Annotated in this window: 56 protein-coding genes (1 of these 56 running past the window's edge); 21 read left to right on the forward strand and 35 right to left on the reverse strand. The window is 33.1% G+C overall.

Going from position 1 to position 57,671, the window contains the following annotated elements; translation table 11 throughout:
• Positions 1–101: 101 nt before the first annotated feature.
• The 9 genes from AB671_RS14860 to AB671_RS14895 all read right to left on the reverse strand — a co-directional run bounded on the left by AB671_RS14860 (position 102) and on the right by AB671_RS14895 (position 10,806).
• A complete protein-coding gene (locus AB671_RS14860) occupies positions 102–524 on the reverse strand; it encodes a hypothetical protein (protein ID WP_066764820.1) in 423 nt (140 codons plus the stop codon).
• Positions 525–530: 6 nt separating this feature from the next.
• Complete coding sequence (locus tag AB671_RS22945) at positions 531–662, reverse strand: hypothetical protein (protein WP_257621336.1); 132 nt, start codon at positions 660–662, stop codon at positions 531–533.
• 114 nt (positions 663–776) lie between these two features.
• On the reverse strand, positions 777–1,346 hold the full coding sequence (locus AB671_RS14865) for a hypothetical protein (protein WP_066676386.1): 570 nt from the start codon (positions 1,344–1,346) through the stop codon (positions 777–779).
• A gap of 12 nt (positions 1,347–1,358) precedes the next feature.
• Positions 1,359–3,998, reverse strand: coding sequence for a hypothetical protein (locus AB671_RS14870; protein WP_066676387.1), 2,640 nt, complete (start codon positions 3,996–3,998; stop codon positions 1,359–1,361).
• Positions 3,991–4,353: a hypothetical protein gene (locus tag AB671_RS14875; RefSeq protein WP_066676390.1), complete on the reverse strand. Its 363-nt coding sequence runs from the start codon at positions 4,351–4,353 to the stop codon at positions 3,991–3,993. Before AB671_RS14875 ends, AB671_RS14870 begins: the two co-directional genes overlap by 8 nt.
• 38 nt (positions 4,354–4,391) lie before the next feature.
• The gene (locus AB671_RS22315; protein WP_066764823.1) at positions 4,392–8,447 is read right to left on the reverse strand and encodes a hypothetical protein; all 4,056 of its coding nucleotides are present in this window, start codon (positions 8,445–8,447) and stop codon (positions 4,392–4,394) included.
• 301 nt (positions 8,448–8,748) lie between these two features.
• A complete protein-coding gene (locus AB671_RS14885; RefSeq protein ID WP_157444223.1) occupies positions 8,749–8,937 on the reverse strand; it encodes a hypothetical protein in 189 nt (62 codons plus the stop codon).
• A gap of 245 nt (positions 8,938–9,182) precedes the next feature.
• On the reverse strand, positions 9,183–10,220 hold the full coding sequence (locus AB671_RS14890) for a patatin-like phospholipase family protein (RefSeq protein ID WP_066676393.1): 1,038 nt from the start codon (positions 10,218–10,220) through the stop codon (positions 9,183–9,185).
• Between the two features lie 85 nt (positions 10,221–10,305).
• Positions 10,306–10,806 carry a M15 family metallopeptidase gene (locus AB671_RS14895; protein WP_066676396.1) on the reverse strand — a complete coding sequence of 167 codons (501 nt, stop codon included), beginning with the start codon at positions 10,804–10,806 and terminating at the stop codon, positions 10,306–10,308.
• A 267-nt stretch (positions 10,807–11,073) separates the two neighbouring features.
• On the opposite strand from AB671_RS14895, the gene AB671_RS14900 reads away from it, so the two are divergent.
• Positions 11,074–12,354, forward strand: a complete 1,281-nt coding sequence (locus AB671_RS14900; protein WP_066676398.1) for a Y-family DNA polymerase — start codon at positions 11,074–11,076, stop codon at positions 12,352–12,354.
• Between the two features lie 74 nt (positions 12,355–12,428).
• On the opposite strand, the gene AB671_RS14905 is transcribed toward AB671_RS14900, so the two are convergent.
• Together AB671_RS14905 and AB671_RS14910 are read right to left on the reverse strand one after the other, a co-directional pair.
• Positions 12,429–13,043 (reverse strand): YdeI/OmpD-associated family protein, encoded by a 615-nt coding sequence (locus AB671_RS14905; protein WP_066676400.1) that lies wholly within the window; start codon positions 13,041–13,043, stop codon positions 12,429–12,431.
• 124 nt (positions 13,044–13,167) lie between these two features.
• A complete protein-coding gene (locus AB671_RS14910; RefSeq protein WP_066676402.1) occupies positions 13,168–14,301 on the reverse strand; it encodes a serine hydrolase domain-containing protein in 1,134 nt (377 codons plus the stop codon).
• Positions 14,302–14,395: 94 nt separating this feature from the next.
• Here AB671_RS14910 and AB671_RS14915 point away from each other — a divergent pair, with 94 nt between their 5' ends.
• Positions 14,396–15,694 carry a M48 family metalloprotease gene (locus AB671_RS14915; protein WP_066676568.1) on the forward strand — a complete coding sequence of 433 codons (1,299 nt, stop codon included), beginning with the start codon at positions 14,396–14,398 and terminating at the stop codon, positions 15,692–15,694.
• Positions 15,695–15,780: 86 nt separating this feature from the next.
• Here AB671_RS14915 and AB671_RS14920 read toward each other — a convergent pair whose 3' ends face one another.
• From AB671_RS14920 to AB671_RS14935, 4 genes are all read right to left on the reverse strand, one after another.
• Positions 15,781–17,313 carry a hypothetical protein gene (locus AB671_RS14920; protein ID WP_066676403.1) on the reverse strand — a complete coding sequence of 511 codons (1,533 nt, stop codon included), beginning with the start codon at positions 17,311–17,313 and terminating at the stop codon, positions 15,781–15,783.
• Between the two features lie 82 nt (positions 17,314–17,395).
• Positions 17,396–18,937 carry a glycine--tRNA ligase gene (locus AB671_RS14925; RefSeq protein WP_066676570.1) on the reverse strand — a complete coding sequence of 514 codons (1,542 nt, stop codon included), beginning with the start codon at positions 18,935–18,937 and terminating at the stop codon, positions 17,396–17,398.
• A 78-nt stretch (positions 18,938–19,015) separates the two neighbouring features.
• Positions 19,016–19,606: a hypothetical protein gene (locus tag AB671_RS14930; protein ID WP_066676405.1), complete on the reverse strand. Its 591-nt coding sequence runs from the start codon at positions 19,604–19,606 to the stop codon at positions 19,016–19,018.
• The gene (locus AB671_RS14935; protein ID WP_066676407.1) at positions 19,590–20,087 is read right to left on the reverse strand and encodes an RNA polymerase sigma factor; all 498 of its coding nucleotides are present in this window, start codon (positions 20,085–20,087) and stop codon (positions 19,590–19,592) included. The genes AB671_RS14930 and AB671_RS14935 overlap by 17 nt, the downstream gene beginning before the upstream one ends.
• Before the next feature lie 123 nt (positions 20,088–20,210).
• Between AB671_RS14935 and AB671_RS14940 the strand changes: the two genes are divergently transcribed.
• Together AB671_RS14940 and AB671_RS14945 are read left to right on the forward strand one after the other, a co-directional pair.
• A complete protein-coding gene (locus tag AB671_RS14940; protein WP_066676409.1) occupies positions 20,211–20,906 on the forward strand; it encodes a pseudouridine synthase in 696 nt (231 codons plus the stop codon).
• Between the two features lie 308 nt (positions 20,907–21,214).
• The gene (locus AB671_RS14945) at positions 21,215–22,252 is read left to right on the forward strand and encodes a quinone-dependent dihydroorotate dehydrogenase (protein ID WP_066676417.1); all 1,038 of its coding nucleotides are present in this window, start codon (positions 21,215–21,217) and stop codon (positions 22,250–22,252) included.
• A 144-nt stretch (positions 22,253–22,396) separates the two neighbouring features.
• Here AB671_RS14945 and AB671_RS14950 read toward each other — a convergent pair whose 3' ends face one another.
• A complete protein-coding gene (locus AB671_RS14950) occupies positions 22,397–23,641 on the reverse strand; it encodes a DUF445 domain-containing protein (protein ID WP_066676419.1) in 1,245 nt (414 codons plus the stop codon).
• Positions 23,642–23,849: 208 nt separating this feature from the next.
• Here AB671_RS14950 and msrB point away from each other — a divergent pair, with 208 nt between their 5' ends.
• Positions 23,850–24,293, forward strand: coding sequence for a peptide-methionine (R)-S-oxide reductase MsrB (msrB, locus tag AB671_RS14955; protein ID WP_066676424.1), 444 nt, complete (start codon positions 23,850–23,852; stop codon positions 24,291–24,293).
• Between the two features lie 110 nt (positions 24,294–24,403).
• The gene (locus AB671_RS14960; protein ID WP_066676427.1) at positions 24,404–25,165 is read left to right on the forward strand and encodes a murein L,D-transpeptidase catalytic domain family protein; all 762 of its coding nucleotides are present in this window, start codon (positions 24,404–24,406) and stop codon (positions 25,163–25,165) included.
• Between the two features lie 130 nt (positions 25,166–25,295).
• On the opposite strand, the gene fabF is transcribed toward AB671_RS14960, so the two are convergent.
• The 9 genes from fabF to AB671_RS15005 form a co-directional block, all read right to left on the reverse strand.
• Entirely contained in the window at positions 25,296–26,537 is a 1,242-nt protein-coding gene (gene fabF / locus AB671_RS14965) for a beta-ketoacyl-ACP synthase II (protein WP_066676429.1), read from the reverse strand.
• 88 nt (positions 26,538–26,625) lie between these two features.
• The gene (locus AB671_RS14970) at positions 26,626–27,051 is read right to left on the reverse strand and encodes a PaaI family thioesterase (protein WP_066676431.1); all 426 of its coding nucleotides are present in this window, start codon (positions 27,049–27,051) and stop codon (positions 26,626–26,628) included.
• A 9-nt stretch (positions 27,052–27,060) separates the two neighbouring features.
• The gene (locus AB671_RS14975; RefSeq protein WP_066676432.1) at positions 27,061–27,666 is read right to left on the reverse strand and encodes a TetR/AcrR family transcriptional regulator; all 606 of its coding nucleotides are present in this window, start codon (positions 27,664–27,666) and stop codon (positions 27,061–27,063) included.
• 214 nt (positions 27,667–27,880) lie between these two features.
• The gene (locus tag AB671_RS14980; RefSeq protein ID WP_066676433.1) at positions 27,881–28,300 is read right to left on the reverse strand and encodes an OsmC family protein; all 420 of its coding nucleotides are present in this window, start codon (positions 28,298–28,300) and stop codon (positions 27,881–27,883) included.
• A gap of 158 nt (positions 28,301–28,458) precedes the next feature.
• Positions 28,459–31,152 carry a TonB-dependent receptor domain-containing protein gene (locus tag AB671_RS14985; protein ID WP_066676435.1) on the reverse strand — a complete coding sequence of 898 codons (2,694 nt, stop codon included), beginning with the start codon at positions 31,150–31,152 and terminating at the stop codon, positions 28,459–28,461.
• Between the two features lie 109 nt (positions 31,153–31,261).
• Positions 31,262–31,624, reverse strand: a complete 363-nt coding sequence (locus AB671_RS14990; protein WP_066676436.1) for a hypothetical protein — start codon at positions 31,622–31,624, stop codon at positions 31,262–31,264.
• A 22-nt stretch (positions 31,625–31,646) separates the two neighbouring features.
• Positions 31,647–32,279, reverse strand: coding sequence for a hypothetical protein (locus AB671_RS14995; protein WP_066676437.1), 633 nt, complete (start codon positions 32,277–32,279; stop codon positions 31,647–31,649).
• Positions 32,280–32,438: 159 nt separating this feature from the next.
• Positions 32,439–33,125: a response regulator transcription factor gene (locus AB671_RS15000; protein WP_066676439.1), complete on the reverse strand. Its 687-nt coding sequence runs from the start codon at positions 33,123–33,125 to the stop codon at positions 32,439–32,441.
• Between the two features lie 36 nt (positions 33,126–33,161).
• Positions 33,162–34,709 (reverse strand): sensor histidine kinase, encoded by a 1,548-nt coding sequence (locus tag AB671_RS15005; protein WP_066676443.1) that lies wholly within the window; start codon positions 34,707–34,709, stop codon positions 33,162–33,164.
• Between the two features lie 180 nt (positions 34,710–34,889).
• On the opposite strand from AB671_RS15005, the gene AB671_RS15010 reads away from it, so the two are divergent.
• The gene (locus AB671_RS15010; protein WP_066676572.1) at positions 34,890–35,405 is read left to right on the forward strand and encodes an SRPBCC domain-containing protein; all 516 of its coding nucleotides are present in this window, start codon (positions 34,890–34,892) and stop codon (positions 35,403–35,405) included.
• A gap of 142 nt (positions 35,406–35,547) precedes the next feature.
• Here the strand turns inward: AB671_RS15010 and AB671_RS15015 are convergent, their stop codons facing one another.
• The 5 genes from AB671_RS15015 to AB671_RS15035 form a co-directional block, all read right to left on the reverse strand.
• Positions 35,548–35,889 (reverse strand): hypothetical protein, encoded by a 342-nt coding sequence (locus AB671_RS15015; protein WP_066676445.1) that lies wholly within the window; start codon positions 35,887–35,889, stop codon positions 35,548–35,550.
• 40 nt (positions 35,890–35,929) lie between these two features.
• Positions 35,930–36,289, reverse strand: a complete 360-nt coding sequence (locus AB671_RS15020) for a four helix bundle protein (protein WP_228390898.1) — start codon at positions 36,287–36,289, stop codon at positions 35,930–35,932.
• A gap of 10 nt (positions 36,290–36,299) precedes the next feature.
• Positions 36,300–38,345 (reverse strand): S9 family peptidase, encoded by a 2,046-nt coding sequence (locus AB671_RS15025; RefSeq protein WP_066676449.1) that lies wholly within the window; start codon positions 38,343–38,345, stop codon positions 36,300–36,302.
• Positions 38,346–38,436: 91 nt separating this feature from the next.
• Complete coding sequence (locus AB671_RS15030) at positions 38,437–39,177, reverse strand: uroporphyrinogen-III synthase (RefSeq protein WP_066676574.1); 741 nt, start codon at positions 39,175–39,177, stop codon at positions 38,437–38,439.
• 12 nt (positions 39,178–39,189) lie between these two features.
• Entirely contained in the window at positions 39,190–39,858 is a 669-nt protein-coding gene (locus AB671_RS15035; RefSeq protein WP_066676452.1) for a DUF4271 domain-containing protein, read from the reverse strand.
• 76 nt (positions 39,859–39,934) lie between these two features.
• Between AB671_RS15035 and AB671_RS15040 the strand changes: the two genes are divergently transcribed.
• The 4 genes from AB671_RS15040 to AB671_RS15055 all read left to right on the forward strand — a co-directional run bounded on the left by AB671_RS15040 (position 39,935) and on the right by AB671_RS15055 (position 43,378).
• The gene (locus tag AB671_RS15040; protein ID WP_066676454.1) at positions 39,935–40,651 is read left to right on the forward strand and encodes a polyprenol monophosphomannose synthase; all 717 of its coding nucleotides are present in this window, start codon (positions 39,935–39,937) and stop codon (positions 40,649–40,651) included.
• Positions 40,648–41,022: a DUF4296 domain-containing protein gene (locus AB671_RS15045; RefSeq protein ID WP_066676456.1), complete on the forward strand. Its 375-nt coding sequence runs from the start codon at positions 40,648–40,650 to the stop codon at positions 41,020–41,022. The genes AB671_RS15040 and AB671_RS15045 overlap by 4 nt, the downstream gene beginning before the upstream one ends.
• A 41-nt stretch (positions 41,023–41,063) precedes the next feature.
• Complete coding sequence (tgt, locus tag AB671_RS15050; protein WP_066676458.1) at positions 41,064–42,194, forward strand: tRNA guanosine(34) transglycosylase Tgt; 1,131 nt, start codon at positions 41,064–41,066, stop codon at positions 42,192–42,194.
• A 71-nt stretch (positions 42,195–42,265) separates the two neighbouring features.
• Positions 42,266–43,378, forward strand: coding sequence for an LptF/LptG family permease (locus AB671_RS15055; RefSeq protein ID WP_066676460.1), 1,113 nt, complete (start codon positions 42,266–42,268; stop codon positions 43,376–43,378).
• On the opposite strand, the gene AB671_RS15060 is transcribed toward AB671_RS15055, so the two are convergent.
• Complete coding sequence (locus AB671_RS15060) at positions 43,372–44,088, reverse strand: biotin--[acetyl-CoA-carboxylase] ligase (protein ID WP_066676462.1); 717 nt, start codon at positions 44,086–44,088, stop codon at positions 43,372–43,374. The genes AB671_RS15055 and AB671_RS15060 overlap by 7 nt on opposite strands.
• Before the next feature lie 86 nt (positions 44,089–44,174).
• Between AB671_RS15060 and rsfS the strand changes: the two genes are divergently transcribed.
• The 6 genes from rsfS (at position 44,175) to AB671_RS15090 (ending at position 50,668) form a co-directional block, all read left to right on the forward strand.
• The gene (rsfS, locus tag AB671_RS15065) at positions 44,175–44,543 is read left to right on the forward strand and encodes a ribosome silencing factor (protein ID WP_066676464.1); all 369 of its coding nucleotides are present in this window, start codon (positions 44,175–44,177) and stop codon (positions 44,541–44,543) included.
• Between the two features lie 16 nt (positions 44,544–44,559).
• Complete coding sequence (gene ftsH, locus AB671_RS15070) at positions 44,560–46,569, forward strand: ATP-dependent zinc metalloprotease FtsH (protein WP_066676466.1); 2,010 nt, start codon at positions 44,560–44,562, stop codon at positions 46,567–46,569.
• Positions 46,570–46,706: 137 nt separating this feature from the next.
• Positions 46,707–47,288, forward strand: a complete 582-nt coding sequence (locus AB671_RS15075; RefSeq protein WP_066676468.1) for an LUD domain-containing protein — start codon at positions 46,707–46,709, stop codon at positions 47,286–47,288.
• Positions 47,289–47,311: 23 nt separating this feature from the next.
• Positions 47,312–48,184: a phosphatidate cytidylyltransferase gene (locus tag AB671_RS15080; protein WP_066676470.1), complete on the forward strand. Its 873-nt coding sequence runs from the start codon at positions 47,312–47,314 to the stop codon at positions 48,182–48,184.
• Between the two features lie 63 nt (positions 48,185–48,247).
• Entirely contained in the window at positions 48,248–48,901 is a 654-nt protein-coding gene (locus AB671_RS15085) for a phosphatidylserine decarboxylase family protein (protein ID WP_066676471.1), read from the forward strand.
• A 438-nt stretch (positions 48,902–49,339) separates the two neighbouring features.
• Complete coding sequence (locus AB671_RS15090) at positions 49,340–50,668, forward strand: peptide-N-glycosidase F-related protein (protein WP_066676473.1); 1,329 nt, start codon at positions 49,340–49,342, stop codon at positions 50,666–50,668.
• A gap of 62 nt (positions 50,669–50,730) precedes the next feature.
• On the opposite strand, the gene AB671_RS15095 is transcribed toward AB671_RS15090, so the two are convergent.
• On the reverse strand, positions 50,731–51,087 hold the full coding sequence (locus AB671_RS15095) for a helix-turn-helix domain-containing protein (protein ID WP_066676478.1): 357 nt from the start codon (positions 51,085–51,087) through the stop codon (positions 50,731–50,733).
• A gap of 151 nt (positions 51,088–51,238) precedes the next feature.
• Here AB671_RS15095 and AB671_RS15100 point away from each other — a divergent pair, with 151 nt between their 5' ends.
• The 4 genes from AB671_RS15100 to gwsS all read left to right on the forward strand — a co-directional run bounded on the left by AB671_RS15100 (position 51,239) and on the right by gwsS (position 54,792).
• Positions 51,239–51,478: a hypothetical protein gene (locus AB671_RS15100; RefSeq protein WP_066676480.1), complete on the forward strand. Its 240-nt coding sequence runs from the start codon at positions 51,239–51,241 to the stop codon at positions 51,476–51,478.
• 68 nt (positions 51,479–51,546) lie between these two features.
• On the forward strand, positions 51,547–52,626 hold the full coding sequence (locus tag AB671_RS15105) for a hypothetical protein (RefSeq protein WP_066764825.1): 1,080 nt from the start codon (positions 51,547–51,549) through the stop codon (positions 52,624–52,626).
• The gene (locus tag AB671_RS15110; protein WP_066676484.1) at positions 52,623–53,549 is read left to right on the forward strand and encodes a hypothetical protein; all 927 of its coding nucleotides are present in this window, start codon (positions 52,623–52,625) and stop codon (positions 53,547–53,549) included. Before AB671_RS15105 ends, AB671_RS15110 begins: the two co-directional genes overlap by 4 nt.
• Positions 53,550–53,703: 154 nt before the next feature.
• Positions 53,704–54,792 (forward strand): grasp-with-spasm system SPASM domain peptide maturase, encoded by a 1,089-nt coding sequence (gene gwsS, locus AB671_RS15115; RefSeq protein ID WP_066676486.1) that lies wholly within the window; start codon positions 53,704–53,706, stop codon positions 54,790–54,792.
• On the opposite strand, the gene AB671_RS15120 is transcribed toward gwsS, so the two are convergent.
• The 3 genes in view from AB671_RS15120 to AB671_RS15130 are tightly spaced (at most 50 nt apart) and all read right to left on the reverse strand, a layout consistent with a single transcriptional unit that may run on beyond the window.
• Positions 54,789–55,139, reverse strand: a complete 351-nt coding sequence (locus AB671_RS15120) for a DUF1801 domain-containing protein (RefSeq protein WP_066676489.1) — start codon at positions 55,137–55,139, stop codon at positions 54,789–54,791. The two genes, gwsS and AB671_RS15120, sit on opposite strands and share 4 nt — an antisense overlap.
• Positions 55,140–55,161: 22 nt before the next feature.
• On the reverse strand, positions 55,162–57,000 hold the full coding sequence (locus AB671_RS15125) for an ABC transporter ATP-binding protein (protein ID WP_066676490.1): 1,839 nt from the start codon (positions 56,998–57,000) through the stop codon (positions 55,162–55,164).
• A gap of 50 nt (positions 57,001–57,050) precedes the next feature.
• Positions 57,051–57,671, reverse strand: the 3' portion of a protein-coding gene (locus AB671_RS15130; protein WP_066676492.1) for a M28 family peptidase. The gene runs 303 nt beyond the window's last position; 621 of the gene's 924 nt are visible here — the last part of the coding sequence; the start codon falls outside the window, past its right edge; it ends in the stop codon at positions 57,051–57,053.

Genomic DNA, 57,671 nt, shown 5'->3' on the forward strand with positions numbered 1-57,671 from the left:
TCTGCTCATCTTTATGTTTTTTATAAAGATAAAACTTTTGAGAGAGAGTTTGTAAAATAAAAAGCCACACGATACAATCGTGCGGCAGTGGGAATCTATTCTTATGGTCTTATATACCGAGTCGTATACTTAGGGTTAATTATATAATTCTTTTCTACAAAATGGTAAATTTCTTGAATATCTTTTTTATCTAGAGAAGAGTTAAATTTTATATGCTTATCTTCAAATACGAAAATTTTCTTTAACTCAGGTAAATATTTAAATACCAATAAATATTCTCCTGTTATTTCTTCTATAGTTTGTTGATCCATGAAATCCTCATAAATAACATATTTTTCTAAGTTAGTAATTGAAAAATGATGTTTTGGGTCTATCCAAAGCAATAATTCTCCCAATCTACTTAATAGAACTTTTTTATTAACTTTTTCATAAGCTTTTTTTAAATAAATATCACCTTCCTTAATTTCTTTTGTGTTTAAAAAAGCTATTATTTCTAATAATATTTTTTTTGTAATTGTATTCATGGTACTTTATTTATATTTTTTTAAAATAAAACTAATCATTTCCGAAACTGAAGAAAAATCTAACTTTTGTTTGGCTGCTTGTTGAAATTCTCGCTCTACAATCCTTGCTCTTAATTCTATCGCTTGAATATCTATCATTTTATTCACGATACAATCTTGCGGCAGCTGGGTTTCAACTTATTTATAATAACAATCGTAAGTTCAGCACTTAAATATAAAATTAAGAAACCACCCGAAGGTGGTTGAGATTTATCAATAATAAGCAATCCATTTCTGGGGATTTGTTGTTAATTTAAATTTCAAAGGAGTTATCTCTATTTCGGAAATTGCAGAATCTTTCACTTTATAAACAGTAGAATTGGAGGTATGTGAAATACTAAAATCTTTGCCTTGCAATGTGTTTTTTACAACTGTATTAAATGTTTGTGGCTCAAAAAATTCCAACTCCAATTCTTTCATATATCTTGCATTTCCTATACCTTTTATCCCTTTATCAATATGCATAATTAAGTATTTAATATCTTTACGAGCCATTTTTTTTGATGGTTGATAATAGTCATATTGGCCTAGATGATCTGGATATTTTCCATTTCCTATCCCTGTTTTAGTGTCATAAAAACATGTTTTAAAAAATTTCTGCTGTGGATATTTTTCTTTATATCCTTCTATAATTAATTTTATAACATCTTTAAGAGCTGTAGTTTTCATTTTTCTATCAAACTCCCATTCTTGTTCGTCATATACTTCCATATTGGGGTCTGTCCAGTCTAATCCCTGTGTTTCCTGATAATATAAAAATTCTAAATTTATTTTTGGTTCCATTTTACTATTTTTTTAATGTACATAATGTGTGTAAGTTATTTTATCTTTTATTAAATCAAAAATTTCATTAAACATTCTTGCATCTATCTTTTCGGTATTTCCCACAGAAAATTTATACATCATAGTATAATCTTTTTCTATTCTTTTGATATTTTTAAGGATAAGATCTAGATCATCTTCATAGTTAATGAATTTTGCATTTTCACCGTTTAAAATTTTACCATTTTTTAAACTAAATACACTTCCATCTGGTTTCACAGCCCTTATCTCAGTCAGTTTATTACTTAGAAAAAACTTTAAATCAGCAATACTCAATCCTGAACCATTTGGATGATTGTGTGTGACTATACAATTTTCTAGTTTTTCTATAATTCTGTTTGGCCAAATAATCTGATCAGGAAGATTAGAAGTATGGTAGTCTTTATATTTTGTTCTTTTGCTATAGACTCCTCCCCACTCATGCTCTTTATTTTTGAATAAATCTTCATAATTTTTAATGTCTTCTGGTGCTTTGTCCAGAGCTTTACTTACTCTTTTTGCTAATTTTGAGCTGTAATCACCTCCTTCTTTAACTAATCTACTTATTTCTTTTTTTATTGCATTTTTCTCTGCTTCATTCAACTTTCTTCTCTTCCCATTTTCTTCAACAACAGCTTCATCAAGTTGCTTTTCAAGCCTAGCGATATCATCTTCCTTTCCTACAAGCTTAGTAGCGGAACGTTTAAGACCATTTCTAATTGCAAGGGTAAGTTCTCCACTCAAAGATAACATTTCTATCCAAAATAAATACTCTATAAACGATCTTCCAAGAGCTGATTCTTCTGCATTTGCCAATTTTAGTATAATATTGGCAACAGAACTTGTGATTGCTGCTGTAGCACCTATTCCACGAGCAATAGCTAAAGCACTGATAACTTCGGCTGCTGCTAATCCGGATAGAGTTCCAGAACTTAAAGCAATTACTCCGATGTCAAGTGCGTATTCTCCAGATTTTATTACGTTACTCCAAAACTGTTTATTAGAATTCGCAAATAGCATAAATGCGGGAACAATGATATCCAATTTTATAGCCGTCTCCTGATTTTGATTATCTGTATCTGTATTTTTAATTTCTACGGGATAGAAGGGATGATAATAATAATACGCAATAATTTCTTCATCATCCTTATAAACTCCAGCTTTTGGATGTACTTTAGTGACTTTTTTAGTTTTTCCCGTATCAAATTTAAAACGTAAGAATCTCTCGTCTTTGTTGTCTGGATTTTCTTCAAAACTTGCCGAAAGATTGCTGAAAAAGAATCCCGCTAATTTTTCGGAATGATAAGGCAAATGCTTAGGCCCGTTAGTAGAAGCAAATTTGGAGTTGGTTTTTGAGCTAGAATCTACAAAACTTGTTTTCCTCCATGCTTTATTTACTATGTCAGCAAACTCTATAAAATTATCCCCATGTATTCTTTTATAAAAGAACTCTAAAAGCATCTGTGAATTATTATCCTCACTTATATTCTTACTCAGTTTTTCTATAAGCAAAACAGCATTCTTTTCTGTTGATGCTAATACTTTCAATATTTTAAGGAAGATGTCTTCTTCTTTAGAATAAGGCTTATTTGTAAAACTATCATTAGCAATTGCTTTCTCAAAAAATGTCCATAAGAATCCTTCAGGAAGCATATAGAATAGACTTTCTGGTAAATAGTATAAAGCCTGCAATGCATCATAATACGAAAATGTCGATTTACTTTCTAAATTTCTTATCAAAGGAAGAACGACAATTTCATAGTACTGATTAAGAAAAGTTTTTCTTTTACCAATAGTAAAATTTTCTGTCTGACTAAAAATAGTATCATTAAAATAAGACATAAAAGCTTCCAAGCTGTTGAACATTAACGTAACTACGGGAATGTTTTCGTCAGAAAAATGATTTCTATTCTGATAAAAAGGAACAATTTTTCTGTCATCTTTCTTATATAGATTATAATAAGCAAAATATTTTCCCATTGATTCTTTTATAACAGGAATTATATCAATGACTTGTGTTATTCTTATTTGTGTGACAGATACATCACTATCAGAAATTTGCTTTGTAAAAGGATCTCCTTCCGGATCATTATTTGGAATAAGAAGACTGACAAAATCATATACCCAAGTTTTGTGAGTCTTATAACTGTAGCTCAAAGTTTCTTGATGACTGAAATCTTCAAAAAAATCAGAATGTGGATCATATCGTATACTTTCCGGAAAAATCTGTACATTTTTTATCAAAAACATATCAAAAACAACACAATTTTTTACTGTATCATAGAAGTAAATCTCGGCAGGGAAATCTTCTAAAGAAACTGCATACAGATCTAGCGGTGTAATATTTGTATTGATTTGTTCAGTAGCTAAATTAAAATATGTCCCTGCATTTGTTTTTACATAAAATTCTTTGCCTGAAGAATTATTTAATATAAAAACCTCGGTTGCTGCAAAATTTTGGAAAATATCTCGTAAAAGCTTCAGACCATTGTAATCCTGAGTATTTATTTCATAATCTTCTTTTGTTTCCAGTATGGTTAATGTTCTTCTATTGTTTTCTGAATTTATTTTATTTGCTTCTTCTGATCTTCTATTAAGTTTAAAAAATTCAACAATATTTTTAAAATCACTCATTTTCTGTGTTTTTATCCATTAAATATTCCAATTCATTTATAGGGAAAATTTCTTTGGTGACTTTGTTTTGGCAAAACTTTTTTACCTGTTCTTCATCCAAGACTAATAAATCTAAATGATAGTTTTCACTAACTAGAACTCCAGCATTTTTTACCTTACATCTTGCCTGTATCAGAATATCCCAATCTTTTCCTTCCAATTCGTTCCAGCGTTCCACAGAAAGCCTTCCTCTGCTGCCGAAAATGATAATTTTTTCAACCTCAGTAATGTCATTGATCTTGTCCTTTAAAGATGTGAGAATATAAGGCAGCACTTTGTCGTGCTGCCAAATAGACTCAGGTTTTACCTGGCTCATTGTTACTTAATTAAAAATTAATAGTTAATAATTAAGAATTACAGTAAGAATTTGCTTAAGGGAACTTTGTCTAAATATTCTGCTTGTGGAATAACCTGACCGTCTTTGTCTAGAATTCTTTCGCTACCGTATCTGCCATATTCTGGAGATGCAATTTTCAGACTGGAATTGTCTAAATCAACTGAGAATTTCAGCATATCATGACTGTCATCTCCACCAGGTTTTGTGAAAGAGAAATTTTTAATTTTACTTACATTGATTTTAAATGTAATTCCTCTTTCCATCGGGTAGCTTTCTAATCCTTCGATTTGGGAAAGTTCATTGGATAATGCTTTATATACAACAGCAAAAGAATCTGTTTGTTGCCATGTTGCGTCTCGGTCTATCGTAATGCTGTTTCCTAAACACAGATATTGTCTTGGAAAATAACCTTCTTTATCAGCTTCTCCAATATTTTGAACCGTGGTATCCATATTCTTAAAACTGATTTCCATCCATTTATCACCAGACTGGCCAATTTGATTGTTGTTCAGTGCAAAATTACTTCCGCACATTTCACCTAGCTGATCATCAAATTTTACTCCTGGTTCGCAGTTGCAAGGCAAAGCTTTTTCTACTCTCAAACCGATAGAATCTGCCTGAAGAATAGTCAATGAAGTCGGGATTTTCTCTCTCCACGGTTCACCTTGTTTTTTACCTAATGCAGAGCGCATTTCGTCTACAATTGATAAGAATAATGGGTCGTCGATTACAGGAACTTCGCCACCGTTCCAGATTTGTCCGGTTGCAAGGAAATGTCTTACGGCTTCTTCAAAGCCTGGTCTTACCGTAACAATTACTCTCGCCATACCCGATTGCATAAATGCTCTGAATGTAGGGTCATTATCATCAAATTGGTACATTGCTGCCCATTTTTCTCTGTTACCCCAATAGTAAGGATAGAAATAGTAGCTCATGATATCCCATTCGAATGCCTGTTCCATAAACTTCACAAAAGCGGCATATTGGTCTAATTTTGCATCTACTTTAATGTCTGTATTTAAGAAAGTTTCTTCACCTAAAGAATATCCGTTGTTGTGATATTTACCTTTACCAAATGTTAATTCTAGATTTGTATTCTGAGTAATCATATAAGAGATACAGTTTCTTCTTAAAATTGTATTCTCAATTTTTCTGTAGAAACCTGGATTTGAGCCTTTGATTTGTACACCTAAAGCTTTTGCTTCTGCTAAAGCTTGGTTGTATTTATCCATTTCTACTTGGTAAGCTTCGATAATTTTGTTGAAGGTGGATTGTAGCCAAGCATTTTTTGCTTCTGGAGTTAACTGGCATTTTACAGTAGTATTCACATCAACAGCATGTGATGCTATGGTAGAGAATGATACTGGAATTGAAGGGTAGAAGTTTTTAACGCTAACTTCTGTACCATCCATAAATTCTCCACCTATTCTTAAATAATGTCCTAAAGTATTTTCTCCACCTGATTGAATAAATCCTCTTGCCGCAATTGAAACATAGCCTTCTGGAACCTGAATTTCTGCGCTTCCTGCAATTGCTTCATCCCATTCTGAATCTCTTACAGAATCTCCCACTGTATTAGAAAACGCTTTACCAATATATAAAATATCTTCAGGCATTTTGTCTATTGCAACATTATATTTACCTGACCAAAACTTTAAAATTGTTTCACCAGTAAGACCATTTAACGACGTGAAATTTTCCATTTTATTAGTTAGAGATTCTCTTGGGTCAATGGGTTTTACTAATTTTTCAGCTTCATCAATCATTTTTATTCCTAAAGTATGAAGCTTGGCTGGTTCAGGAATCATAAACTCAAACATCATACGTTTACCGTAATTATAGATTTGGTTTTTTACGACTTTATCAACCCATCTATAAACTCCTACAACGTGGCTGCTTCCTTTGGTGTTATCGAAACCGTGTTTATTATTTTCTTCGTATTCTTCTAAAACTTTATCAATACGCTCTTCTTTTACTTTGGTTACAATTCTGTCTAAAGCTCTTGCTGTGATATCTTTAGCTTCGGTAACTGCTTGTCGGTTACTTTCTTCTTTAGAGTTGTGAGTAGCATAACTTGCATTTGCACTTGCCCCAAAAGATACTTTTCCTATTCCCCAACTTGCAGTAACTCCTGCTTGTGCTGCAAAATCTTTAGATTCCTGCAAGATTTTAGATATCTCACTCTGCATTTCATACCTTTCGGTAGAAGTAGTGTCTGTCAATTTTTCTTTTTCAGATTCTGAAGACTTTGTGGTTTGAGATTCACTTCGTTTTAATCTTCTGGTAGAACGCTCCTTATATTCACGAGCCATAATGTTTTCGATGTGAGCAACATCTCCTTCTACATAACAATACGTACTTTGTTCTACTTTTAAATAATCTGCGACACCAATATTTTTCATTCCAAATCCTGAAGGGATAAAAGAAGATGTTTCAGAAGGATTATACGGCGGGTTCTCTGGATTTTCCGGTGTTTCCGGTTTTGGCGGATCGACAGGCATACATCCATCGGCTCCTCTGAAGGTATATTGCTTAGTTATTCTGTCTAAATTATCCGGATCAATAACTAATTTAACATTGAAACGATAAGTGATCCCATCTTTTGATGTAAATTCTCCTTCTACAACAAACTGTTCAACTCCAGAGGTTTTAGAAACTGGAATTCTAGGTACATCAAACAATAAGTAAGATCCTCCACCTAAAGAAGATAAACTCGTAGAGGAAAGTTCCGTATCTTTTACAAGTACCTTATATTTCGCTGAAGCGATTTCAATATTGCTACTTAAAGCTAAAAGTAAGCTCCATTCGGATGAATTCTGAGCATAAGTTTTTATGCTGAAAGGAATATATCCTGCTGTATATGAATTATTATTTACGGGTATTACAACACCTCCCACTGTAGCAGAAACCTGTTGATCAAGAACGGTATTATTCAATACTGTTTGCTGTAAAACCTGATTATTTTGAGTAATATAGTGGTTCAATTCTTCAAATGAAGTAATTTCAGCTAAAGAATCTATAATGGTAGTTGTTCCAAATAATCTATTTAAAGTGTTTTGGTCTTGTGACTTTAAGATTCTGCTTAATTGTGCTGCATCAATCTCAGGAATTTCAAATTGGAAATCAAATTCCGGTATTTCTACATCAGGAATTGTGATTTTCATGATCTCATCTTTGATGCGATGGAGCTCCGTATTTAGTTCACTGTTTGCATAGAATTTTTCTGGATCAGCGATGCTGAGTTGAGTCAGATAATTAATTCTGTTCTCTAGAATTAACTTTTTTCTATCCGCTTCAGCTGACTCTTTTCTAGCTGATTGAATAATAGGTTTTACTTCTTTTTCATAGCTTGTATAAGCATTTTTGTATGCTTCATCATATTTTTTTTTGTATGTTTTTTCTAATTTTGACAAAGCATTTGTAAGATTTTCGTTTTCTTTAAGACTTACAGAGGCTTCGGCCAATTTCATTGCTTTATTATCGAACATCACCCTCTGAGTAGATGAAGATGTTCCACTAGAACCTGTAGAAGATACTTTAAATAGTTCTTTTGGTAAAACTACTTTTGCTTTTTTCATCTCTTCAAAAGACTCTTCAGACAGATTATAATTTTCAAGAATATGTGCCAAATGGAGAAGCTGCATAATAAGTTCTTTCGCATAGAAATCTTTTTGGGTTACCACCTGATAAACGAGATTATCCCAAAGAACATGATCAACGGTTAAAGCTCCGAATGTTTTACAAAGTGCAATCTGCTTGTCAAATTCTTGTTTGGTAGCAGTGGATTTATTTCTTGCAACCCAAACCGCAAAATCGTAAAATTTAAGATAAAGAGTTTTTAGAGAGTCTTCAGAATGCACCGTGAGATTGATTGCCGAAGGTTTTCTTAAAATTAAGTTTAGGTTATTTGAAGAGTTTAGGTTAGAATCAATTTTACTATCATCTTTAGCTTTTTTCCCTCTGAAAATAAATCTTTTTTCTTTATTTTTTGGATCAGATAATTCAGGGTTTCTCATTGCTGCAAATCTGAATAGCGTTTGCGAAGAGTTATTTGTGTTTAAATTTGTTGACATTTTAAAATTGTTTTTTGTTTTTAAGATTAAATTTTTGAAGTCTCTTTTTATTAGATAACCTTCAGGTTTTTAGCCTTATTTTTTAAGGTGGTTTTCGGCAACGGATTTTCCACCTTTATTTTTAATAGGAAGATTCATTTTGTGTTTTTAATTGTTGATTTTTAGACATATTTCGGGCTGTTCAACATTTTGAGGATGTTAAATTCTAAGACTTTTTCGTGAAAATTGATAGGGAAAATTGTGTCTAGTTAGTACATTAAATTTAAGATGTTACAACGACAGAACTTGACGTATTTGAAAATTAAATTTCATCTTTTTTGGTTTCAAATTCCTCCTCGAGAATATCATTTTCAAAATCTTCTCTGAAGAAATTTTCAATATCATCGAGATAATTTTCGAAATCTATTTCTGCGTTTTCGATGTCGCTCCATTCAATAGTAAAGAGGTTTTTGTTGGAGATTATATCAGAATTGTGATTTGATGTTTCCATGTTTTGTGTTTTTAATTGTTGGGTTAATTTTGAACATATTTTAGGCTGTTCAGCATTAGGTAGTGTTGAATTCAAATGGATATTAAAAGTTGTTTAGATTTGTTTTTTGTGTCTTTGTTTATATTACAAAAGTAAGGGCGAAGAGCGTCAAAACCTGACGTGTTTCAGAGACTTTAAATTTTATTTTTCCCTATTTTTAATTATAATTAAATAAGCTTATAGTAGTCAATTATAATCTTAAAAGCTTATATTTTGTTTCTAATTAATTTTTGCACAATTTGGTTTAAAGTTTCTCGATTATCATCAATGTAGCTTAAGCCTGCCTGAATTAAATTCTCAATATTAGACCTTCTTACATTGTCCATCGCTGGAGAAGCGTTTTTCAAAGAAGGATTGATTCTGTAATAATTCTTTTGATTTCTCTGCCCCAATGTCTGAAACATTTGGCAGAGTTGATAATCTACCGTTTCTGCGTTGGCAGACATCAGAATATCAATAATGGGTGTTACCCAACCGAGTTTTCCTGCTTTTTCCATTTTTTTGAAAGAATAACTTTTAGATTCAATTCCGGTTCCAATAGAAATAATAATCATGTCATTGACAGTAGGGTAGTTGGCTTTCTGGTGGTTCTTTAATACTTCTGCAAAAGGAACTTTTCTTGCTTCTGCATAGGCACAAAGTGCCGGGTTATTGGCAAACATTCCGCCGTCAATCAAGCTGAAGATTTGTCCGTACATCGATTTGATCTGAACCGGTGTAAAATAAGTTGGAGCTGCTGAAGTGGCTCTGCAAACATCTTTTACATAAAAATTATCTGTGCTTAAATTGGCTTTCCAGGAATTGAATAATTTTGCTCTTCGGTTTTCTATGTCATAACTTGTTATTAAACATGGTTTTATCAGTTCTTTTAATTCTAAATTTCCAAAAAACTCGTTGAGGTTTTTTTCTAAAGCTTCCTGAGAAATTTTTTCATTCATCAACCCAAACGGATTAACCAGTTTCTCCCAAAAAGAAACCTGAAAGATATCGCCGCCTTTTTCAGAATACAATTCTAAACCTTTCTGAATAGAATATTTTGCTTTTCTGTGCTCATTAGGACACAAAATGATCGCTGCGATCAATGCTCCCGTGCTGCTTCCTGCAACCAGATCAAAATAATCTCCAAGCTTTGCGCTTGGTTTGTCATGAATCTGTAGCTGCTCTTCGATGTAGCGTAAAATAATGCAGGTGATGATGCCTCTTATTCCGCCTCCATCTAAAGAAAGTAGGGTTGTCTTTTTCATTTTTCTACTGTTATTTTGGTAGTATAAAGATAGGAGCGGAAGGCGACAGAACTTGACGTGTTATAATTATTTTCAAGAAGAAATTTTAAAAAATCACATAATTTTCTTCATCCCTTTTAAGTTTTGCAAGCGCTCTCCAACTCGTCTTTTTTAAACCTTTTTCACTCGGAAAATTCTTCTTTTCAAAGTGGGGTAGGTCTTTAAACGTTTTCCAGTTTCCGCCCCAATCCCAACCGTGTTTTGCGAAAATTTTTACACATTCGTACCAGTCGGCAACTTTGTCATTGTCCCAGTCTTTTACAGTATCCCAACTCGCTATTTTTTTATTAATAATTAAACAGATATCAACGGCTAATCCGTAATTGTGGATGCTTTGTCCGGCTTTGGCGTTCGTTACTTTTTTTCCGTTTGTAATTCTTCCGATAGCATAGAGTTTTTCCTGCTCCTCAAAACTTCGAAGTCCCTGAGTAATTCTGATTTTGGCTTTTCCGGTTAATGCTTCATCACATTCTTTGATGATTTGTTTTACTTCCTCCTTCACAAAAGGGTGTAGTTTTTCAATTCTCTGTAAGCTTACTTTATCCATATTTTTAATTTCTTTAGAAAACAAATATAGAGGTGCGATACGCCAAAACTTGACGTGTTGAGAATAAAAAGGGAGCCATTTTAATTAAAAAAAATAAACTTTCTGGAATCACTGATTAATACATTAGTGCGACAAAACCTGACGTGTTTTAACGTATTTAACTATTTGTATTTCATGTAATTAAATTGAGTGTTAAAGTCGGTTTTAAACTTAAAATTATGTTTTAAAAGTCATAGATTTGTACTTTCAAATCGTTTTTTTTACATCATGTACGCTCTAGTCGATTGCAATAATTTCTTTGTTTCCTGTGAAAGAACTTTAGATCCTTCGCTTGAAAACAAGCCAGTTGTGGTGCTTTCCAACAACGACGGATGTGTGGTGTCTCGAAGTAGGGAAGCGAAAAAGTTGGGGATCCCGATGGCAGCTCCTGCATTTAAGTATAAAGAATTTTTTAAGCAGCATGATGTAAAAGTTTTTTCTGCAAAATTTGAACTGTACAACTTTAAAAGTCAGAGAGTTATTGAAATCTCAACTTCTTACGTTGATAAAGCTGATTATGAAGTATATTCTATCGATGAATTGTTTTTAGACCTTACAAGTTTTAAATATATTGACACTCATGATTATTGTGTTAAAATTAAAAATGAAATTCAGGATAAGGAAAATATTCCTGTAAGTATTGGCGTTGCACCTACAAAAACCTTGTGTAAGGTCGCCAACAGAATAGTAAAAGACTTTCCCGAAAAATTTAATGAAGGAGTTTATATTTTAGATAGTCCGGAAAAAATTGAGAAAGCTTTAAAGTGGCTTAATATCGGCGATGTTTGGGGAATTGGAAGACGATTGAGCGCAAAAATGAATGACAGCGGAGTGTATAAAGCATGGGATTTACTTCAAAAACCTGAAATGTGGGTTCGCCAGATAATGGGAATTCATGGAGTACGAATGATCAATGAATTGAAAGGAATTCGTCAACTGGAATTAGATGCTCCGTCTCCTAAAAAATCGATTGCAGTGACCAGAAGTTTTATGCAGATGCTCACCAAAAAAGAGGATGTACGCGAACGTGTAGAAACATTCGGAATTTATTGTTCAGAAAGATTAAGAAAGCAAAATACCTGCTGTAAAATGGTGACCGTTTTTGTGCAGACCAATCGTTTCAGAAAAGATCTACCAGAGTACAGGAATGCAAAAACTCAAATCCTTTCCAATCCTACCAATTCATCAATCCTTATTGGCAGGGTGGTGAATGATTTGTTTGAATCTATTTTTGAAGAAGGTTTTCATTATAAAAAAGCAGGCGTTATTGTCAATGATTTTGTTCCAGAAGATCAACGATTGATCAGTTTATTTGAAGAAGATACACAAAATCAACATTTGCCTGTGATGAAAGCAATGGATGCGATGAATAAAAAATATGGGAAAGATAAAGTACGTCTCGGAAGTATGAGCGGACAGAATACTTTTGGTCGCGCTCAAATGTCACCTGAATACGAAGCTTTTCTAAAAAACAATACACTTCCCGAAGCAAATTTCAGATTCCACTAAAAGTTTAGTTAAGATTAGGAAAAATATTTTCAAACTTGTAAACCTCCAGCTTCTATCACCCAACTTCCATCTAATTATTTCTTCTTCTCGTATTTCCAGTTTCTGCCTTTTCCTTCAGAGATCCATTCTATGGCTTGTTTTATTCTTTTATTTCTAGTGGTTTCTGTTTTGGCTTCCATGATCCAGTTGATGTATTCTTTTCTGAAAGAAGGTGATGCTTTTTGAAAAAATTCCAAAGCTTTTTTGTTTTGATCTAAAACATTTTGAAACTCACCAGGAACTGCAGTTTCCGTTTTTGTGGGTGCTGCTTTTTTTAACGTTACTCCCATATCGCTAAGCTCCATTGCTTCCAGAATAATTTTTTTAAGCTGAGGTTTTGAAGGTAGGTCTTCTAACTGAGTAATCTTTCCTAAACTGAACATGTTGGTTTTCTCCACGTCGGTTTCAAGATTTTTGATTGTCTGCATTTCACCATGTAACCAAAATCCCATGCTGCAATATGCTTTGAATGAAACCATCGAGCAAAGAATTTTTCCTTTATACATAAAAGTGGGGAATTTCCACTTGATTGCTTCTTCTGCATCCGTACAAAATTCATGAACGATTTCTCGGATATAATTTAAAATAGGTTTTGAAAAGTCTGGAGACTTCTCAATATATTCATCAACTAAAGGATTGTATTTTTCCATAGATTTTTATTTTTAAAGTGAGTGTTTTTTTGTTATTTAACCACAAGAAACACGAAGTTTTTTACAAAGATCACAAGCTTTAAAATATTTTACGCTAAACCTAAACCTTCGCCTCAAACTCAATTTAAGCAAATAATTTTACCGTTTCATTGACCAAAAATTTCACTTGATCTGGTCTTCCTCTGTCGGTTTTGGGGAGATTATTGTAGCTTCCGGTTCTTACAATCACCATTTTATATTCAGGAATGATAATAATATATTGACCTTGAAGCCCTAAGAAATAATAATGCTTTATAGGATTGTCATTGTTGATCCAAAGTCCCATTCCGTAGATCTCGTCAGATTTTTTTGTCGGAGTTCTCATCTGTTCGATAAAATCTAAATTCAAAATTTGTTGATCACCTACTTTTCCATCATCTAAAAATAACTGTCCAAGTTTTGCAAAATCCCTGGAATTGGAGTGGATACAGCAGTAGGTTTTTTCCATTCCGCTTTCATCAACACTCCAGGTTGCATTTTGTTCCATTCCCAAAGGGATCCAGAATTTTTCAGATAAATAGCTTGATAAAGATTGATTGACTGCTTTTTTTACTGCAAATCCTAAAAGCTGGGTAGAACCACTTTGATATTCAAATCTTTCGCCTGGTTTTTCTTTAAAAGTTCTCGAAAATGTAGCTTTCATCAAGCTTGTTCCATAATACGCCCGAGCATTTGGGAGAAAAGGGTTTTTGTAATTTTCATCCCAGTTTAATCCAGATTCCATTTGGGCAAGATGCTTTAAACTTACTTCTTTACCTAAAGGTTTATTTTTAAATTCATCATAGAATTCAGAAAAAGAAGCATCAATATTTTTAATTTTTCCTTCTTCCAGAGCTTTTCCAAAAAGCATAACGGTAACCGCTTTTGCCATAGAAAAAGAATTGGTTTTTGAAAGCTCATTATAGCCGTTCCAATATTGCTCATGAAGTAATTTTCCATCCTTTATAACCAAAAATGACGCCGTATTGGAGTGGGTGAGGTCATCAACGATAATCTTAGGCAGGTCTTTTTTGTTGTAATCAGAATGTTCATCCCAAAGAACCGGTTTTGTTGTATGAATAATGTTGCTTGTGAAAAGTTTTCCATCATCAATATTAGCGCTTGTTTTCCCTCGAAGATAGGTTTTAGAAATACCATTAAAAATATAAGTATACCCAAATAGGTAGAAAAGAACAGCGACAGCGGCTAAAAAAGCCATTAGATAAATAATAACTATCATAAGAATTGGTCTTAAACAAATTTAAAATAAATTTGAAAAGAAACTCACAAATGTATTTTTAAATGAATTATTTTTGTGATTATTGATGAAAAATATGATGAAAAACTACATTACCTTTTTATTGATTTTTATTGGGGCTGTTTTTTTTGCACAGACTTATAAGACAATCGATACTGCAGACTATAAGCAGAGAAAAGATTTTATTAAAAACTATTCTTTAAATAATGAATTTTTGGTAAAAAGTCTCAAAGCAAAATACTCTGGGAAAACGGGAGGTGAGCTGACAAAAATTTACAATGAGCTTGGGAAAGATTTTGAAAAGCAGGTGAAAAATAAAGACTTTATTTTCAATTCGGTATTTGATGCGAAGGTTAAAGATATTATTGGTCGCTTAAGAAAAAATAATCCTCAAATCCCTGAAAATCTTAAAATCCTTATAGCCAAAGATAATACACCTAATGCTTATTGTTTTGCAGACGGTACTTTTGTCATCAATATGGGTCTATTTAATTGGCTAAATAACGACAGTCAATTAGCTGCAGTGATTTCTCACGAATTAGGTCATAAAATGACAGAGCATACTTTGAAAACTTTTCTTGGTCTCATTAATCAAAATCAGCTTGATAAGATGGTGGTTCAGGATATAAAAGCGACCAAAGAATATCGTAATGAGAGAGCGTTCAGTGTATTGAAGAATAGAGTCTACAAGAAAGGGTCTGAAAACCGAAAACAAGAAATGCAGGCAGATTCTTTAGGATATACCGTTTTTAAAAATAGTGATTTTACAAGAACAGAATTTATCAATACTTTGAAAAGACTTGAAGATTTTGATACAATCTCTCCAAAAGAATTGAAGGTAGAAACGTACAAGAAGTTTTTCAATCTTCCAAAACAGGAGTTTAATGACAAATGGCTGAAAAAAGAAGACTTTTCGTTGTATAATTACAATCATTTTAAGAGTAAGCTCAACAAAGATTCGTTGAAATCACATCCTGAAATTATATTGAGAATCAATCATCTGAAGAAGCTTTTTCCCGAACTGAAAACAGAAGTTACCGATGAAAAAGCTTCGGAATCTTACGCCGTTCTTGAGAAAACGGCAAGAATGGAAACATTACCCAATTTTTATCATGCTGAAGATTATGGAATAGGAATTTATGCAAGTCTGCAGTTTTTGCAAGACGGTGAAGAGGAAAAATATTACAAAACCTGGCTTGGAAAATGTTTTTCTAAAATTTATGAAGCCCGTAAAAATTATAATCTAAACAGATATTTAGATAGGGTAGACCCGAAAAATCAAAGCGAAAGCTATCAGCAATTCTTAAATTTTATGTGGAATCTAAGTTTGGATGAGATAAAGAATATTGCAGATTTTTATCAGAAAGAATCGTAGAATTTTTCCATTTTCCTATTGGCTAAAAAATAAAACCTAACAAATAATTAAAATCTGTTAGGTTTTTTATGCTTTAATTTTTTAAATTAATAATTCAATCTTTCCAGACGAATCTTATTAAACTTTTCTTTTTCGTTGTACTCGCGTAGTAAAATGTATCCTTCTTTTGCCACATAAGGTGTCACATTGTAATTGTCTTTTTCTGAAATGGGAACAATTTCTTGTTTAAATTTACCGTCGATAATGGTATTAATAAAAAGATTCCATTTTTTTTCTTTCGTTACCTGATCTTTCTGATAATCACGGTAAAAGAAAACAACATCTTTTCCGTCATTCAGATATTGAGAAAAAAGATAATCGCTGTTGAACCATTTTGTTTTTTCCTTTTCAAATACCTTTACATCTTTAACTTTGAAATCTTTATCAGTATAAATATAAACCAGATCTGTAGTTTTTGGAGCATTATATTCAGACATTGGTTTGTATTTTTCCGTTAAAATTCCCACACTTCCGTCACTCATAAAATACATATCTCTGGAGTGAAGCATATAGCCGTTTTCTACATATCCGTTAGCATTTATTTTTGGAAGATAAGTGGTAAGATCCTGTTTGAAGTGAATAGATTTTGCACTTGTACTGAAGTCGGATTTATTCACAATCAACCTTGAAAATCCTAATTGATCAAAAGACGGCGAAAAAGTTTTGCCTACAATAACCATTTTGTCATCAAAAGTTTTGTCATTGTCAAGTTTTCTGTATCCTGTGTAGAAAGTATCTATATTGTCGATGGTTTCATCCGAAAATCCGGTTATGGGTTTGTTTGATATTTCTTTCCCTGTCTGCATATCGATTACGATAAGGTTAAAAGTCTTTTTATCATCACTTACCTTTTTCATGATGCAGTACATATATTTTTCATCTTTTTCCAGCACGGTAAGAGCAGAAAAGTTTTTTTTGTCTCCGTTGGTATTGTAGCTGTATTTCCAGACTTCTTTTTTCTCCGGAGTAAATTTCATCAGGCTGTTATTGCTGATGTATTTTCCAAAATCTTTATATTCTATAGCAAAATATCCACCTTGTTTAAGTTCGCCGACCGCCGAGATATAGTTGTAGCCTTTTTCTTTTTTCTCTTCACGGTTTTCTTTGCGTTGTTCCTTCCAGTTTTTAGGTTCGTTAAGTTCTTTGAAAGTTCCGTTTTCCTGATAATCGTAATATATTTTTCGGGTAATGGTATTTGCTTTTGGATCTATTACCATTGAAACGGGAGTGAACAAATCTTTGTTTTTCACCAACGTATAATCTATTCCGGAGGGCTTTAAAATAATCTGCCCTTTAGAATCTACATATCCAACATAAGATGCAGCCGTAATATCTCCTTCAAATTCTTTATTGGCAACAGGGTTTAGGTTTTTATCTAAAATAACGTATTCGAATTTCTTCGTTTTTTCTCCGGATTTTCCATAAGAATAAATTGATACATAGCCGTAGAGATTATCTTTATCATCAAATAAAGCGTTCATACCGGTGTGTTCTCCCGAAGCTAATGCCGTTAAATCCTGAGTTTGAGAATAGGCGAATGTCTGAACCAGACCAAACATCAACAGTGTTATTTTTTTCATGGTTAAAAATTGATTTCAAAAATAATGATTTCGGGGATAAGTTGAATAAAAAATAAAGCCTTGATGTCTCAAGGCCTTACATTTATATTTTAGAAAGTAAATTTCTGAAGTTTGTTTTTTCATCGATAATTCTTCTCAACTCAGAAACCGGAACTCTTTCCTGTTGCATCGTGTCTCTGTCTCTTATCGTGACCGTGTGATCTGTTAGAGAATCGTGATCAATGGTAATACAGTAAGGGGTACCAATTGCATCCTGTCTTCTGTAACGTTTTCCGATGGCATCTTTTTCTTCGTAGAATAAGTTGAAATCGTATTTCAAGTCATTAAAGATATTCTCCGCATATTCCGCTAAACCATCTTTTTTCATTAATGGTAAAATCGCTGCTTTAATTGGTGCTAAAGCCGGAGGTAAAGATAAAACTGTTCTTTCTGAACCGTCTTCCAAAACTTCATCTTTCAAACAGTTTGAGAAAATAGAAAGGAATAATCTATCCAATCCAACAGAAGTTTCTACCACATAAGGAACGTAGTTTTCATTTCTTTCAGGATCGAAGAACTGTAATTTTCTACCTGAATGCTTTTCATGTGCTTTCAAATCGAAATCTGTTCTTGAGTGAATTCCTTCTAGTTCTTTAAATCCAAATGGAAAATTAAATTCAATATCTGCCGCAGCATTAGCATAATGTGCCAATTTCTCATGATCATGGAATCTGTAGTTGTCATCTCCTAAACCAAGAGCCAAATGCCAGTTTAGACGTTTTGTTTTCCACTGTTCGTAGAATTCAAGTTCTGTTCCCGGAGCAACAAAAAACTGCATTTCCATTTGTTCAAATTCGCGCATTCTGAAAATAAACTGTCTTGCAACAATCTCATTTCTAAACGCCTTTCCAATCTGAGCAATACCAAAAGGAAGTCTGTGACGAGAAGTTTTCTGTACGTTTAAAAAGTTAACAAAAATTCCCTGAGCAGTTTCCGGTCTCAAATAAAGATCCATTGCAGAATCTGCAGAAGCCCCTAATTTAGTTCCAAACATCAAGTTGAATTGTCTTACTTCCGTCCAGTTTTTAGAGCCAGTATCAGGATCAGCAATTTCCAACTCTTCAATCAAAGCTTTTACATCAGCCAAATCTTCGTTTTCTAATGATTTTGCCAACCTTGAAAGAATAGCTTCTCTTTTGGCTCTGTATTCTAAAATTTTAGGATTCGTTGCTTCAAACTGTGCTTTATCGAAAGACTCACCAAATCTTTTAGCCGCTTTTTCGATTTCTTTTTTCTCTTTCTCTTCAATTTTCAAACAATAATCTTCCACCAAAACATCTGCTCTGAAACGTTTTTTAGAATCTTTATTGTCAATCAAAGGATCGTTGAATGCGTCAACGTGGCCCGAAGCTTTCCAAGTAGTTGGGTGCATCAGAATCGCTGAATCAATACCCACAATATTTTCGTTAAGCTGTACCATCGCTTTCCACCAGTATTGTTTGATATTGTTTTTCAGTTCTGCACCGTTTTGTCCGTAGTCATAAACTGCAGATAAACCGTCATAAATCTCACTCGAAGGGAAAATAAACCCATATTCTTTAGCGTGAGAGATCACTTTCTTGAAAACATCTTCTTGCTTTGCCATAAATTTTTCGTCTTGAGTGCAAAAATACAGATTTTGCAACAAATTTTTGGTATTCATTTGCTTAATCCATTGCGAGAATTACTCTTCAAAGCTTTTTTCCAGTTTTTCTAAAGAGCTAATAACCGTTGATATTTTTTCTTTCTGTTTTTTAATCTGTTTTGGTCTGATGAAAAACCAACTGACTGCACCCCACAAAAAAGTTAATCCATAAGTTAATAGAACTCCCAGCCACGACATTTTTAAAGCAAATTCATAAAAATAAAATGCAAATCCGAAAGAAAGTAAAAGATAATAAATGCTAAGACCTTTTGTCTGCATATAAATTTGTTGTTGCTCTACTTTTCTAATAGTGGCAAGATATTCATGATTCGTTGTTGAGGTATTGATCTTCTTCAAAATATTGATATTTTGATACACCAGAAAAGAATACATTGTAATGCCGATAAGAACCAACATAATTCCGAATTGGGTTGAGAAAAAAGATATTTTAATAAATACCCAAATGGATATTATCATTGCTACGGTTAACAATAATAGAGCAATAAGGCCAATATCTTTTAAAATTTGTTTTTTTCTGTATTTTTCTGCCTTTGTTTTGATTTCTTTTATGTTGGGAATGTCTGAGTTTTTATTGTTCCAGATTTCCTGAAAATTATAATTCGGTGCCATAATGTGCAAATTTTTCGGTTAACTTTTCTTTAATTCTGTGTATTTTAACTCTCACATTAGCAGGAGAGATCCCCACCACTTCAGCAATGTCTTTTTGTTTCATTTCTTCGAGTTCTAAAGAAATAATGATTCTTTCAAGTTCGGGTAATTCAGAAATGCATTGATAAAGAAAATTTGTCATTTTTTCCTGTTCCAGTTTGTTATCTTTTTCTGATAGATCTTTAATCTGGGATGGAAGTTCGTTTTTGGGCATCCTTTTTTCAAGATTAACCTGTCTAAGACAAATATTCGTTGCAATTCTGTATATCCAGGTTCCGATATTGGCTTCCATGCGAAACTTTGGTAATTGCTGAAACACAGCTACAAATGTTTCTTGACACAGGTCTTTTGCCATGTCGTCATCATTTACATAACCCATGCAAAGCCGAAAAATTTTCTTCCAATATGTATGATAAATTTCTTCGAAGTTTAAGTTGTGCATTTATCTTTTTTAGAATTTAGAGAGCATCAAGCCGAAAATGTTACACTAATTTTTTGTGAAGGTAGATAATCTTTTATTTCTATTATAGAATCATTGTGTATAGAAAATCTATACTTTTGCCCTATGTTAGAAATTCTTTATCGCGACGAACATCTTATTGCCATTAATAAACCCAGTGGGTTACTGGTTCACAAATCTTATTATGCAGGGCAGGCGGATACTTATGCTATTCAGGAGTTGAGGGATCAAATCGGGCAATACGTTTACCCAGTGCATCGTTTAGACAGAAAAACATCGGGCGTTTTGCTGTTTACTTTAGATAAAGAGACGTTGAGAATAATGAGTGACCAATTTGCAGCGCGCGAAGTTGAAAAAAAATATTTGGCAATTCTTAGAGGATGGGCTCCGGAAGAAGAAACCATCGATTATGATCTAGTCAATGAAGACGAAATTCAACAAAATGCGATTACTTATTATCACCGTTTACAGACCTCAGAGATAGATCTGGTATTTGGTAAACATCAGACTTCGCGTTATTGTTTAGTTGAAGCAATCCCCGAAACAGGAAGGTTTCATCAATTGAGAAAACATTTTAAGCATATTTTACATCCTATTTTGGGATGCAGACCTCATGGTTGCAATAAGCAGAATAAATTGTGGCTGGAAACCTTTAATATGAATAAACTGATGCTTCATGCGCACCAATTGGTTTTCAATCATCCTATTACGAATGAGAAAATTACATTAAATGCAAAGGTAAACGAAGAGTTTACAAGAGTAGGGAACATTTTAAATTTTGATTTGAGTTCTTATAGTTGAGTGTTTAGTGAATTTATTTAAACGCAAAGATTTCTTTTATATACTACAAAACTTTAAGGAGCAAAGAGGAATCAACAAGTTGATTGCTGAAGCTAAAGTTTAAGCTTTGCGTAGCAAATTTATTTGCCTTTGCCTCTAAAAATAAGAAGTTTGCAATAAATATTTGCGTTAAAAAAGCTCTCGCAGATTTTAAAGATTATGTACATTAATGTTTTATAGATCATATTCATAATAGATTTTTCATAAAAATATCACACATCAAGAATTCATTCAATTTAAAATGAGTATTTTTGTAAAACTTTTTTTCAATGTACAAATCGCTCATTCGTCCGATTCTTTTCAAGTTTGATCCTGAAGAAGTGCATCACTTTACTTTTTCAATGCTCAAAAACTTTGGATTTCTAACCAAATTATTCCTTCCAAAACCAATTGTAGATAAACGTCTTGAAAGAGAAGTTTTCGGTTTGAAATTTAAAAATCCTGTTGGTTTAGCTGCTGGTTTTGATAAAAATGCGGTTTTATTTAATGAATTGGGAGATTTAGGTTTCGGATTTGTAGAAATCGGAACGGTAACGCCAAAAGCTCAAGCCGGAAATCCTAAGAAAAGATTGTTCCGTTTGATTGAAGATGGCGGAATTATCAACAGAATGGGTTTCAATAATGACGGTCTGGAAGCAGCCATTCAAAAACTGAAAGGCAACAAAGGAAAAATCATCATTGGCGGGAACATCGGAAAAAACACCAACACAGCACCTGAAAATTATACTCAGGATTACTTAGACTGTTTTGAAGGTCTTCATCCTTATGTAGACTATTTTGTACTGAATGTAAGTTGCCCGAACGTTGGAAGTCACGCAAAACTGGAAGATGTAGAATATCTGAGAGAATTGATCACTGCGGTAAAAGGAATTAATCAGACTAAAGTAAATCCTAAACCAATTCTTCTAAAAATTGCTCCAGATTTAAATAATCAGCAGCTCGATGAGATTATCGAATTGATTGCACAGACAAAAATCGACGGAATTGTAGTTTCAAATACATCAGTGAACAGAGAAGGTTTGAAAACTTCGCCTGAAGTTTTAGCAGAAATAGGAAACGGTGGTTTAAGTGGAAAACCGATTCGTGAGAGAAGTACAAAAATGATAAAATATCTTTCAGATAAAAGCAACCGAGCATTCCCAATTATTGGAGTTGGAGGAATTCATTCTGCAAAAGATGCCATGGAGAAACTGGATGCGGGAGCGACTTTGGTTCAACTCTATACAGGATTTATCTATGAAGGTCCACAATTAATCAACGATATTAATCAGGAGCTTTTGACGAGAGCAAGTAGAATTGCGAGATAAATTTTACTTTAAAAATATTGAAAAGCAAAATCGATGAGGTTTTGCTTTTTTGTTTAAATCTCTCGCAGATTTAACAGATAACGCAGATTTTAGTAAACGTTTTATCTTCAAAATTTGCTGAATTTGCGAAAGGAAATTTAGGTTTTAGAGAAAAAAATGTGAGATTGTATAAATAATCAATCCTACCAACCCGCCAACTAAAGTTCCGTTCACACGGATAAATTGCAGGTCTTTTCCAACTTCCAGTTCCAGTTTTTCGCTTAATTCTTTTCCTTGCCAGTTTCCGACGGTTGAGCTGATGAGGTTTCCGGCTTGATGGGTGTTCTTCAGAATATATTTATAAGCAGTTACTCTTACCCAATGGTCAATCTTATTCTGAAGATTTTCATCGGTTTTTAAATTTTGAGAAAACTCATTCAGGTTTTTTGTGATGTATTTTTTTAATGAAGATTCTTCTTCCTGCAATTCATTATTCAATGTTTTTTTGATGGAAAGCCAAATGTCATTAGAATATTCTTCTAGTTTATCATTTTTAAGAAAATCATTTTTGATGGTTTTAAATTCATCATTCCACTTAGGGCTTTCTTTTAAATCGTGAGAAAATTCATAAATTTTTCGGGTAATTAAATCTCGAATTTCATGTGCTGGATTTTCTTCCACTTCTCTGAAGAAATCTGAAAGCCCGCTTGCTATTTTCTCGGAAATTTTATTATCAACAAACGAAGGAATGAAAGAATAGCTTCCTTTTTTTACCCGTTCCTGAATAACATCTTCATTTAAAATAATATAATCTTTTATCTGAGCAGAAAGATTAGTAATGATTTTTTGATGGTCGTTTTTGTCTAAAAGATAAATAATTCCGTTTCCGAGAATGGTGTTTAGTTTTATATTATCGGTCATTTCGCTCACTTTTTTGCTGATGAAATGGCTTACTTCAGAATCATCCAGTTTGTTGAGAATATCCAAAACGATGTCTGAGAGATTTTTAATTAAAGCTTCCTGATTTCTTTCTTTTGTGAGCCATTCGCCGACAAAATTTGAAATTTTAATTTTCTGAATATAGGGACGAATTGTTTTGGACGAAAGAAAATTAGAAACCACAAAGCTTCCCAGGTTATCACCCAGTTTTTCCTTGCTGTTTTCAATCAGATTGGTATGCGGAATTGGAAGTCCTAATGGATGACGGAAAAGAGCAGTCACCGCAAACCAGTCTGCTAAAGCACCAACCATTGCGGCTTCAGAAAATGCACGAACATAGCCAATCCAATGAGAATCAAGTGTTTTTTGCAAAATTGTAGTAATTATAAAGATAATCGCCATCAAAACAAATAGTCCTGTAGCAAAAGCTTTATATTTTCTAAGCTGTTTTCGTTTGGCTTCGTCATTCATATTCTCAAATTTACTAAATTTGGTTGTAATTCTTTTACCACAAAAGTCGCAAAAGAATTTAAGCTTAATAATATCTTAGAAAAGTACACATCAGTTTTTACAGTTTGTGAGCTTGTCATTTTCAGCAGTCAAAACTTTAATAAGAGGAAAGCTTTTGCGACTTTTGTGGTTAGATTTTACATTAATTTCTAATATTTAAATAAATTCTATGCATAACGAAGCAAAAAACAATCCATATTATTCAAAAACAGATACTGCAAAACTGAACGTGTCAAATGATGAATGGTTTAAAATTCTTTCTCCAGATTTGTACGCAATTGCAAGGGAAGCAGCAACAGAAAGACCATTTACCGGAACATATAATGAGTTTGATGAATTGGGAGAATATTATTGTGCGGTTTGTGGAAATCACCTTTTCCGTTCTAACCAAAAATTTATGAGCAGTTGCGGTTGGCCAAGTTTTTTTGAAGCTGATAAAAATGGAGTAGGCTATAACCGCGATTCAACTCATGGAATGGAAAGAATTGAGGTAGTTTGTAAACGTTGTGATTCTCACTTGGGTCATGTTTTTAACGACGGACCGCCTCCAACAGGAACAAGATACTGTATGAATTCTATTAGTTTAGAGTTTGTTCCGGATTCAGAGAAATAATCTCTGACAGTTAAAGTTTCTTAAATTGAGTTAAACTTTTTTCATTTTAACTCATTGATAATTATGATTTTATAAATTTGTACCCGGAATTTTAATTTAACATAATATTAATGAAAGGATTTTATAGCGTATTAGGCATTGTGTACATGGTAACGACTTCTTTTTATGTTTCTCCAAAAAACGAGAATGTAAAGAATGAAAATACCAACACAAAAAAAATAGAAACTGCAGTTGAAACTAAATCTAAAAAAAGCACAAATGAAATGAGTTCTTCTGAAGAACTTTATAATTCTATCTTATTCGAATCTGATCATAAACTGAATTTTGATGTTTTTTCTAAAGCTATTTTAGGGTTTTCTAATCTGAAAAAAGCTGGGAAATTAGATGAAAATGCACATTTGCTAACGATTTGTGATTTTTCAATATCATCAAATACCAAAAGACTTTGGGTGATTGATATGAATGAGAAAAAAGTTCTTTTTAACTCTTTGGTTGCTCACGGAAAAAATACAGGGGAAGAATTTGCAACAAATTTTTCTAATACCGAAAGCTCACTTCAAAGCAGTATGGGTTTCTATATAACAGAATCAACCTACAATGGTGACAACGGATATTCTTTAAAACTTTTAGGAATGGATAAAGGTTTTAATGATGCGGCTTACAAAAGAGCTGTCGTAATGCATGGAGCAGATTATGTAAGTGAAGAGTTTGCTGCAGCACACAAAAGAATCGGAAGAAGCTGGGGTTGCCCTGCAATTCCGAGAGCATTAACGGAGCCGATTATCAATACAATAAAAGGAAAAAATGTTCTTTTTATTTATTACCCCGATCAGAATTATCTTTCTTCATCGGAATGGTTGAAAGAAGCATAAAGAAAAAGCAGTCTATATTTAGACTGCTTTTTCTTTTAAAGTTATTCTATCTTTCTTTGTCATTTTGATGAAGAAAGAATTTCTTAATAATCTTAATTACTTAACTAAATCTTAATGGTTTAAATTAAGTCTATGAAAATTTCTTAAACACCAAAGTAGCATTATGTCCTCCAAAGCCGAAGGCGTTACTTAATGCAAATTGAATATTCTTTTCTTTTGCTTCACCAAAAATAATATTTACATCTTTTGGAATGTTTTCATCAATCTTATGAAGATTGATAGTTGGCGGAATAATTCCTTTTTCAATCGCTTTAATCGAAAGAATAGCTTCTGCTGCTCCTGCTGCTCCCAATAAGTGACCCGTCATTGATTTTGTTGCACTTAGATCAAGGTTTTTACTTCCTTTAAATAATTTGCTGATTCCTTTTAGCTCGACCAAATCTCCAAGTGGAGTAGAGGTTGCGTGAGGATTGAGGTAATCAATATCTTCAACGTTTGCTCCGGCTTCATGTAATGCCAATTGCATTGCTTTTATTGCCCCAACTCCGTCAGGATGAGGTGCTGTCATATGATACGCATCGGCAGTCATTGCTGCTCCTACCAATTCTGCATATATTTTTGCACCTCTTGCTTTTGCGTGCTCATATTCTTCTAAAACCAAAGCTCCGGCTCCTTCTCCCATTACAAAACCGTCTCGGTTTTCATCGTAAGGTCGGCTTGCTGTAGCAAAATCATCATTTCTTGTAGACATTGCTTTCATTACAGAAAACCCACCAACTGAAGCGGGCGTAATTGCTGCTTCCGAGCCACCGCTGATAATTACTTTAGCTTTTCCTAAACGGATATAATTAAACGCATCCATCAAAGCGGTATTTCCTGTTGCGCAAGCAGAAATTGTTGTGTAATTAATTCCCTGAAGGCCAAACTTCATAGAAATCATTCCCGAAGCCATATTGGCGATAAATTTTGGAACGAAGAAAGGGTTGAATCTCGGATTCTGATCATTAGCTGCAAAATTCATGACCTCACTTTCGAAAGTCCACATTCCGCCTTGTCCGGTTCCCCAGATTACGCCTGTGTCAAAAGGATCCATTTTTTCAAATTCCAATCCTGAATCGTTTATTGCTTCTGCAGATGAATACATTGCGTACTGAGAAAACAGGTCGCTTCTTTTTATTTCGTTGTGATTTAAATATACCTTTGGGTCAAAGTTTTTTACTTCACATGCAAAGTGTACTTTAAATTTTTCGGTATCGAAGTGAGTGATTTTATTTGCTCCGCTTACTCCGTTGATGCTGTTTTGCCAGAATTCTTCAACATTATTTCCTAAAGGCGTTACTGCGCCCAATCCTGTAATGACAACTCTTTTCATAGATGGCTGTATATATTTTTTAAGTCATTTAAAATCACAATTTTTACTGTTTCACTTATAAAGATATTCAGTATTGGCGATTTTATATTTAGTTATTAATTTTAAATAGATTTGAGGTTCCTCTTGCGATAAGTCTTGTTTTATCTGCGTTCCAAATTTCACATTGTGCGTTCACAAACTGCTTTCCTCTTTTAATGATTTTCGTTTCGGCTACAATAATATCGTTTTCTTTTGCTGTTGAAAAATAATCGATGCTGTTGTTGACAGTTACAATAAAATTTTTTTCATTTAAAGAAAACATGGTTGCTCCAATAATATCATCCATAATTGCTGCCGCTACGCCACCGTGCATATTTCCCATCGGGTTTAGCCATTCTTCTCTTACGGTGTACTGAAATTCAATTTGACCTTCTTCTGCCGAAATCACAACCGGATTCAGCCATCTCATAAAAGGAGAAGGGGATTCCGTAAACTCTTTTCCGATAAATGATTGTAATGCCTTTAACTTATCCATAACATTTATTTATAAAGGATTTTTTTTAATTTCTTCGTTGATGAGTACTAAAATTCGGTCTAAAGCAAGGTTTAAATGCTTCTCGTCGCCTGTTGTTTTTGAAAGCAAAATTCCACCTTCAATAAGAATAATGAAAAGCGAAGCGTATTGCTCTGGATCTATTTCCTGTGTGAATTCATTATTGGTCTGTCCGGTTTTGATAATTTTAGAAATAGTTTCTGTCCAATCTTGAAAAGATAATTTCACCTGATTATTCAATGCGGGGAAAGTGTCGTCAGATTCTGTAGCAGCATTCATTAACGGACAACCACCGTGTAGAAAAACCAACTGCCAGTTTTTTCTGTAAAATGTTACAAAAGCGTATAGTTTATCAGACATCGTTGGAAATTCTTCACTGAATGATCTCATTAAACTTTTTTTGAGAATTCCCGAATTGTATTTGTAAACTTCGAGTGATACTTCGTCTTTGTTTTCAAAATTTCCGTAGATGCTGCCTTTGGTGAGCCCTGTTGCTTCCGTAATATCCGATAAAGAAGTAGCGGTATAACCTTTGGTATTAAACAAAGTTGCCGTTTTCTCGATAATGAATTGTTTAGTCTTTTCTGCTTTTGACATCTTCAAAAATCAACAGACAAATATACAAAAATATACCAATCGGTATATTTTATTTTTTCATTTAAATTAAATTGTGAGATTTGTTTAATTTGAAGGACTGAAACCTGAGGTTTTGGCTAAAGCCAAATAGAGTTTGATTAAATTAAAAAACGGGCTTTAGCCCGTTTTTATTGATGATATAAGATTCCTGTGGAATGAAAAAGTATGTTTTAGCTCAGTTAATCAAACTAGCATTCAAACTAATTTCAAAGCTGAACGCCTGGCTTACAGGGCAGCCTTCTTCTGCTATTTTAGCATATTTTTGAAAATCTTCTTCAGAAATTCCCGGAATTTTTGCCGTTAAAGTCAATTCAGATTTAGTGATTTTTCCCACACTTGGATCTAGTGTAATTACTGATTTTGTGGTTAATTCTTCAGGATTGAAACCTGCCTGAGTTAATTCTGCACTCAGTTTCATGGTGAAACATCCTGCATGAGCTGCTGCTAATAATTCTTCGGGGTTTGTTCCTACTCCTTCTTCGAAACGGCTTCCGAAAGAATATTGAGTTTGGTTTAAAGTGGTGCTTTGAGTTGTGATATGGCCTTTTCCTTCTTTTACGGTACCGTTCCAAACGGCTGTTGCATTTCGTTTCATGTTAAAATTTTGATATTTAAGTTGAATTTAAAGATACAAAAAAGCATGATTTCATAATCATTAAATTATTGAAACCATGCTTTTTTTAATTTGAGAGTTTTAAAATGAGCTCATTTGAAAATTATACAAATTTCTCAATTTCAACTTTAGCCTCAACCTTAAAATGTTACATCAAACCCAACATAAAAGTTAGCTTTCATAATTGGAGCATACACCATTCCACCATCAAAATAATTTCCAAAAGGATTTTTAAAATCCATGATTGCTTTTTCCTGATGATAAGAAGTTAGGTTTTCACCTCCTAAATAAGCTCTTAATTTTTTATTGAAATTTCTAGAAATCTGTGCATTCAAAACCGCATAAGATTCAGAATACATCGGCAATTGAAATTCTGTAGGGTTAGTTGATGTATTGGGAAGTCTTTGTTTTCCTACCCAATTCAATGTAGTATCAAAACTCCAGAATCCTTCGTTTTTATTTTTGTTGGTGGCATACGCCAAGTTTACGAAACCTCTGTGTTTTGCCATGAAAGGAACTTCACGTCTTCCATCCAAATAATCAGCCTGTACGTCATAGTATTTATAAGCCAATCTTACATCAAAATTCTTGAAAGGGGTGAAATCCCACTGCGTCTGAAATGAGTTGGCAAAAGATTTCCCATCAAGATTATAAAACGTTAATTGCTGAGGTGAACGATCAAGATCTACCAAAACCTGATCTTGGAAATCTGTTCTGAAAAAATCAGCAACAATAGTAGATTTTTTCCCGAAAATTTTAAATTCCTGCTGTAAGCTCACTCCGTAATTCCAAGCAATTTCTGGTCTTAAACCATAAATGTCTCCACCGTTTTGTAAAATCTGAATGTTTCTGTTGGATGCAAAATATTGCTGACTTTCTGCAAAAACATTCGCTGTTCTGAAACCTCTTCCCGCAGAAATTCTAAAAATAGTTTGCGGAGTAAAGTCATATTTAAAATTCAATCTCGGTGTGAACTGTGTTCCTGCCAAGTTGTGAAAATCGGCTCTTGCTCCTGCAACCAAAGTATATTTTAAGCCTGTCAAAGTATATTCAGCAAAAATTCCAGGAACAATTTCGTTTCTTTTAAAGTTATCAACTAAATAATTTTCTTCATAACCATCGTATAAGAAACTCGCTCCAGCTTTATATTTATGATTGGTATTTCCTAAAATACTTTCAAAGATCAAATTAGAATAATAAGTGTGTTGCTGTCCGGAATAATTTCTCAAACCGAAAAAGCTGTCTTGTTGATGATACACATATTGATTCATCCAGCCTAAGCTTTGATAAGGTTTTCCTTTAAAAACATAACCCGTTTTGTTCCAAACCTGAAATCTTGAAATGTCAATTCCAACACCGTAAAGTGACTGCTCCTTTTGAGAAAGCTTTTTATCAAATCCTATTTGTCCTGCAGTTCGTTCATCTTTAATGAAATTAATTCCGAAATGCGATCCAAAACCAGAACGCTCCAAATCGTTATAATTCAATAAATAAGCTGCATTGATTTGAGTTCCTTTCGGACGATCAAGAAAATTGTCATCATTCATGTCGGTATCTCCGAAGGTTCCGTTTCCGTGAAGGAGAAAAGTTTGAGACCATTTATCATTGATTGCTGCTACGTGCGTAACGTTTGCTTCAGCTCTTCCGTTGAAATCGGCAAAAAGGTTTAATGACGTTTCAGGTGTTTTAGCATTCTTAATAAGTTCTGTATTGATTTGACCGGTAATACTCTCATAACCGTTTGTTACCGTGCTTCCTCCTTTTGTCAGCTGAATGCTTTCGATCCATCTTCCTGGAATAAAATTCAATCCGTAAGCGGAAGCCAAGCCTCTGATCTCTGGTAGTAATTCTTTCGTTAAACTCGTGTATTTTTGGTCTAAACCTAACATTTTAAGCTGTTTCGTTCCCGTTACAGCATTGCTGAAAGAAACATCAACAGTTGCATTAGTTTCAAAACTTTCAGACAAATTACAACAAGCAGCTTTTAAAAGTTCTTTAGAATCGATATTAAATACCAATCCAGCTTCTTTTTTACTGATAGAAGTTGCTGCTTTTGATGCAGTGATCGTTACTCCTTCTATGTTTTTCTCACCAGTTGCATGAGAACTGTGGCTGGAAGCTTCAATGTTAGCTTGTTTTTCTGCAAACTCCTTTTCTGTTTCGTTAGAATGGACTTTTTCGTTTTTTTCTCCAAACTCAATATCACGGTCGTAAAGACAACATCCCGGAAGCTGCTTGTAAACATCATCCGTTGTTTTATACTTTTCATTATCATGACCTACTTCTGCGATTTTTTTAAGAATTTGATCGGCAGATGTTTTAGATGAGTCAAAGTTTAAAGTTACTGTTTGCTTTTCAGCGCTCCATTCCGCAGAGTTTGCTCCTGCAGATTTTGCTGCTTTTTCTATTCTTGCTTTACAAGATTCGCAATTACCTTTCACAAAAAATTCATTTTCACCTTTAGCGTGATTGTGATTTTCTACCTTTGAATTTTCTGTTTTTAAGTCTCTGTCGTAATGACAACATCCCGGAAGTTTCTCATATGTTTCATTAGGAGCTTTGAACTTTTCGTTATCATGACCAGCTTCTGCAACTTTTTTTAAAACTTCTTCGGGTGAAACTTTTTCTGAGGTTTCTATGGTAAGAGTCTGCGAATCTATGGAATACTGTGCTGATCTTGCACCAGCTTTTTTAGCCGTTGTTTCTATTCTCTCTTTACACATCTCGCAGTTTCCTTTTACCTGAAACTGGTTTTTAGAAAGATTTTGAGCTGATACAAATGTTGCGAATAGTAAGAATGCGCCAAGGATTACCTTGGTAAAATATAATTTCATTTTGTTTAAAATTTAGATTAATTGAATTAATGTGACATTCTAACAATGCAATCGTGTAACAATCATTGGAAGATTGATAAATTGATACATCGTTAAATTAATTTTTTAATTAACCTAGTTTAGGCGGTTGCCAGATTTCTTTTAAACCGTTTGAAATATAAGGATCAGCGTACTGAACCTGAATTTTTGAGATTGTTTTGAATGAAGAGATTTCTGAAATACTATTTTTCGTAAGATTATTTTCTACGAAAGTATTACAGGTCATACAAAACGAACAGCAATCGTCGTTGCATGATTTGTGGTCGCTGTTGCTATTTTTAGAATCATGATTGTCATGACTCTTTTCACAACATGATTTTTTAGATTCAGCCTTACAGCAGGTTTCCTGTGACGCCTGAGCATAGAAATTATCTTTAGGAATCAGAAAAATTCCCAAGCAAAAGATAATTAATAATAGCTGAATCGGTTTCACAGTGCAAATTTACAAAAAATAATTAAAGTGCAGCGCCTACTTGTTTTGCACAGTCATGCCAAGGTTGGCCATGCGCAGGATTATTCTTTGGTTTTGGTCCTGTATTGGCAACTACCGGTTGCGGAGTTGGAGCTGGTTGTGGAGCTTGTACTTGTGCTGGAGTGTTATTCTGAGCAGTAGGCTTGCTGTTTAAAGGCTGTCCAACAGCAATATCACATCTATGGCCAGGTTCTCCGTGTGGAGGGTTCATTCCTGGAGCAGTTTTCACAGGTTGACCATTTTGAGTAGGCGTTACTTTCGTTGGCTTTACAGAGTTTGGGTCAATCTGAATGGGGCTATTGCCATTCACCTGAATGGCTTGAGGTGCAGAGTTTTGAGCTGAAGGTGCACCATTTAAAGGCTGCCCCACAGGAATTTCACATTTGTGACCTGGTTGCCCATGTGGAGGATTCATTCCTGGTGCAGTAACCATCGTTGAACCATTAGAGGTTTTTATTCCTGCCTGATCGATTAATGAGGGTTTTGCATTGGTATTCATCGCAACATTTGGTTGCTGAGTTCCGTTCTCTTCTTTTAAATATGTTGGTTTTTCGTCTTTTTTACATGAAACTGCAACTAAAGAAGTTGCTAAAAGGGCAAAAAGTAAATTTTTCATAAGTATATTTCTATTTTTTAGGCCAATGATTGATGTTTGTATTTACTTTAGTTTAAGCTTACAATTTTACATTAAAAAATGCCCTGAAAAACAAAATTAGCAAAACATTTTGAATTGTTTTGCTAATTTTTGATTTTATATCGTTAATTTAACGTTCGTTTAGTTCTTAACCAAAAGTCTGAAACCTTCACCGTGTACATTGATAATTTCTAAACCTTCATCGTCTTTCAGAAGTTTTCTAAGTTTAGCAATATAAACGTCCATACTTCTTGCGGTAAAATAGTTTTCTTTTTTCCAGATTTTTCTTAATGCTAAATCTCTAGGCATAAAGTCGTTTCTGTGAAGACAAAGCAATTTTAAAAGTTCATTTTCTTTAGGAGAAAGTTTGTATTCGTTATCACCAACTCTCAATTGTCTCAGCATAGAATCAAAGAAAATATTGCTGATTTTAAATTGTTCTTGTTCTTCGTTTTCTAAAGTAGAGCTTCTCTGAAGAATTGCTTTTATTTTATATAAAAGTAATTCAGTATCAAATGGTTTTGTGATGTAGTCATCTGCCCCCAATTGATAACCTTTCAGAATGTCTTCTCTCATATTTCTTGCGGTCAAGAAGATGATTGGTGTATTTTTATCGATTTTTTTTACATCTTCTGCTAATGAGAAACCGTCTTTTTTAGGCATCATTACGTCAAAAATGCAAATGTCAAATTCACTTTCTGTAAATTCTTTTAATCCTTGCTCGCCATCTATGGCAAGGGTCACTTCAAAATTGTTTATCGTAAGATAATCTTTCAGTACGGCACCGAAACTCTGATCGTCTTCTACTAATAATATTCTGTTGCTCATATGTTTTTATATTTTATTATTCGTTTAAAATTATTTTTATGCCATTGGAAGTTTGATGATAAACTTACTTCCTCTATCTTTTTCAGAATCTACAATGATCTGTCCTTTGTGTAGTTCTACAATTTTCTTTACATAGGAAAGTCCGAGGCCTTGTCCTTTTACATTATGAATATTTCCGGTTTCTTCTCTGAAGAATTTTTCGAAAATTTTGGTTTTGTTATGGGTTTCCATTCCCATTCCCTTATCTGAAATCTCTAACACGTACCAATTTCCTTCATTCTTAGTTTTAATACTTATCTCTGGCGCTTCCGGAGAGTATTTGTTTGCATTGTCCAAAAGATTCACCAACATATTCGAAATATGAAATTCATCAATCTTAAAAGTAAAATGAGTGGCATTAAATTCCTGAATAAGCTTTCCGTTTCTCTGCTGAATAATCAGATTAAATGACTCTGTCGTCTTTTTTATCAATTCTCTTACGTTCGTCTCTTTTAAGAACAATTCTACTTCATTTCGTTCCAATTTAGACATATTCAGGATGTTTTCTACCTGCTTTTTCATCCTCAGATTCTCCTGTTTGATGAGCTGCGAATAATATTTTACCTTATCTGGATTGGTTGCAATTTTGTCATTTGCCAAAGAGTCTGTGGCTACTGAAATTGTTGCCAATGGAGTCTTGAATTCATGAGACATATTGTTGATGAAATCAGTTTTTACTTCTGCCAGTTTTTTCTGTCTCATCATATAATTAATGGAAATGATATAAATTCCTAAAATCGTCAAAAGTGAAAGAAAAGTTCCCAAAAGCATTGGCCAGTTATTCATCGCCAAAGAATATTCTTTTTTAGGAAAAACTAAGGCCAAAGTGTATAATGTTCTATCTTTTGTATCTGTAAATAAAGGATAAGTATAAGAATTGGTATCTTTTTTCTCTTTAAAAACTTTATTGAAAATCGGAGTAAGTTTATTATTTTTATCTGAAACTCCGTATCCAAAATCAGCGGTAATTCCTTTCATTCTAAGTTCTTTGGTAATGACAGAATCTAGAATTTTGGGGTCAACTCTTTTGCTGAGCGGTAAATTGTTTCCATTTACCTTTAAAAATTCTTTAAAATTATAATCACCGCTTTCAATATCTCGATTGATTTCCGAAGTCAGTAATTCGCGTCGTGAAGTATCTCTTTTTATGGTATATGCATCGTCGTCAGTATACATTTTTGTCAAGAGAAGAGAATCGCCTCTTTTTGAAATGGGTAGCTGTTGAGTCTCAATAATATTTCTGTAGTAAACGATTGATTTTTGAGTTCCAGAATCCTGCGTTTGCTGAATTGTGGTAAGCGATGGCTTTTTGCTGTTTGCCTTTACATTATCTCTTAAATTTGCGTAATTCTCATTAAAAAGCTTATCTACTTCAATTTCTGCAATGTTTTTGGAAGTATTTTCCAAAGCGGAATAAACTTTGTTAGAAAACTCTTGTTCCAAAGCAACATAATAATTTTTAAGCCAATAAAACTGCAGCGTGACAAAAACAATAAGGGAGATTGTCATAAAAACCGAGATTATCGGGATGAATTTGTTATTCATTGCATTGGAAAATTAAAGTTATGAATGTTAAAATTACTCATTTTAAGATTTGATAAACAAAAAATGCGCCAAAATATTGTTTAATTTTTCTTAAAAGTAAAGGTTTTAACATTTTATTATAAATTTATACTCAATTCCTTAAAGGAACTTATGATAATTATTAACCAAACCAAAATAACTATGAGCTCAAAAATTGTTTTTAATCATGATTTTCATACAAAAAGTATTTATGTAATGAAGGTCTATTCTGCCGAAATTTCGGAAGTATGGGAGTATTTTACAAAACCCGAACTTCTCGATTTGTGGTGGGCGCCAAAACCCTGGAAATGTGAAACCGATAAATTAAATTTTGAAGAAGGCGGAGTCTGGTTATATTCTATGAATGGACCAGAAGGAGAGAAAATATTTTCACTGGTTAAATATGGTAAAATAGATGAGCATAGAAGTGTCGACGGTATTGATGCTTTTTGTGATGCTAATGGGAATGTAGACGAGAGATTTCCGCAAACGCAATGGCTGATTGGTTTTACAGGAATTGAACAGGGAACAAAAGTTTCTCTCAACATTCATTTTAATTCTGAAGATGATATGAAAAAACAATTGGAAATGGGATTTGAAGAAGGTTTTAAAATGGGTTTAAACCAACTGGAAGAAATCTTTAATAATCTGAAAAAGCGTGATAATGTATTGATTTGAAAATTATTTTTTTAATTTGAATAAAAAACTTCTCGATACAATCTTTCAAAATTTACTTGAAGTAATGATGCGTAAAAAAAATGGAAAGTAAAACTTACTTTCCATTTTTATATAATTAATCAATTTTCAAATTATCTCATTTTCAAATTAATTCTTCATCCTGAAAATACTGAATAATAGCCTTTTTCATCAGGATTTGTTGTTCGTTCGGTTTCAGTTCCGGAAGTTTTTCCGTTTCCTCAAAGTGAGGGTAACCGTCGTCGTCGTAATGTGAAAATTTAAAATATCCGAAAGGCTCCAGCAAACGACAAACGGCAATGTGAAGGATGTTTAGTTTATCGTCTTTGGTATATTTTTGTTGTCCGCTTCCCAGTTCCTGTATGCCGATTAAGAATAGGTAAGTCTCAATCGGGGCATTTTTTTCGGTATCAAAATTTTCAATAAAAAATTGTTCTATTTTTTGCCAAATTTCACTTTCTGTCATAATTTATAAATGATAAATAATAGTTGATCAATGATAAAGATTAATCCTTTAGCATTTTACGATACGAAGAAGTCGTTTTCAGAACTTCCTCTGTTTTGATTTTTAAATCTAATAAGATGTCGTTTTGAACATAGTTTAATTTTTCAAGCATTTCAAGCCAAAATAAAGTTTCGTCGGTTTCTTCAATAACGATGGATAGTTTTGAAAAGCGTTCAGCTTTTGATCTTGCTCTACATCTTGCTCTGTAATTTGCAGCCATTGATGTAGATGATCGATATACTTGCTTTCTTATTACAGAAAAGGCTTCATTATAAGGAAGTTTTGAAAATTCCTTAATAATGCTGATCGCAATTTGTTTTGTTTTTATTGCGAAAACCTTATTGTAATCTAAATTATCCATCATTTATAAATTATCGCTTATCATTTATCATTAGTAGAAATGCATATTCCAATGCGTCTTCTTTTAATGATTCAAATCTTCCGCTTGCGCCACCGTGTCCTGAGCTCATGTCGGTTTTAAAAATTAAAAGATTGTTGTCCGTTTTTAATTCTCTCAGTTTTGCGGTCCATTTTGCAGGTTCCCAATATTGTACCTGAGAATCGTGAAAACCAGTTGTAATCAATGTGTGCGGATAATCTTTTGCTTCAACATTATCATACGGCGAATACTCTTTCATGTAATGATAATATTCTTCATCATTCGGATTTCCCCATTCGTCGTATTCTCCGGTTGTTAAAGGGATTGTCTCGTCCAACATCGTAGAAACTACATCTACAAAAGGAACCTGCGCTACAATTCCGTTGAATAGAGTAGGTTCGTAATTCATCACAGCTCCTACTAATAATCCTCCTGCGCTTCCGCCCATTGCATACAAATGCTTTGAAGAAGTGTAATTTTCTTTAATTAAATGTTTCCCAGCATCAATAAAATCGAAGAATGTATTTTTCTTAAACAGCATTTTTCCGTCTTCATACCATTCTCTTCCAAGATACTCACCACCACGAATATGAGCAATTGCATAAATAAATCCTCTGTCTAGAATTGATAATCTCACATTTGAAAAGCTTGCGTCAACTGTATGACCATAACTTCCATAACCGTACAAAAGAACCGGAGTTTCTGCAGATTTTTTAGTGTCTCTATGATAAACTAAAGAAATAGGGATTTGTTCTTCGCCATCTCTTGAGTCTGCCCAGATTCTTTCAGAAATATAATTTTCAGGGAAAAATTTTCCACCCAAAACTTCTTGCTGTTTCAGGAGTTTGGAGGTCTTATCTTTTAAATTATATTCGTAAGTCGAATTTGGCTGTGTTAAAGAAGTGTAGCCATAACGCAAAACTTCGGTATCAAATTCTAAATTAGTTCCAATATAAGCGGTATATGTTGGGTCTGAAAAAGGTAAATAATAAGATTCCTGATTTTTTTCGTCGATGATTTTTATTTGCAATAAACCTTCTTCTCTTTCTTCAAGAATTAAATAATTTTTAAAAATTTCAAAACCTTCCAGTAAAACTTCTTCACGGTGAGGAATTACATCTACCCAATTTTCCATTCCGCAGTTGTCTATTTTTGCTTTTACAATTTTAAAATTGGTAGCATCGTCTGCATTGGTAATGATGTAAAATTCGTCTTCATAGTGTTCTACAGCGTATTCCAAATCATCTATTCTTGGTTGAATAACTTTCCATTCTGCAAAAACATTATTGGCGGGAATAAAATGATGCTCATCTGAAATGGTGCTTGAACTTGCCATGAAAATATATTCCATAGACTTTGTCTTGAAAACATTCACATCAAAGGTCTCGTCTTCTTCGTGGAAGATTAAAATATCTTCCGAAGTATCAGTTCCTAATTTATGTCTATAAACTTGATAAGCTCTTAAACTTTCATCTTTTCTGATGTAGAAAACGTGCTCGTTATCATTTGCCCAAACCGCTTTTCCGGTAGTGTTTTCAATTTTATCAGAAAGAATTTTATTGGTTTTTAAATCTTTAAAATTTAAAGTATAAATTCTTCTCCCGACATTATCTGACGAAAATGACGCTAATTTATTATTAGGACTTACCGCAACATTGGCAACTTCAAAAAAATCTTCTCCTTCTGCAAGAATGTTGACATCAAGAACGATTTCTTCTTCGTTTTCTAACGTTTTATATTTCCTGCAAAAAATCGGGTATTCTTTTCCTTCTTCATAACGCACGATATACCAATATTCATTAAAGAAATAAGGCAAAGATTCGTCATCTTTTTTATAACGAGCTTTCATTTCCTGAAAAAGCTCTTCCTGAAATTCTTCAGAATCTTTCATGACAAAATCTGCGTAGGCATTTTCTTCTTCAAGATATTTTATGACTTCCGGATTTTCTTTTTCATTCATCCAGAAATAGTTGTCAATTCTTCTGTCGCCGTGTATTTCGAGTGTTTTTTCTATTTTTTTTGCCTTTGGAGCTTCCATCTAATGTTAATTCTTGTTCAAATTTAATTAAAAAAAAGCCATCTTTCCTTTTTCTCGGAAAGACGGCTGATTTTATTGGTGTAATTAAAGTCTATTTGTGAAGAGCTTTAATAAATTTTTCCAATGCCATTGTCATTGAAGGTGTTTCTTTTGTTGGAGCCATTAAGTTTATTGTTAATCCTGCTTCTTCTGCCGCAGCTGAAGTTGTGGGTCCGAAAACTCCTATTTTAGTATCTTCCTGTTTAAACTCAGGAAAGTTTTGCTGTAGAGATTTTATTCCTTGTGGACTGAAGAAAATCAACATGTCATAATCTGCAATGTTAATGTCTGTCAAATCACTGCAAACCGTTCTGTACATAATTGCTCTTGTCCAGTCTACATTAGAAGCTTCCATTGTTTTTACAATATCAGGACTTAAAACGTCTGATGAAGGCAATAAGTATTTTTCAGAAGGAAATTTTTTGAAAAGAGGTAAAAGGTCAGCAAAGTTTTTTTCACCAAAGCTGATTTTTCTCTTCCTATATACAATGTGCTTCTGAAGATAGTTGGCAATTGCTTCAGACTGACAAATATATCTCATTGTGTCTGGTACGGCAAATCTTAAATCTTCAGCAAGTCTGAAATAGTGATCTATTGCATTTTTGCTGGTGAAAATAATACCTGTATATTGTGTAAGGTCTATTTTCTGTGTTCTAAGTTCTTTGTTATCTACTCCTTCGACGTGGATAAAAGGGCGGAAGTCAATTTTTATTTTTTCCTTCTTCGCTATTTCCAGATATGGAGAAGACTCACTAGGCGCTGGTTGAGAAACCAATATTGACTTTATTCTCATCATGTACTTTTATTAAATAAATAATAACTTCCAAAGCATCAACAGAGGTGCAATTTGGAGGGTGCAAATATACAAAAATTTATAATACCATTTTTCGGGTAAGATGTTGTTTCTGTGAAACAAATAGAAAAACACCTTGAAAATGAATACAAAAGAAAAAAAATAAATATAATAAATAAATGCGCTATTTCTGTCAATTGGGAAGTAATAGTGGGTTATACATAAAATAATCAGTAAAACTGAAAGGATAAAATGGAATTTTGTGGAGGTAAAATAAAAAATACTCCATTTTTTGCCGTCGCCTATCGCTTGATAAAATAAAAAGCCTAATGCAGTTCTTATTAAATAAAAAAGTGAAATGATAATTGCGGTATAACCTATTTTATTGAGCTGATATCCAAAAGGTTGAAAATCGGCAACGTATTTCGGGATAATCGGGACGTATTGAGAAATAAGAACGCTTAAACTTAAAGCGGTAACAAGCGAAGTAATGATCCAGCTTGGAAGATTATTGCTGGAATCGTAATATTTCTGCAGAAGAAAATCTTTAAGATTGGCTTCTCGCTCTATCACATTCATCATAAAAATGTATAAAAAAAGACACCCGATAAGGATAAAAACTACCCAATCGTTATTTTCGGGTATTCTTACTTCGTTTTGAAAAGTTTGTAATAATGGCAAAGGAAATTTTTTGCAAAATTATCGATTATTTTGTATAAAATAAAAAACTTAAATAAACTATCTTTGCAAATTGATAATGAAAAAACTCGTCATAATTCCGACCTATAACGAAAAGGAGAATATAGAAAATATAATTTCCGCTGTTTTTGCATTGGAAGAAGAGTTTCACGTCTTGGTAGTAGACGATTCTTCACCAGATAAAACGGCAGACATCGTAAAAGAACTTCAAAAAAAGTTTCCCCACACACTTCACCTTTCGATAAGACATATTAAAGATGGCTTAGGAAAGGCATATATTCATGGCTTTAAATGGGCACTTCAAAACAATTATGATTACATTTTTGAGATGGATGCAGATTTTTCTCATGACCCGAAAGACTTACCAAAACTTTTCGAAGCCTGCAAAAATGCAGACATGGCTGTTGGTTCGCGCTATTCTAAAGGAGTGAATGTTGTCAACTGGCCTATGGGAAGGGTTCTGCTTTCTTATTTTGCTTCTAAATATGTGAGATTTATTTTAGGTCTTCCTATTCATGATACTACTGCCGGTTTTGTATGTTTCTCAAGAAAAACTTTAGAAGAAATAGGCTTGGATAATGTACGATTGAAAGGATATGGTTTCCAGATTGAAATGAAATTCAGGGCTTTCAAAAAAGGATACAAAATTGTAGAGGTTCCAATTATTTTTACCAACAGAATTTTAGGTGAAAGTAAAATGAATGGTGGAATCATTCATGAAGCCGTGTTTGGTGTTTTAAATTTAAAATGGAAATCAATAATCAATAGATTATGAAAAAACTGTTCTTCATTTTTATTTTAACAGCTCTGTTTTCGTGCAACGAGTACATCGATAAACCAAAAAATCTTATCGGAAAAACTGAGATGGCGGAAATTATCGCTGATTTGGCGATTAATGACCAGGTTATTTTTTTGTATCCTAAAACCAATCTAGAAAGTGGTACACGATTTATTCTGAAAAATCATCAGGTGAAGAACGAAGACTTTCTTGCAAGCTATCGATATTATATCATTAAACAGAAAATGAAGGGGATTGTAGAAGATGCACAGAAAATTATTATAGAAAAAGATCCGAAGTCTGAAAAAAAAATAAAAGGTGATATTAAGCCAGGTAATTTAGAATTACCAAAACCAGAAAGACAATAATGAAGTAATGCTTTCTTGTAAAGCAGTTAAAATGTATAAGAATGAATTTTTTTAATATAGAAAAAACCTCAGAAAGCAAAGCAAGAGCAGGAGTTTTAACGACCGATCACGGAACTGTTCAAACACCAATTTTCATGCCTGTAGGAACTGTAGCAAGTGTAAAAACAGTTCACCAAAGAGAAATAAAAGATGATATTAAAGCTCAGATTATTTTGGGAAATACGTATCACCTTTATCTTCGTCCGGGAATGGAGGTGATGGAAGCTGCAGGAGGTTTGCATAAATTTATGAATTGGGATCTTCCAATTCTTACCGATTCTGGAGGTTTTCAGGTGTTCTCTCTTTCAGGAAGCAGAAAAATGTCTGAAGAAGGGGTGAAATTCAAATCTCATATCGACGGAAGTTATCATTTGTTTACTCCTGAAAAATCAATGGAAATTCAAAGACAGATTGGAGCAGATATTTTCATGGCATTTGATGAATGTGTTGCATATCCAGCGCACTATAATCAAGTGAAAAAATCGATGGAAATGACGCATCGTTGGCTAAAAAGATGTATCGACTGGAATGAGCAAAATCCTGAATTATACGGTTATAAGCAAAGATTTTTTCCGATAGTTCAAGGGTCTACGTATTCAGATTTAAGGAAAATTTCAGCAGAAGTTATTTCAGAAGCAGGAGCAGAAGGAAATGCCATTGGCGGACTTTCTGTAGGTGAACCCGAAGAAGAATTGTATAGAATTACCGATGAGGTAACCGATATTTTACCGAAAGACAAGCCAAGATATTTGATGGGAGTAGGAACTCCTTGGAATATTTTGGAATCAATCGGTTTGGGGATCGATATGATGGATTGTGTGATGCCGACTAGAAACGCAAGAAATGGAATGCTTTTCACTTGGCAAGGCGTAATCAATATGAAAAACGAAAAATGGAAGAAAGATTTTTCTCCGTTAGACGAGTTTGGGACAAGTTTTGTAGATCAGGAATACTCCAAGGCTTATGTGCGTCATTTATTTGTGTCTAAAGAATATTTGGCTAAACAAATTGCGTCGATACACAATCTTGCATTTTACTTAGATTTAGTAAAAGTAGCAAGAGAGCATATCTTGGCGGGAGATTTTTACCAATGGAAAGATTCTGTGATCCCTGTATTGAGACAAAGACTTTAGAAATAAAAAATAGAAGTCATAAAAGTTGATTTTAAAGTAGAAAGGAGCTATTTCAAAAAAAATAAATAAAAATGCTTAAAATAGTAGACGGATATATCGTAAAAAAATACCTTGGAACTTTTAGTTTCATGTTGATATTGTTGTCTATTGTGGTTTTGGTAATCGATGTTCAGCAGAAAATTCCCAGAATAGAAAAAGCAACTGAGATTGATCCCAAACTAGATTTAACCTATTTTCTTATTCACTTTTATCCTTACTGGATCATTAATCTGGTGATCACCTTCTTGGCGATTCTTGTTTTTATATCGGTAATTTACTTTACTTCAAGAATGGCCAATAATACCGAAATTGTCGCCATTATAAGCAGTGGCGCCAGTTTTCACAGATTTGCAAGGCCATATTTGTTAACTTCTCTGCTTATTGCTACAATTTCTTTAACGGTGAATCATTTCGTTTTGCCTTGGGCGAATGTTAAGAAAAATCAGCTAGAAGCTTATACTTATAATGCCGCTGCTAAAGAGAAAATTCTTGGAACGGCTCCTGTTTCGGCTCAGCTCAGCAAAACGGAATATATTTTTATTAACTCCTGGAATAAAAGAGAAAAAAGAGGCTACGGATTTCTGTACCAGAAGTTTGATAAAGACCGAAAACTTATTTATGAACTTAAAGCAACTGATGTCATTTGGCAACAAGATAAAAAAAGTTTTTTGCTGAATAGCTATTTAGAAAAAACAATCAATAAAGATGATTCAGAGAAACTTGGACAAGGTTTTGAGTTGAAAAAAAATTATGGACAAGATCCGGAAGAGCTGTTCCCAAACGAGCTTTTAGGTCAAAATAAAGTAACTCCGGAGCTTATAAAATTCATTGAGCGTGAAAAGGATAAAGGAAACAGTAACCTAAATTCTCACCTGAACGAATTGCATCAGCGTACTTCAATGCCTGTTTCTATTATTATTTTGACATTTTTGGCGCTTTCTCTTTCATCACAAAAGAAAAGAGGAGGTTTAGGAATTAATCTAGCGATTGGTATTTCTTTGGCATTCGTATTTGTATTCTCTTTTGAGGCTTTAAAAGTGGTCTCGGAGAACAAAAGTATGTCACCTGCATTAGCGATGTGGTTTCCAAATATTATATTCTTCCCGATTACTTTGTTTTTATATCTAAAAAGAGCCAATCAATAAAGCAGTTTGATCTCTTTATGGTAAAAAGATCTTAATCCAGATCCCTCCAAATCAATCCAGATTTCACCATTTTCATCTGCATTTCTAATGATGCCATTTTGTCGTGTTTTATCTAATTCGAAAACTGAAATCTCATCTTTTTTGAATAGGTTAGAATTAAATTGATCCAAAATTTCATCATCGCCAGGAATATGAGTGAGTTTTTCAATTAAGAATGAATGTAGATCTTCTGTAAATTGATTTAAATTAAATCTTTCTCCGGTTTGCGTAAAAAGGGAGCCTGCATTAGAAATTTCATCAAATTTTTCCTGTAAAATGTTGATTCCGATTCCGATAATGAAATAATTTTCCTGATTAATCTTTTTCTTTTCAATCAATATCCCAACTACTTTTTTGTTTTTAATGATAATATCGTTTGGCCATTTTATTTTTACTATCTTTTCAGTCAGATTGGCAAGATAATCTTGTACAGCGATTGCGGTATAATAATTGAACATAAAATGGGAGTGATTAATGCAAGAGGTTTTTATAGCCAATGTATAAGCAAGATTCTGTTCTGCTGCTGATGCCCAGGAGTTTCCGTACTGTCCCCTCCCTTTTATTTGATTAAATGTATAAAGACCAACAAAATTTGATTGTGGATAAAGTAAAACTTCAGTTATTTCGTCATTAGTAGAAGAACACGCATTGCGGTAAAATAGCTCACTCATTTAAGAAAACTTTAAGACATTAAAAGGCTAAAAGTAAGGCTAAAGTAAAAGAAAAACAATAAATTTGCAGATTATAGTATATTTTAATGAATAAAACAGCAGAAAAGCAGGCGCTAATAGATAAAATTGTAGAGGCAATTCAAGACGTAAAAGGTGAAGATATTATGATCTTTGATCTTACTTCAATAGAAAACTCAGTTGCAGAAACGTTTATAATTTGTAGCGGAAACTCAAATACACAAGTTTCGGCATTAGCAGGAAGTGTAGAAAAAAAAGTAAGAAACGATCTCCAAGACAGACCTTGGCATGTGGAGGGTACCGAAAACTCAATGTGGGTATTGGTAGATTACGTTTCTGTGGTAGTGCATATTTTCCAAAAAGAAACTCGTGAATATTACGATATCGAAGAGCTTTGGGGAGATGCCAAAATCACAAGGATAGAAAGTGAAGTATAAATTTTAAAAGTAATAAATGAATAATAAAGGATTTAACTGGTTTTTCCCTGTCATAATTATAGCACTTTTGCTATTTTTTGTTGCAAGTTCTATGGGTGACAACAGTGCAAAATCTATTGATGAAGATTCGTTCTTCAACGAGATGCAGGCTGGGAAAATTCAGAAAGTGTTGATAGACAAGCAGAAACAAAACGCTGAAGTTTATTTAACAAAAGCTGCTAAAACAGAAACGGTAAAAACTCAAGAAAAAAGTTCTAATCCGTTCTCGTCATTGGCAATGGCGCCAAAAGCAGATTACACTCTTAAATACGGTGATTTACAGTTGTTTTTGTCGAAATTTGAAACTTTAAAAGCTCAAAATCCTGCATTAAAAACAACTAAAGATTATGCAGAAGGAGAGAGCCCTTTAATGAGCATTCTTATTCAGGCATTAATTTGGATCACAATCTTAGGTCTTTTCTATTTTATTCTTTTCAGAAAAATGGGCGGCGGTGGCGGTCCTGGCGGACAAATTTTCTCTATCGGAAAATCTAAAGCAAAACTTTTTGACGAAAAAGAAAAAATTCAGGTAACATTTAAAGATGTTGCAGGTTTAGAAGGTGCAAAAGAAGAAGTACAGGAAGTAGTAGATTTCTTGAAAAATTCTGAAAAATATACCAAACTGGGAGGTAAAATTCCTAAAGGAGTTCTTTTGGTAGGTCCTCCGGGAACAGGTAAGACCTTGTTGGCGAAAGCTGTTGCAGGGGAAGCTAAAGTTCCTTTCTTCTCATTGTCTGGTTCAGATTTTGTTGAAATGTTTGTAGGGGTAGGTGCTTCAAGAGTAAGAGATTTGTTTGCACAAGCAAGAGCAAAATCTCCGGCAATTATCTTTATTGACGAGATTGATGCTATTGGTAGAGCAAGAGGTAAAAATAATTTCTCTGGTGGAAACGACGAAAGAGAAAATACCCTAAACCAGCTTCTGACAGAAATGGATGGCTTTGGGACTGATGTTAACGTTATCGTAATGGCAGCAACCAACAGAGCAGATATTCTAGATAAAGCATTAATGAGAGCAGGTCGTTTTGACCGTTCGGTTTATGTTGACCTTCCGGAATTACACGAAAGAAGAGAGATTTTTGATGTTCATTTAAAGAAAATCAAATTAGACGATAATATAGACAGAGAGTTTTTATCTAAGCAAACTCCAGGTTTCAGTGGAGCAGATATTGCTAATGTTTGTAACGAAGCAGCACTTATTGCAGCGAGAAACGGCCACGAATCGGTTACTAAACAAGATTTCCTTGATGCAGTAGACAGAATTATCGGTGGTCTTGAAAAGAAAAATATGGCAATCAAGCCTTCTGAGAAAAGAAGAGTGGCCTTCCACGAAGCAGGTCATGCGACAATTTCTTGGTTGGTAGAGCACGCTTCTCCACTTCTTAAAGTAACGATTGTTCCGAGAGGAAGATCTTTAGGAGCAGCTTGGTATCTTCCGGAAGAAAGACAACTGACTACTACAGAGCAGATGCTGGACGAAATGTGTGCTACTTTAGGAGGTAGAGCTGCAGAGCAGGTAATCTTTGATAATATTTCTACAGGTGCACTTTCTGACCTTGAAACGGTGACGAAGAGAGCGCAGGCGATGGTTACCATCTACGGTTTAAGCCCCAATATTGGAAATATTTCTTATTATGACAGTTCAGGTCAGTCTGAGTATAGTTTTGGTAAGCCATATTCTGAAGCTACAGCTTCTAAGATTGATGCTGAAATTAAAGGTATTATCGAAAATCAATACGAAAGAGCAGTAAGAATTCTTACTGAGAATAAAGATAAACTGAATGCTTTAGCAAATAAACTGTTAGAGAAAGAAGTTATCTTCCGTGAAGATCTTGAGGATATTTTCGGCAAAAGAGCTTGGGACCCAGAATTGACAGAAAAACCGGTGACCAATACAATTCCTATTGTTGAAAAAGAAGAAGAGCAACCAAATGAAGAAGTGAAGGATAATGAAATTCAGGCTCCTGAAAGTTCTACTCAAATCTAAAATATCCTAATAGGATTTAACATAACTCCCGGCGAATAATCTATTTGTCGGGTTTTTTGTTATTTAAACTATATTCTTAGATGAATTATAATTATATTTTCTATTTTTGTATATAAGTTGACTAAAAATATACTAAGTTGAGTTTATTTAAAAGAATTGTAAGCAAACTAACCAACCAGCCCGAAGAGGATACGAAGCAGAGCCTGGAAAAGCTTGGAGATTCGCTGAAAAATGCAGATCTCGACTACAAGTTTGCGCAATTATTTACGCACTCTGGTGGTTTTTTCAACTATTGCGCCGATGAAGCTGAAGCATTGCAGACCTTGAACCAGATTTTAAAAATCGAGGGGATTACTTCTGTTTTTTGCTGTGATAAAGATCTTCAGGGTTTTTTGAATGTTATAAAAACAAATAACACTCCCGAGTTGGAATCGAGTAACGATGCCGCTTTTATTTCATGTGAATACCTTATTGCGTACGATGGCAGAATTATGCTTTCGCACAATAATATTCTGCACTATCATTCTTCAAGATTGCCTGGTAAAATTATTATTATGGCAAACGTTTCTCAGATCGTTAATAACCTTAATGACGCAATGGGAAAGATAAAACGTACCGGAAATATCAAAAACCTTACTTCAATCAGCGGAAACCACTCTAAGCTGGATGCTGCTGCAAACAATAACACGAAGCTGTTTTTACTCTTAATTGAGGACTAGCATCGTTTTCTAAATTTTAAATTTTGGACAAAAACCTTATTCAGAGAACGCTTTCAGGGCTGGTGTATGTAGCCGTCATATTCCTTTGTGCAACACCTTTTGGGGCACAGCTTTTAGACTCGGTTTCTCCGGGGCTCGTTCAGCAGCAATATTTGTACTATGGCTTAATAAGCTTTCTTTTGCTGGTTGGAACATGGGAATGCATAAAAATTATGAAATTCGGGAACGGCTACGAAAAGTGGGTTGTTTTTCCATTGGTGATTTTTATTTTCTATGTTTTCTCTAAACGATATTTTCAGCATGGGTTTTATTTTGACTTCAGACTGTCTGAAATCTTAGCGATTTCATTAACTCTTATTGCGGTAATTACTTTATTTAAATTCTCAAACGAACTGTACATCGACAGCGGAAAGCTTATTTTTACTGTTATCTATGTTGCTTTGCCGTTTTCTTTTGCTTTAGGTTTGCCTAAATATTCTTCAATTGAAAATACGTTTTCACTGGAAGTTATTTTCTTGTTTATTTTGATTTGGAGCAGCGATACCTTTGCCTATCTTGTCGGGAAGTTCTTTGGAAAACACAAAATGGCTCCGAAAATTTCGCCTAAAAAAACCTGGGAAGGTTATATCGGTGGCGTTGTTTTAACTTTAGTGCTTTCTTATTTTGTAGAGCAATATCAACCGCAGCTTCGTGGAAACTGGATGGTTGTAGGTTTTCTGATCGCAGCATTTGCGCCTTTAGGAGATTTGGTAGAAAGCCAACTGAAAAGAAATTTTGGAGTAAAAGACAGCGGAAACATCATTCCTGGGCACGGTGGCGTATTAGATAGACTTGATAGTTTTTTAATTTGCGTTCCTGTCGTATATTTGTACTTTATTTTAGAAAAATTTATTTAAACTTATATTATTGTTATACTTCACAATGTGTGTTGACCATAACAAACAACAACTAGTATCATTATGAAATTACATAAAGAGTCGAAAGGAACCATTACGGTAGCATCTATACTTTTTGCAATTATTGCTGCGGCATCTATTTATTTTCTAGAAATGTGGGCGCTTTTAATCATTGTACCATTACTGGTTATTTACAGTTTGGTATTTTGGTTCTTTAGAGTTCCAAACCGTGATATTTTAGATCATGTGGAAAATGTAATTGCTCCGGTTGATGGAAAAGTAGTAATGATCAAAGAGGTAGAAGAAGATGAGTTTATCAAAGGAAAAGCAATTCAGGTTTCTATCTTTATGTCTCCGTTGAATGTTCATATTTGTAGATATCCAGTTTCGGGAGATGTAATTTATAAAAAATACCATCCAGGAAAATATCTAGTTGCATGGCACGAAAAATCGTCTACAGAAAATGAAAGAACGACTGTTGCAGTACAAAGTTTAACCAACCATAAAGTGGTATTCAGACAGATTGCAGGATATGTGGCGAGAAGAATTGTTTTCTATTGTAATCCTGGAGACAACGCAAAAGCCGGCCATGAATTCGGATTCATTAAATTCGGTTCAAGAATGGATGTTTTCTTGCCGCTTGATACCGAGATCATCTGTAAAATAGGGGACATTACCAAAGGTGGAATCGATGTAATCGCTAAAATGAGAGATTAATATTTTAATGAAAATATATAAAGACTGTTTCGAAAGAGACAGTCTTTTTTGTTGTAAGAAAATGTTTAAAAATTAAGTTTATTTTTAACAGTAAGGAATTAAGACCTTTTAGCTTAAAGGGCTTAATAAAAATCAATTCATTGATTTCTTATTTAAATTTAGCTTAATAGACTGAAATTCTTAATGTTCAAAAAAAGAATAAACAAAGTTTATTTTAATTTAGAAATCGAAGATTCGACGTAGTCAAAATTAAGAAAAAGGTTATAAAAAAATTATTGAATAAATTTTAAACACCCTAATTAAATCATAATGCTTTTATTGAATCGAAATCAAAAATTTAAATACATTGTTATTGTGATACTCATTTAATACTTTACTGTTTGTGAGTGATATTTTAGGTTGTAGTTTTGATGCGAAATCAAAAATCTAATTTTTTAAATGAAAAAAATTCTACTTTCTCTATTTGCCTTTACAGGTGTTTTAAAAACAGAGGCTCAGACAAACATCAATGTATTTTCGCAAATCGTTTTTTATGATGGTTATGCTGCAAACGTTTCAAATCCGGTTCCGGCAAATACGATTCGACTTGCTAATTACAGATATGCAAGAAAGCTTACCGATGCAGAGCTGAATTCTTTTCAGAATAAAATTACCATGAATGTTACCATCGGAGCTTTATGTGATAATTATGACAGAATTGGAGGAGTACATTTGGCTTTAGTTCCAAAAAATCAAACGACATATGCTTTAAGTGATACGAATGTGAAAAGAATTGAAATCGGAAGATACATCACACCGTTCATGAATAAAAATATTTCTCCAACGTCTGTTCCTTATACGTATAATGTTGATAATCTTTATTCGGTTTTTAGCAATACTGATTTAAGAAATACCTACGATATGTATGTAGAGCTTGATGTTTTTGGAGTGCCTTATGCTGCAAATACCCAGGTTGCTGGTTGTTCAGGAAGAAATGATGTCTTTGCTGGAACGCTTGATTTTGTTACGTCAAATGATCCCACAATCACGACTTCTTACAATAATTTACTTCCGTTATTAGATTCAAATGAATTAAATAATTATAACAATACAGATCAACCGGGTCAAACGGTAAGATTGGTGAATTTTTCGCTTAACCAAAGTACAGATAATGCCAAATTCTTTATTGTTACTACACCGCACGGAGCAGGTTCTGGAGGAGAGGAATACGTAAGAAGACAAAACTTTGTTTCTTTAGATAATACTCAGGTTTTAACTTTTACTCCGGGTGGGAAATCTTGTGAGCCTTACCGAGTATACAACACGCAAGGAAACGGAATATATAATTCATCGGCACAAACTACAGCTTGGTGGTCATCTTGGAACAATTGGTGCCCCGGAGATTCTGTACCTATCAGAAGTTTTACTGCAGCATCGCTTTCTGCAGGAAGTCATACGATAAAATATGAAGTTCCGGCAGCGGTTTTTAATGGACAAGACGGAAGGATTGTACTTTCTATGTATATGCAAAGTTCTAATCAGTTTTTGTCTGTGAAAGATGTATCAACGGTTGATGTTTCTGTTTTTCCAAATCCAACTGCAGATTTTGTGAATATCAGATCCGATAAGAAAGTAAAAAATGTAATTATTTACTCATTAGACGGAAGAAGATTAAATGAAGTGAAAGATTCTAAAATTGACTTATCGGCTTATCCATCCGGAAATTATTTGTTAGATATTACGATGGAAGGTGGAACTCAGTTTAAGCATAAAGTTATTAAAAAGTAGTTTAAACATTCATATCAACAGAAAAGAGAAACCAATTGGTTTCTCTTTTATTTATTGTTAAATTATTTGCTTTGAGATTTTAGGTTTTTATTTTCTTTTTTTAGATGTTCAACTTCTTTTTTTAGTAAAGAAATATAATCCTGAAGGTTTTCTACAATAGAATTTGGAATATTAAAGTATTGACTGTAATAATTTCCAGAATTATCATTGTCAACACTACCAGATAATTTCTCCTCCTTAATTTCCTCAAGTGGAACATTCAAAGCATCTGCTAGCTTTTGCCACTCTTCTTCATGAATTCCTATTTCACCACGTTCCTTTCTAGAGTAATTAGATGGATCTGTAGATAGTATTTTTGACATTTTTTCCTGTGAGAGACCTCTTTGTTTTCTAAGAGTTTTTAATTTTTCCTGTACCATTTTGTGATTTTGGTGTTTGCAAATATGCAAAACATTTACATATTTTGCAATTAAATTACAATAAAATGACATGATTTTTTAATTATTACGAATGAATTATTTTTTAGTTTTGATAATGCCAATAGTGGTACATAATTTTTAAAAACTATTTATGAAAAATTTAGAAAAACTTGAAAATCTCAAGCTAGAAAACAAAAAACTTTCTGAAATTTTTGGAGGGAAGCTTCCTGGTGGGGGAGATGTTACAGCAACTGCAGGAGGGCAAACAACAATACAAGACTGGCCGACTACAGGTTGGTGCACAACTACAGAGTATACTAGTGATACTAGAGTAAGTAATGGTGAATATATATATCATGGAGAGAAAGTAATATCTCAAGCACCAAATTAAAAAGGGAAAGTTTAACAAAGTAAGAGAAGTATTATCATCAATACTTCTCTTTATTAATTGATAATTAAATGAAAATATTCTTCAGATTTTTATTTTTATTCAGTTGCATTTCAGTAAGTTCCCAAACGTTTGGGCTTACAAATAAAAAGATTATTGCTTATTATGAGACCATTAATATGGCTGAAAATAAAATTATAAATAATGAGCTTGATAGTGCAAGTATTCTTTATAAGAAAGCATTTTTAAATAATGAACAACCTCTGGGAAAAGATCTTTATAATAGTATGATTGTCTCTTTAAAGATTAAAGATAAAAATCATGCTTTTTCTCAATATCGATCTTTAAAGTGCCTTGAATATCCTTTTGACGAAAATTTTGAAGCTCATAATTTTCCGGATTTGAAAAAAACTAAGGAAATTAAATGCAAGACATCTTTTGATATTGCATACAGAAAAACACTCGATTCTCTATTTATTATTGACCAGCACTACAGAAAAATTTCCGGTGGAGATTATGCAAAATATCAAAAAGAAATAAATAAAAATGACAGTATTGTGAGTACTCAGCTTTTAAAGCTTATACAAACAAAAGGATTTCCAAATGAATATAATCTAGGTTTAAAATCGGCTGATAAAAATTTTTTTCAGAACTTTTATCTTATTGTTTGGCATCAAGCAGCTAATAATATAAAAAAACCACAAGTTGTAAATTTTTCTGAGGATATTGTAAAAGCGCTTAATCTTGGGAAAATAACACCTGATAATGCTGGTTTTTTGCTCGATTTAAATAATAATACGAATAATTATTCTAGTAAACATTTTGATATAATGGCTTTTGTGAACAATCCTGGAGATCCTAAGAGGCCGCATGATAATATAGAAAAATCTTTAGAAAATGAAGACTGCTGCTATGTACATGTATGGTTTCTCCCAGAAAAGAGAGAAGAAAAGGGTGGAAAGTTAGTGATGGAGATTGATAAAAGAAGAAAAAATCTTGGTATGTGTAGCTTAGATGACAATCTTAAAAAAAAAATTTTTAATCTAAATAATAAAGATTACCAGTTTCCACAAGCACAGATTGTAGGAATGAATTTTACAAAAGATACAGATAAAGAAAATTTAAAAAAACATTTTATTAAAATTAAATGATTCTTATTATAAGCGCAGATGATGATACAATGACCGATGCTATCTGTGCATGGTTATCTTTTTTAAATAAAAAATTTGTAAGACTAAGCGAAAACCAACTTATTACTGCTGTTGTATTTGATTTTAAAGCAGACCTTTTTAAAATAGATATCAATGGACTGAGATATGATTTAAAAGGTTTTCAATCTGTTTTTTACAGAAATGGATCTTTGATGTATAATGGTTTTAAAGCAGAAATTGATTCTCATTTAAAAGAATTTTTTAATTCAGAACTTAAATCATTAACGCATTTTATTTATTATTATTTAGAAAAATCTGGAGCAAAAATATATGGAAACATTATTAATAAAGAAGTAAATAAACTCGAAGTATTACACGTAGCCCAAACGTTAGGTTTCAAAATTCCAGATACTTATGTTATTTCTCAATTAATGGATGTGTCAATTCTTAATGCATCTGAAAACTACATTACAAAATCTATTTCTGAAGTAAACCCTATTTTCTATGAAAATGAATTATACTTGAATTATACTAAGGAAATTAATCTAAAATATTTAAATACTAAGAATGAAAATATTATTCCCTCATTAATTCAAAATAAGATAAATAAGATCTATGAGGTGCGAGCATTCTTTTTTGAAAAAACAATTTGGGCAATTGCTACATTTGAATTTTCAGATAATATAGATGGAAGAAGTACAAGAGAGGGAGACAAAAAATATCTTCCCTTAAAATTACCTAAAGATATTAATATGAAGATTAGAAAGTTAGCTAAAATTTTAAGATTAAAATGCGGGACAATAGATATGCTGAAAAATGATAAAAATTTCTATTTTTTAGAAATAAATCCATTAGGACAGTTTCATCCAGTAAGCCATTACGGAAATTATCAAATAGAAAAATACATTGCAGACCTATTATGAAAGAAAAATTACAATTAATCGGTAGTGTTTTTACTCTACAAGAATGGAGCAAATGTGGAAGTGGAAGTGTGGTAAAATATTCTGCAAATAAAAATCTAAAAACTCAAAATACTAGAATTTTTCGTTCAACAAAACATTATTCACTATTATATTAATGATATTTATTAAATTATTTAGTTCCGTGAAAATCACTGAAGGAGTAAAAAATGCAATTATTTTTGATACTAATTCAGGATTTTTAAGTTTTATACCAAAGGGTCTGTTTAGTTTGCTTCATAATGAAAAACAAAATTATTCGTTTTTAAAAAAACAATTGGATGGTGACGATGTATCAACTTTAGATGAATATATTGATTTTATCATATCCAATAAACTTGGATTCAAAATCAATACTAAGAAAGAATTATTAAGTTTTCAAAACGAACCAGATCTTAAGAGTAATCCTACTAATATTGAATATTTAATTTTAGATTTACAAAGTAAAAAAGATTTGGATGATAATATTATTGAACAGATACAATATTTAAGAATAAAATATCTTCAAATAAGGATTCTTGATCAAGTAAAAACTAGTGATGTATTAGGTATATTATCTAAAATTAACCTTTTAAATGATTCTGAATTACATGAAATATCATTCATTATAAAGTTTGATGAAAATGTTATTGATTTTATAAAATATACAGCTAATTTATCCAACAAATTTCTCAATATAATACTGCACTCAGCAGATAATCTTTCTTCATCATGTTTTGGTTCCATTCAACTAGATATTATTAGAAACAAAATTATAATACCCTCTAGTTGCGGATGCATTTCAATGAAAAATTTCATTTTAAATAATAATTTTCATATCGAATCCCAGTATCATAATTCCTGTCTTTACAAAAAAATAGGAATTGATGTAAATGGCAATATTAAAAACTGCCCTTCAATGCCTCAAAGTTTTGGTAATATAAAAGATAAAACATTAGAAAAAGCATTAAATCATAAAGACTTTAAAAAATACTGGAATCTTACTAAAGATAAAGTAGAGGTTTGTAAAGATTGCGAGTTTAGATATATATGTACCGATTGCAGGGCTTATACAGAAAAGAATCATGAGAATAAAGAGGGTTTAGATATATCCAAACCTCTAAAATGTGGTTATGATCCGTACACCGGAGAATGGGAAGAATGGAGTACGAACCCTTTGAAACAAAAAGCAATTAATTACTATGGATTGTTAGATTTAAAGAATTAAAACTTAATATGTTTTTTTACTTCCATAATTAAGCTTAAAATCAATTCCACAGGCAAATCCTCATTTTCATCAATTAAAAGGATTTTAAACTTCTTTCTGCCTTCACTAATGAGTAATGGATGGTCTAATCGGTCACCATGATAAAAGCTGATGTAATGTTTTTTATGCTTTTTGCTGTAATAAAGGTAGCAGAGCATTTTCTTTTTAAACTTAAAAAAAGGCAGTCCGAAACTCAGAGTTTCTGTAATGTTTTCGGGGTCAGATTCTAAGATTTTTTTCCGTAAAAACAAAAGAGTACTTCTTGCAGGCTCGTCGATTCTGTAGAAGTACTCTTGTATAGGATTCATTTTAAATTAGATTTAAAATAGTTTAGTCAAAATTCTGAAGTTCTACCAATTTGTGGTAGGTGCCTCTTTTTGCCATTAATTCTTGGTGGCTTCCTTGCTCCATAATTTCACCTTTTTCCATCACCACAATCCAGTCGGCTTTTTGGATGGTAGAAAGTCGGTGAGCGATAACGAGTGAAGTTCTGTTTTCCATCATTTTTTCAAGGGCATCTTGTACAAATTTTTCAGATTCTGTATCTAAAGCAGAAGTTGCTTCATCCAAAATCATAATCGGTGGGTTTTTCAGAACAGCTCTTGCGATAGAAACTCTTTGCTTCTGTCCACCCGAAAGTTTTCCTCCGTCGTCACCGATATTGGTGTCATAACCATTCGGAAGCTGAGAAATAAATGAATCTGCGTTGGCGATTTTTGCAGCAGCAATTACTTCATCTCTTGTAGCTTCAGGTTTACCCATCAAAATATTGTTGTAAACGGTGTCGTTAAACAATACAGATTCTTGAGTAACCATTCCTAAAAGTTTTCTGTATTCACTGATTTTTAAATGCTTGATATCGGTATCGTCAATTAAGATTTGTCCTTCAGAAACATCATAAAAACGTGCTAAAAGATTGGCAATTGTAGTTTTACCGCTTCCACTTTGACCAACCAAGGCAACAGTTTTTCCTTTAGGAATTGTAAGGTTGAAATTTTTTAGAATTAAATTAGATTTATCGTAGTAAAAACCAATATTTTTAAACTCGATGTGTTTATCTAAAGTAGAAATAGAAACAGGTTCTGCAATTTCCTCTATTTTTATATCGGCTTCCAAAATTTCCAACACTCTGTGCAAAGAAGCTTCTCCTTTCTGAACATTAGAAATAGAAGCTGATAAACTTTTTACAGGAGGTAAAATCTGAAAGAACATTCCTAAAAATACCAAAAAGTCTTCGGGAGCAATACTTTGGTCTACAATAATTTGTTTACCACCATACCAAGCAATGATTAAGAAAGTAACAGAACCTAAAAATTCGCTTATCGGAGAAGCTAATTCTTTTTTTCTACCCAATCTGATTGAGCTGTTGATCCATTTCTGCATGGAGCCCATAAAACGGTTGTCCATAATTTTCTCAGCGCTGAAAATCTTAATCACTTTTGATGATTTTAATGTTTCATCAACGATAGAGAAAATAGTTCCCATTTCGTTTTGCGCTTCATGAGAATCTTTTTTAAGACTTTTTCCGATGAGTGCAATCATAGTTCCCATTACCGGTAAAACCAAAAGCGAGAAAAGTGTAAGTTCCGAGCTTAACCAAAAAAGACTGATTAAGGTACTGATTAACATAAACGGAGCATTGATTAATTCAACCAAACTTCCTAAAATGTTTCCTTCTACTTCACCAACGTCATTTGACATACGAGACATCATATCTCCTTTTCTGCTTTCTGTAAAGAATGAAACAGGTAAGGATAAAACCTTACGGTACATCTCACCTCGAAGGTCTTTGGTAACACCAACACGATAGTTAATTAAAAGGAAGGATCCCAAGTATCTGAAAATATTTCTCAGTAAAAACATGAATGCCGTGATGATGCAAAGCCAGGCCAAAACATTCAGTGTACCATAATCATTAACTAAAGTCTGTATATAATAATTAGAATAGGTCTTTAAGTAAGAAAATAAATCTACAAGCTCTCCGGAATATACAGGAGCAGATTTGAAGTTTTCACGTTTGATGGTACCAAAAAGCATTCCCAGAACGGGCAATATGGTTCCTAAAGAAGCAATCTGAAATAAAGAATAGAGAAGGTTGAAGAATAAACTCCCGTAAATGTATTTCTGATGCGGACGTGCAAATTTGAGTATTTTTTTATATTCGTTCATTCAATAAAATTGGAAAGCAAAATTAATTAAAATATAATGATAAGACGTTTTTAATTGAAATTTACTTTATCATTATACTTCGGGTTGAAATTTTTAGGGCTTAATTTCTCCAAAGTTTTTGCAAAGTTATTGATAATCTGCGTCATGTTTTCAGAATTTACAATGCTCATATCGTCATTTGCCTGATGATAATGGGTGATTTTACTCATGTCTGCAGTAGAAATAGAATGGGCAATAATTTTCTTTTTTACAAAACTTACATTGTCTGATCTGTAAAACAATTGTTGCTTCGCATAAGGATCGGGATGAATTTTCAAACCATTCACGGCGTTTTTATTAAACAATTCATCCAAATCAGAAAACTCGTCACCGGTAATGAATACTGTATTTTTACCAAATTCAGCTTCTGTTGCCACCATTTCAAAATTAAATAATGCTGAAAGATTATTGTAAATAGGGTCTAAATTTTTATCCTCAGAAATAGCAATTGAACCCAGCATTCCTTTTTCTTCCCCATTAAAAGCCATGAAAACCATTGAGAAGTCAGGTTTTTTATTTTTAAAATAATCAGCAATGCCTACCAAAGTTGTAATTCCGCTTGCGTCGTCATCTGCACCATTGTAAATATTGTCTCCGGATTTATTGCTTACTCCGATATGATCAAAATGTCC

This window comes from Chryseobacterium sp. BGARF1 (assembly GCF_001677955.1).
In the GTDB taxonomy this organism is placed as follows: Bacteria; Bacteroidota; Bacteroidia; order Flavobacteriales; family Weeksellaceae; genus Chryseobacterium.

What these genes read in the sequence shown, in the direction of transcription:
- AB671_RS14860 (WP_066764820.1), bottom strand. Translation starts at nt 524, where the DNA reads ATGAATACAATTACAAAAAAAATATTATTAGAAATAATAGCTTTTTTA.
- AB671_RS22945 (WP_257621336.1), bottom strand. Translation starts at nt 662, where the DNA reads ATGATAGATATTCAAGCGATAGAATTAAGAGCAAGGATTGTAGAGCGA.
- AB671_RS14865 (WP_066676386.1), bottom strand. Translation starts at nt 1,346, where the DNA reads ATGGAACCAAAAATAAATTTAGAATTTTTATATTATCAGGAAACACAG.
- AB671_RS14870 (WP_066676387.1), bottom strand. Translation starts at nt 3,998, where the DNA reads ATGAGTGATTTTAAAAATATTGTTGAATTTTTTAAACTTAATAGAAGA.
- AB671_RS14875 (WP_066676390.1), bottom strand. Translation starts at nt 4,353, where the DNA reads ATGAGCCAGGTAAAACCTGAGTCTATTTGGCAGCACGACAAAGTGCTG.
- AB671_RS22315 (WP_066764823.1), bottom strand. Translation starts at nt 8,447, where the DNA reads ATGTCAACAAATTTAAACACAAATAACTCTTCGCAAACGCTATTCAGA.
- AB671_RS14885 (WP_157444223.1), bottom strand. Translation starts at nt 8,937, where the DNA reads ATGGAAACATCAAATCACAATTCTGATATAATCTCCAACAAAAACCTC.
- AB671_RS14890 (WP_066676393.1), bottom strand. Translation starts at nt 10,220, where the DNA reads ATGAAAAAGACAACCCTACTTTCTTTAGATGGAGGCGGAATAAGAGGC.
- AB671_RS14895 (WP_066676396.1), bottom strand. Translation starts at nt 10,806, where the DNA reads ATGGATAAAGTAAGCTTACAGAGAATTGAAAAACTACACCCTTTTGTG.
- AB671_RS14900 (WP_066676398.1), top strand. Translation starts at nt 11,074, where the DNA reads ATGTACGCTCTAGTCGATTGCAATAATTTCTTTGTTTCCTGTGAAAGA.
- AB671_RS14905 (WP_066676400.1), bottom strand. Translation starts at nt 13,043, where the DNA reads ATGGAAAAATACAATCCTTTAGTTGATGAATATATTGAGAAGTCTCCA.
- AB671_RS14910 (WP_066676402.1), bottom strand. Translation starts at nt 14,301, where the DNA reads ATGATAGTTATTATTTATCTAATGGCTTTTTTAGCCGCTGTCGCTGTT.
- AB671_RS14915 (WP_066676568.1), top strand. Translation starts at nt 14,396, where the DNA reads ATGATGAAAAACTACATTACCTTTTTATTGATTTTTATTGGGGCTGTT.
- AB671_RS14920 (WP_066676403.1), bottom strand. Translation starts at nt 17,313, where the DNA reads ATGAAAAAAATAACACTGTTGATGTTTGGTCTGGTTCAGACATTCGCC.
- AB671_RS14925 (WP_066676570.1), bottom strand. Translation starts at nt 18,937, where the DNA reads ATGGCAAAGCAAGAAGATGTTTTCAAGAAAGTGATCTCTCACGCTAAA.
- AB671_RS14930 (WP_066676405.1), bottom strand. Translation starts at nt 19,606, where the DNA reads ATGGCACCGAATTATAATTTTCAGGAAATCTGGAACAATAAAAACTCA.
- AB671_RS14935 (WP_066676407.1), bottom strand. Translation starts at nt 20,087, where the DNA reads ATGCACAACTTAAACTTCGAAGAAATTTATCATACATATTGGAAGAAA.
- AB671_RS14940 (WP_066676409.1), top strand. Translation starts at nt 20,211, where the DNA reads ATGTTAGAAATTCTTTATCGCGACGAACATCTTATTGCCATTAATAAA.
- AB671_RS14945 (WP_066676417.1), top strand. Translation starts at nt 21,215, where the DNA reads ATGTACAAATCGCTCATTCGTCCGATTCTTTTCAAGTTTGATCCTGAA.
- AB671_RS14950 (WP_066676419.1), bottom strand. Translation starts at nt 23,641, where the DNA reads ATGAATGACGAAGCCAAACGAAAACAGCTTAGAAAATATAAAGCTTTT.
- msrB (WP_066676424.1), top strand. Translation starts at nt 23,850, where the DNA reads ATGCATAACGAAGCAAAAAACAATCCATATTATTCAAAAACAGATACT.
- AB671_RS14960 (WP_066676427.1), top strand. Translation starts at nt 24,404, where the DNA reads ATGAAAGGATTTTATAGCGTATTAGGCATTGTGTACATGGTAACGACT.
- fabF (WP_066676429.1), bottom strand. Translation starts at nt 26,537, where the DNA reads ATGAAAAGAGTTGTCATTACAGGATTGGGCGCAGTAACGCCTTTAGGA.
- AB671_RS14970 (WP_066676431.1), bottom strand. Translation starts at nt 27,051, where the DNA reads ATGGATAAGTTAAAGGCATTACAATCATTTATCGGAAAAGAGTTTACG.
- AB671_RS14975 (WP_066676432.1), bottom strand. Translation starts at nt 27,666, where the DNA reads ATGTCAAAAGCAGAAAAGACTAAACAATTCATTATCGAGAAAACGGCA.
- AB671_RS14980 (WP_066676433.1), bottom strand. Translation starts at nt 28,300, where the DNA reads ATGAAACGAAATGCAACAGCCGTTTGGAACGGTACCGTAAAAGAAGGA.
- AB671_RS14985 (WP_066676435.1), bottom strand. Translation starts at nt 31,152, where the DNA reads ATGAAATTATATTTTACCAAGGTAATCCTTGGCGCATTCTTACTATTC.
- AB671_RS14995 (WP_066676437.1), bottom strand. Translation starts at nt 32,279, where the DNA reads ATGAAAAATTTACTTTTTGCCCTTTTAGCAACTTCTTTAGTTGCAGTT.
- AB671_RS15000 (WP_066676439.1), bottom strand. Translation starts at nt 33,125, where the DNA reads ATGAGCAACAGAATATTATTAGTAGAAGACGATCAGAGTTTCGGTGCC.
- AB671_RS15005 (WP_066676443.1), bottom strand. Translation starts at nt 34,709, where the DNA reads ATGAATAACAAATTCATCCCGATAATCTCGGTTTTTATGACAATCTCC.
- AB671_RS15010 (WP_066676572.1), top strand. Translation starts at nt 34,890, where the DNA reads ATGAGCTCAAAAATTGTTTTTAATCATGATTTTCATACAAAAAGTATT.
- AB671_RS15015 (WP_066676445.1), bottom strand. Translation starts at nt 35,889, where the DNA reads ATGACAGAAAGTGAAATTTGGCAAAAAATAGAACAATTTTTTATTGAA.
- AB671_RS15020 (WP_228390898.1), bottom strand. Translation starts at nt 36,289, where the DNA reads ATGGATAATTTAGATTACAATAAGGTTTTCGCAATAAAAACAAAACAA.
- AB671_RS15025 (WP_066676449.1), bottom strand. Translation starts at nt 38,345, where the DNA reads ATGGAAGCTCCAAAGGCAAAAAAAATAGAAAAAACACTCGAAATACAC.
- AB671_RS15030 (WP_066676574.1), bottom strand. Translation starts at nt 39,177, where the DNA reads ATGAGAATAAAGTCAATATTGGTTTCTCAACCAGCGCCTAGTGAGTCT.
- AB671_RS15040 (WP_066676454.1), top strand. Translation starts at nt 39,935, where the DNA reads ATGAAAAAACTCGTCATAATTCCGACCTATAACGAAAAGGAGAATATA.
- AB671_RS15045 (WP_066676456.1), top strand. Translation starts at nt 40,648, where the DNA reads ATGAAAAAACTGTTCTTCATTTTTATTTTAACAGCTCTGTTTTCGTGC.
- tgt (WP_066676458.1), top strand. Translation starts at nt 41,064, where the DNA reads ATGAATTTTTTTAATATAGAAAAAACCTCAGAAAGCAAAGCAAGAGCA.
- AB671_RS15055 (WP_066676460.1), top strand. Translation starts at nt 42,266, where the DNA reads ATGCTTAAAATAGTAGACGGATATATCGTAAAAAAATACCTTGGAACT.
- AB671_RS15060 (WP_066676462.1), bottom strand. Translation starts at nt 44,088, where the DNA reads ATGAGTGAGCTATTTTACCGCAATGCGTGTTCTTCTACTAATGACGAA.
- rsfS (WP_066676464.1), top strand. Translation starts at nt 44,175, where the DNA reads ATGAATAAAACAGCAGAAAAGCAGGCGCTAATAGATAAAATTGTAGAG.
- ftsH (WP_066676466.1), top strand. Translation starts at nt 44,560, where the DNA reads ATGAATAATAAAGGATTTAACTGGTTTTTCCCTGTCATAATTATAGCA.
- AB671_RS15085 (WP_066676471.1), top strand. Translation starts at nt 48,248, where the DNA reads ATGAAATTACATAAAGAGTCGAAAGGAACCATTACGGTAGCATCTATA.
- AB671_RS15090 (WP_066676473.1), top strand. Translation starts at nt 49,340, where the DNA reads ATGAAAAAAATTCTACTTTCTCTATTTGCCTTTACAGGTGTTTTAAAA.
- AB671_RS15095 (WP_066676478.1), bottom strand. Translation starts at nt 51,087, where the DNA reads ATGGTACAGGAAAAATTAAAAACTCTTAGAAAACAAAGAGGTCTCTCA.
- AB671_RS15100 (WP_066676480.1), top strand. Translation starts at nt 51,239, where the DNA reads ATGAAAAATTTAGAAAAACTTGAAAATCTCAAGCTAGAAAACAAAAAA.
- AB671_RS15105 (WP_066764825.1), top strand. Translation starts at nt 51,547, where the DNA reads ATGAAAATATTCTTCAGATTTTTATTTTTATTCAGTTGCATTTCAGTA.
- AB671_RS15110 (WP_066676484.1), top strand. Translation starts at nt 52,623, where the DNA reads ATGATTCTTATTATAAGCGCAGATGATGATACAATGACCGATGCTATC.
- gwsS (WP_066676486.1), top strand. Translation starts at nt 53,704, where the DNA reads ATGATATTTATTAAATTATTTAGTTCCGTGAAAATCACTGAAGGAGTA.
- AB671_RS15120 (WP_066676489.1), bottom strand. Translation starts at nt 55,139, where the DNA reads ATGAATCCTATACAAGAGTACTTCTACAGAATCGACGAGCCTGCAAGA.
- AB671_RS15125 (WP_066676490.1), bottom strand. Translation starts at nt 57,000, where the DNA reads ATGAACGAATATAAAAAAATACTCAAATTTGCACGTCCGCATCAGAAA.